Raw genomic sequence first — 56,728 nt, 5'->3', positions numbered from 1 at the left:
CGACCGATCTCGCCGATCATCTCGAGCGGCGCGGTCATGACGTCCGCGCGGCGCGACAGCCGTGGGAGGCCGAATCGCTGCTTTCGGAAAAGGGTATCGATGTCGTGGTTGTCGGCGACAGCGTCAGCCAGGCGGAGGGGCGCGACCTGCTCAGGCGACATGGCGGCGAAGGTGGACCGGATTTCATCCTGATCTGCCGCCCGGCCGATCTGGTCGACAAGGTTCTGGCGCTCGAACTCGGCGCCGCCGACGTCGTCGAAAGCCCGCTCAATGTCAGGGAGCTTGCCGCTCGCGTCGGCGGCCTTCTGGCTCGGCGCGGCAGGAGCGCCGGGGAACTGATCGTGCTGGAGAACGCGACCGTCGATCTCCGATCGGCCATCGTCATGCACCGCTCGGGCACGGAAGAACAGCTGTCCCCCGGGCAGGTGGCGCTGCTCAGGCTGTTCCTGGCCAGCCCGCGCAAGGTGCTGACGCGGGACGACATCATCGCCGCCGCGCCCGCCGAAAATGCCGAAGCCTTCGATCGGTCGATCGATTCGCGCATCGTGCGGCTGCGCCGCAAGCTCGATACCGAAACCATCACCACCATACGGGGTGCGGGCTACCGGTTCGATCCGCCGACGCAATTCGCCGATTGAAGGCAGGACGGCCACCCTTTTGTCTTGAGCATCGGATTTTCCCAAAACCGGTTTCCACCTTGGGGTCCGATGCTCTTCAGCGCACCACGAGAAGCGACGGGCCGGACGGCATGTCACTGTTCGTGCTGACCTCGCCGGCATGGGCACGTTCCTTCAGCAGCACGGTGGCGAGGCCGGCAATGCCGAGCAGCCCCTGGACGTAAAGCAGCGCGGAAAGCACCGAAGCGGCGAATTTCGTTTTCATCCTGTTCGTTCCTCAAAATTGGAATTTACGGGCACTTCAGGGGAACCCCCGAAGCGCCCGCGCCGCCAGCGGAGCCCCCCGTTGCGGCGCGGGCCTTCGGTCCTCTCGGCTGCAAGTTGCCGGAGGCGCCGCGCATCCTCAACGGCCCTAAGCCGCCCCCGCCAGAGGGGCTTGAGCCGGTCGACGCGCAGGCTGGAAACTGTCCAGACCAATCCAGACCGTAGCGAAAACAGTGTTGGCTTCCGATCGTTCGTTGACCGCTGTTTTCGTTAGGTCAACTTTGCCTGTTCGCTGTATCCGGATCATGCCGCCGAGGCTGCGCTTTGTTGCAGCTCGGTTTCGGAGTCAGGTGAATTCCTATCAAACGAAAGGCAATCGCGTATTCGTGCCGCGGTTTGGCCGATCCGCCTAGGCAAACACGCCACCGTCATGACGACGTCGTGCAACTGCAAGCTGCTTTGCATGGACCTTTTCTGTTAACCAGGGGAAACAGAATCGAAACACAAACGAGCATCTAGCGAAATCGGCTTGAAACATGACGCCCCGATAAGCCGGTCATCGAATTGAGCCGGTCCCGACCGGCAGAATAGGGGAGACATCATGTACACTGCCATTTCCGCCAAGCTCATCAACATTGCCGCCGCCGTCATCACCGGTACTGCCTTGCTTGTCAGTGCCGGCAACGGCGCAGCCCACGCCGCCGCCAACAAGATCGTCGCGCGGGTATCACTGTCACAGCAGACCATGGAAATCCTGGTCGACGGCCGGCCGACATTCGCCTGGAAGGTCTCGACCGGCGACAGGACGCACGTCACGCCGACCGGTTCGTTCAAGCCGACCCGCATGCATGAAATTTGGTATTCGAAGAAATACGACAACGCCCCGATGCCGCATTCGGTGTTCTTCAGCGGCGGCTACGCCGTACATGCGACAAGCGCCATCAAGCGCCTCGGCCAGCCAGCCTCGCATGGCTGCGTGCGTCTGCATCCGGACAACGCCGCCGATTTCTACCAGCTCGTCGAGGTCTTCGGCCCAGCCAACACCAGCATCGTCATCGTTAAATGAGCGATGCTGCTCTCGTCGCTCTCAAAAAAGGCCGGAAATTAGCGCAGCCTAATCCGGCATTACCGGCATCAGCTTCGGATCCGGCTTTTCGGCGTGATGCGGCAGGTCCTTGCTGGCGATGAAGGTGTAGAACATCGGCACCACGAACAGCGTGAACATGGTTCCGACCAGGATGCCGGTGAAGATCACCAGGCCCATCGAATAGCGTGCCGCGGCACCCGCGCCGCTGGAGATGATCAGCGGCACCACGCCGAGCGCCATCGCCGCCGTCGTCATCAGGATCGGCCGCAGCCGCACCCTGGCCGACGCGATGATCGCATCGCGCCGCCGCATGCCGTGCATTTCACGCTGCTGGTTGGCGAACTCGACCAGAAGGATGCCGTGCTTGGTGATCAGGCCGATCAGCGTGATCAAGCCGACCTGGGTGTAGATGTTGAGCGTGCCGAGCCCGACATTAAGCGGCACGATCGCGCCGAAGATCGACAGCGGCACCGCCATCATGATGATCAGCGGATCGCGGAAACTTTCGAATTGCGCCGCCAGCACCAGATAGATGACGAGCACCGCCGCCGCGAAGGCGATGATGATCGTGTAGCCCTGTTCCTTCTCCTGCCGCGATTGACCGGTATAGTCGATGAAGAAGGTGTCGGGCAGGCTTTGCTTGGCAATGTCCTCGATCGCCTGTAGCCCATCCCCGGTGGTGATGCCGGGCCGCGGCAAGGCAGAGATCGTCGCCGAGTTGAGCTGGTTGAACTGCTCGATGGCGGCCGGCGACGCGTTGGTCGAGATCTTCACCACCGCCGAGAGCGGCACCATCTCGCCCGATACGCTGCGCACGAAATACTCGCCCAGTTTTTCAGGGTTGTCGCGAAAGCTCTGCGGCACCTGCGGGATGATGTCGTAGCTGTTGGATTCGCGGTCGAATTGCGCCACTTCGGCGCCACCGACCAGGAGCGTCAGCGTCCGGCCGATGTCGGCTATCGGCAGGTTGAGCGCGGCGGCGCGGTCGCGGTCGATCGTCACCGTCACTTGCGGCGCGTCGAAGGTCATCGAATTCTGCACGACGATGAAGCGGCCGGAGGCCTGCGCCTTGTTCTTGATGTCTTCGGCCGCCTCGTACACCTGCGAGGCGTCGCCGGTCGAGCGCACGACCATCGTTATCGGCAGGCCGCCGCCGGAGCCGGGCAGCGTCGGCGGCGCGAAGACGAAAGCTTCGACGCCCGCCACCTTGCTCAGGCGGCCCGTAATGTCTTGCTGGATTTCCTTCGAGTTGCGCGTGCGGTCAGCCCAGTCCTTGAACGCAAAGCCGACGAAAGCGCTGTTCGTCTGGCCACCACCGAAGGCGACCGCCGAGAACTGTGCCCGCGTCTCAGGCAGATCCTTGACCAGGCCGAGTATCTGATTGACGTAGGTTTCGGTATAGTCCGACGTCGCGTACCGCGGCGCGGTCACCAGCGAAAGCAGGAAACCCTGGTCCTCTTCCGGCGCCAGTTCGCTCGCGGTCTTGGTGAACATGAAACCGGTCGTGGCGACCAGCGCGAGGACGATCATCAGCGTCACCGGGCGATAGTTCAACGAACCGGTGACGAGCCGCTCATAGATGTGTTCGACGCGCCCGAACGTATTGTCGACAATGCGCTGGAAGCGGCTGTGCGAGCCGGACCTCAGGATACGTGCCGACATCATCGGTGTGATGGTGAGGGCGACGACACCCGAAAGCACCACCGAGCCGGCAAGCGTCACCGCGAATTCGCGAAATAGTGCGCCTGTCAGGCCGCCGGTGAAGGCCAGCGGCGCGAACACGGCGGCCAATGTTATCGTCATGGCGACGACGGCGGACGAGATCTCGCGCATGCCGTTGAACGCCGCCTGCATCGGCGACAAGCCGTCTTCCTCCATGTGGCGGTGGATGTTTTCCACCACCACGATGGCATCGTCGACGACAAGTCCGATCGCCAGCACCATGGCCAGCAGCGACAAAAGATTGATCGAATAGCCCACCGAAAACAGCAGGAAACAGACACCGATCAGCGACAGCGGAATGGTCACGATCGGCATCAGCACCGAGCGGAACGAGCCGAGGAAGAGCAGGATAACAACGATGACGATGGCGACCGCCTCGCCGATGGTCTTGAACACCTCCTCGATCGACGCACTGATCTGCTCGGTTGAATCGTAGACGATCTCCATCGTCATGCCGAGCGGCAGCGTCTCCTGGATGGTCGGCACAATCTTGTGGATTGCCGCCGCGGTGGTCAGCGGATTGGCGGCCGGCGTCGGAAAGATAGCGAGAAAGATGCCGGGCTTGCCGTTGAAGCTGACCCTGGTGTCGGTGTTCGCCGCGGCGAGTTCGACGCGGGCCACGTCGCGCAATCTCACCACATTGCCGTCCTTCGACCGGAGTGGAAGGGCGGCGAAAGCCTCCGGGGTCTGCAGCGTAGAGCGAACGGTGATCGAAGAAACCACATATTCGTTTTCGGTGTCGCCGGGCGCGGAAAGGAAATTCGATTCGTTGATGGCGGCCAGCACTTCCGCCGCGGTCACGCCGCGCGCCGCCAGTTTGATCGGGTCGATCCAGACCCGCATCGAATATTCGGCTGCGCCGAAGATCTGCACGTCGGCGACGCCTTCGACCGTCGAGATACGCGGCCGCACGACGCGCTCGATATATTCGGTGAGCTGTTCCGGCGTCATGTTCGGGTTCTGCATCGAGATGTACATCATCGCGAACTGCTGGCCGGTGCCCTTGACGATCACCGGGTCTTTGGTTTCGTCCGGTAGATCGCCGCGAACGCTCTGAACCTTCGACAAGACTTCGTTCAGCGCGACGTCGGGGTCGGAGCCGAGCTTCATCTGCACTGTCACGGTGCTGGAGGACGGCCGGCTCGACGACGTGACATAATCGATGTTTTCGGTCGAAGCGACGGCACGCGCGATCGGCGCGGAAATGAACCCCTGGATCAGGTCGGCACTGGCGCCGGGATAGGCCGTGGTGATGGTGATGGCCGTTTCTTCAACCTCTGGATACTGCCGGATCGAAAGGTTGAAGATTCCCTGAAAACCCAGAAGCAGGATCATGCAGGCAAGCACGGTCGAAAGGACCGGGCGGCGGATGAAGAGGTCGGAAAAGCTCATTGCTGGGCTGCCTGCTGGTTCCCTGGCTTGCTCGGATCGATCGTGTTGTCGACGGCAACGGACATGCCGTTGGAGAGCCGGTTCTGGCCGGCGGTAACGACTTCGTCGCCGGGCGCGATGCCCTCCAGAATCTCAACCAGGCCGGCGTTGCGGCGGCCGGGCTTGACGAACACCTGGGCGAGCACGAGCTGCGGCTTCTGTTCTTCCGCTGCCGGCTTGGCTTCCTCTGCCGGTTTGGCTGGGGTAGCAGCCGGCTTTTCGTCGGGTTTTGCCGCGGGTGCTTCGGCCGCGGGCTTGGCAGCATCCGCAGCCGGCTTTTCTTCCGGCTTTGCCTCGGGCGCCGCGCCGTTGGCTTCGGCGGATTTGGCCGGGCGCACCACGAAGACGAAGTCGCCGTACAGGCTGGAAGTCAGCGCCGTCTGCGGCAGCGCCAGCACGTCGTTCTCCGCGGGCAGTTCGACGCGCACCTGGACGAACTGGCCGGGCGTCAGCTTGCCTTCGGGATTGCCGACCTCCGCCCTCACGGTCACCAGCCGGCTGGTCGGGTCGATCTTCGGATCGATGCCGCGGATGCTGCCGGTGAACGGCATGTCGCCGCCGCCGACGCCCAACCGCACCGTCTGTCCGATCTTCAGCTGCGGAAGCTGCTGCTCCGGTACGGTGAAATCGACACGCATCGTATCCATGTCCTGCAAGGTCACCACGGCGGTGCCGGGTGTGAGATACTGGCCAAGGTCGATTTTCGGAATACCGACGGTACCCTTGAAAGGGGCCGTCAACTGCTTTTGGTCGAGCACCGCTTGCAGCTTGTTTACCTGCGCGGCGGAGACCGATGCCGCTGCCTGCGCCGTGTCGAGCGTAGCGTCGGTGCCGACCCCGCGCTTCTGCAGCTCAAGAGCGCGCATCAGCGTCGTCTGGTCGGAGGTGGCTTGCGCCTTCGATGCCACGAGGTCGGCTCGCTCGACTTCATCGTCGAGCTGCAGCAGCACGGCGTTGGCGGCGACCTTCTGATTGGCATGGAACAGGATGTCCTTGACGATGCCAGCAGTTTCGACGGTGAGGTCGACGCCGCGTACGGCACTGACAGTGCCGATCGCCTCGATGCCGGGCGTCCAGGACATCGGTTTGACTATGACCGTCGACACGGTCGCGGCCGGCGGCTTCATGGTGGCGAAGAACTGTTTGATCGCATTGTCGCGAAACAGGTTGAAGCCGACGATGCCGCCGCACACCAGCACGAGCAGAATGAAGGCGATGATGAAGCGCTTGATCACGAACAGTCCCTCGGCCACGGCCCAGCATAACGGTCGGATGACCGGAACACATACCTGTGCCTGGTCCCAATTTCAAATGACGGCGATCTTACTGTACCGTCTGGACGGTCTTGTCAATTCCGCCTAAGCTAATGAATGGGGAACGCTTGATGAAGGCCCGCAGAGCAAACTCGCGCGAGAAGATCCTCGCCGCCGCCGCCGCCGTGGCGCGCGAGACGGGTCCTGGCAGCCTGTCGCTGGATGCGGTCGCCAGCCGTGCCGGCGTGTCGAAGGGCGGTCTTCTCTACAATTTCCCGACCAAGGCGAAATTGATGCAGGCGCTGGTGGAGGATTACCTGCGCGCCTTCGAGCAGGCCCTGGAGTCCGCCCGCACGGCCGGCGTCAACGGCGAAAGCCCGCTTGCAACTTACATCAAGCTGTCGGCCGAGCATGCCGAGGAATCGAAACCGTCGGCATCCTGGATATTTTCGGCGATTGCCGAGGATCCCGATTTCCTGACGCCGATAAAATCGTTCAGGCGGCAGCTATTCGAGCGGCTGAAGCAGGAGACGCCGAACCTCAAGGCGCTGCTGGTCTGCTATCTCGCCATCGAAGGGCTGCGCAGCATGAACCTGTTCGATTCGGACATTCTCTCCGCCGAAGAGCGCCGGCTGCTGATATCGACCCTGCTGGACATCGCGGAATAGTCGAACCGCCAATCTGCGGTTCTGAGGCCGATTAATGGCGGCGTTCGTTCACCCGTGTCAAAACACGGGCTGGTACGTCGAAACCACGCCATCCCGCTTTCCGAAAATCGGTTCCGATTTTCGGGCCGATGCGCTAGAGCCTTTCGGGATTGAACCGAGCTGCCTTCAACCCGGAAAGGCTCCCACCGCTGCCCATGCCCCATCTTCCCGAGCATCTTCTCACCGGCTACCGCAGTTTCATGAGCGGTCGCTATCTCACCGAAAGCGGCCGTTATCGCTCGCTGGCGCGGGAGGGCCAGGCACCGGAAACGATGATCGTCGCCTGCTGCGATTCGCGGGCCGCGCCCGAAGCGATCTTCGATGCCGGGCCCGGCGAGCTGTTCGTGCTGCGCAATGTCGGCAATCTGGTGCCGCCCTATGCGCCCGACGATCAGTTCCACTCGACATCGGCGGCGCTCGAATTTGCCGTGCAGAGCCTCAAGGTCAAGAACATCGTGGTGATGGGCCACGGCCGCTGCGGCGGCATCCGCGCGGCACTTGACACCACGGCCGCACCCTTGTCGCCGGGCGATTTCATCGGCAAGTGGATGAGCCTGATCGCGCCCGCGGCCGAGACCGTATCGTCGAGCACCTTCATGACCGCGACCGAGCGCCAGACGGCGTTGGAGCGCATCTCGATCCGCTATTCCATCGCCAATCTGCGTACCTTCCCTTGCGTCTCGATCCTCGAAGGCAAGGGGCGGCTATCGCTGCACGGCGCCTGGTTCGACATCTCGACCGGCGAGCTTTGGGTGATGAACAAGGACACAGGCGATTTCGAGCGACCGGAGACGGAGTAGGAGGTGAGGCATGATGCGAGCTCGGGACGCGTTCGCGGCGGCGGCACTGCTGTGCTCGGCAAATGTCGCCCGTGCCGACGATAGCGCGATCATCGATCGCTGGTATTCGGCACTGCTCGTCGCCGACCGCACCGAATTGTCGGATCTGCTCGCCGACAACGTCCGCATCAAGCTCGACGACCTCGGCGTCGTGCAAAGCAGGCAGGAATTCATCGCCTCGATCGCCGAGTGGCAAGGCGCCGTCGCCGGGGCCGAAATCCGCCATCGGATCAAGAAATCGGAGGGCGGCGTCACCACTGTCATCGCCTGCTATGATTTTCCCAGCAACGACATGCTGATGCAGGAGACCTTTGCGGTCGCCAACGACCAGATCACCGCCAGTTCGCAGGCCGCAATCGCCGAAAACTGCGACGGCTACTGACGAAATTTGGTCTTGAGCTTCTCGGGGGATAGGCGCTGGAATTGCCGGCGTCAATTCGGACCTGTCCACGTCACGTGGTTACGCAGGTGGGAACGCCAATGCGACAAGCCATGCGGTCAATCCACTCACAACGACGGTCGCGCCCTGCAAAAGTGCACTATTATCGGAATTCGAAATCTTATGTGTTGGAGGGCAATGATGGGCAAGCAATTCAATCTTTTCCTGTCGCACAGAGATGAAATCGTTTTCAACCATGCCTTGTCCAAGGGTGTTGAGAATATAGTATTCGTCAAGCCGTCCATCGAAGATGGCGATACCCCCATTTTTTGGGAGCCCATCCGAGAAGAAGAACGGTCTTTTAAAAACAGAAGAGTTCTGATATCGTCAAAGGATTTTTTAAACAACATAGTCCTTGAGCGTGACGCTGAAAATAAATGTTTGCAAGTTAGTTCAAGATTATCTCCGGTAATTGAATATGATATAAATCTGTGGCGCGGCGATGTAATGTTGCCTGGCAGAATGTACTATAATTTAGACTGGGCGGAAGGCGATGTGAGGAAAGCATACGACGCATACTTTAGTCGTGTGTTCAAGCTGTCTAAATCTAACCTAAATAAAATTAGAAATAGTCACGGAAGCGTCATCTATCTCGGAAACGAAATGATGCCTGAATTTTACAACGAGACCATGGATTTTAGATTATTATAGATGGGAATTACCGTTACAGTGCACTTTTTGCTGCACTGCGCGCGAGTGGGCATTCTGGTTCGCATACGAGTCGTGGGCACGCATCGGCGTTAACCAGGCGTGCTGTTGCGCGCAACGGGCCGGCGCCTTACATCGGTGACGATCCGCTTCTCCCGCCCACCCAGCGAAAGTTTGCCCATGCCGTCAACCGTCGACCTCGCCGCCCATCCGCTGACCGCATGGCAAGGGCCGCTCGGCCTGCCCGATTTCACGCGCATCGGCGACGGCGATTTTTCTCCGGTCTTCGACGCGGCCCTGAAGGCGCATGAGGCCGAGATCGAGGCGATTGCCGGCAACACCGGGACGCCGACGATCGAAAACACGCTTGCCTCGCTCGAGCTTGCCGGCGAGGCGCTCGACCATGTCTCCTCGATCTTCTGGTGCCGCGCCGGCGCCCACACCAATGAGGCGATCCAGGCGCTGGAGCGCGACATCTCGCCAAAAATGTCGCGGCATTACTCGGCGATTTCGATGAATGAGCGACTGTTTGCCCGCATCGACGATCTCTATCAGCGCCGCGAGGCTTTGAAGCTCGATGCCGAAACGCTGCGGGTTCTGGAAAAGACCTGGAAAAACTTCGTCCGCTCCGGCGCCAGGCTCGACGCCGAAGGCAAGAAGCGGCTTGCATCGATTAACGAGGAGTTGTCGTCGCTCGGCACCAATTTCGGCCAGAACGTGCTTGCCGACGAGCGCGACTGGGCGTTGTTCCTCGACGAGGCCGACCTGGCCGGCCTGCCGGAATTCCTGAAAAGCTCGATGGCGGAAGCCGCCGAGATGCGCGGCCAGAAGGGCCACTACGCCGTCACTTTGTCGCGTTCGATCTACGAGCCGTTCTCGACCTTCTCAGAACGCCGCGACCTGCGCGAGACAGCGTTCCGCGCCTTCATCATGCGAGGCCAGAATGGCGGCGCTACCGACAACACGGAAGTGGTGCGCGACATGCTGCGCCTGCGCGCCGAGAAGGCGAAGCTGCTCGGCTATCCTTCCTATGCCGCATTGAAGCTCGACGATACCATGGCCAAGACGCCGGAGGCGGTGCACGCGCTGCTCGATCCGGTCTGGGAAAAGGCGGTGGAAAAGGCCGCAAGCGACCAGGCCGAATTGCAGCGGCTGGCGGCCGAGGCCGGCAGCAACGAGAAATTCGCTGCCTGGGACTGGCGCTTCTATCAGGAGAAGCTGCGCGCAGAGAAATTCGCCTTCGACGAGGCCGAGCTGAAGCCGTATCTGCAGCTAGACCGCATCATCGACGCCTGTTTCGACGTGGCAACACGATTGTTCGGCATTTCTTTCGAAGAAAAGAAGGGCATTGCCACCTGGCATCCGGACGCCCGTGTTTTCGTGGTGAAGAATGCCGACGGCAGCGAGCGCGGCCTGTTCCTCGCCGATTATTTCGCGCGACCCTCGAAGCGCTCCGGCGCATGGATGAGCGCGCTGAAATCCGGCTACAAGCTAGGCGATGGCTCCAAGCCGGTCATCTACAACATCATGAATTTCGCCAAGCCGCCGGCCGGCGAGGCAGCCTTGCTGTCGGTCGACGAGGCCAAGACCCTGTTCCACGAATTCGGTCACGCGCTGCACGGCATGCTGACCGACGTTACCTGGCCATCGGTCGCTGGCACCTCGGTCAGCCGCGATTTCGTCGAGCTGCCGTCGCAGCTCTATGAACACTGGCTGACGGTGCCGGCGGTGCTGGAAAAGCATGCGCTGCATATTAAGACCGGCAAGCCGATGCCAAAGGCGCTGGTCGACAAGATGCTGGCGGCACGCACCTTCGGCGCCGGCTTCGCCACCGTCGAGTTCACCGCCTCGGCGTTGGTCGACATGGCCTACCACGCCCGGCCGGATGCACCGGAACAGGCGCTTCGTTTCGAAGCCGAGACGCTCGAAAAGCTCGACATGCCTGACACCATTGCCATGCGTCACCGCACCCCGCATTTCGGCCATATCTTCGCCGGCGATGGCTATTCTGCCGGCTATTACTCCTACATGTGGTCGGAAGTGCTCGACGCCGACGCGTTCGCCGCCTTCGAGGAAACAGGCGATCCCTTCAATCCGGCGCTGGCCGAGCGGCTGCGCAAGAACATCTACGCCGCCGGCGGTTCAAAGGACCCGGAAGAACTCTACACCGCCTTCCGCGGCAAGATGCCTTCCCCGGAAGCGATGATGGCCAAGCGCGGGCTGGTGTGATGCATGCCCGCTCTTGTCACCGTTCTCTTTCCATCCTGATTGATCTCGGCTGTCATGGCGGCGGGTTGCGCACCGCCTGATCCGGTTTCCGCCGGTCCCGTTCGGCCTCGTTGGCTGCGGCCGCGTCGTTGAGGTGACCGCACTTAATGCGGTCTCCATCGTTCGGGCCGAAGGAGCCGCGTTCATGGCGGCGCTACGGGCTGTGCGGGGTTAGGCAACGACAGCTTGCCCGCTATGCTGATCGGCCGCTGCCGCATCCGGACCGCACCTTGCGACGACCGCTACGGAAACTCTCAGTCGCGAAGTGGCAGCCCCGCCAATGGAAGGCGGGGCTGGTAAGTTTGATTGTCTCGGCGAAGGTTTTGCCGAGGCGATTGGCCTAGGCAGGCACAAAGCCAAAATAGGCTTTGTAGGAAGCCCCATCGCCGGAAATCAGGGGCGTTTCCACCTTGAATCCAATCCCGCTGAAGGTAGTATTGTTCGTGCGTGCAGCGAGCAACACCATCTGCTTTGCGGAGATGGTTACTGTCGCGCTCCCGATCCTGTCATCGCCCCAATCGAAGAGATCGCTGATGGCGCCGCCGATCGATGGCATCAAGGATCCCAGGGCCGGGCCGGCTATCGCGGCAATGATAGGTCCTGCCACCGGAATGAGGCCCAAAGCGAGCGTGCCCGCCGTATGGACGCCCATGACGATCTTCTGCACCTCGTCCTTGTATTTGTTGGGGTCGCCAAAATCGTTTTCCATCAGCACCGTGCCGATATTGATGCCGTAAGGCTTGCCTCGATAGATTTCCATAAGGTCGGGTCTTGTATCTCCGGCATCGACGTCGCCATAGACCTGGCTGCGCTTGGTGTCGGCGATCTGCGGCGTTGTCACGCTGACGATGACATAGGGTTCGTCCGCACTCGATCCCTGATCCCAGTCGGTCTCGCCGAAGCAATGGAGGCCGGTATAGTGGACGACGACATCTCGAAGGTCGATCGCGCCGGTGTCGGGCCACCAGTATATGCCGCCGTTTTCAAACAGATTGGCACGGCCACCATCGGCAAATTCGGTCTCGTCGGTCGTGGGATATCCCAGATATGACTGTTCCCAGCCCAGGCTCTCCCACTTCTTGCGGATGTCACCGTACACCACGTTGGCTCCTGTGTTCGGTGTCCAGTAGATCGAGCCGGCATTGGCAAAATGGTTGTAGCGCCCGACGCCGTCGGGAGTTCCGGTTTCGTCGGTGACCGGATAGCCGAGAACCGAGCGCTCCCAGCCCATTGCTGCCCATTTGCCGCGAATTGCCCCCCAAATCGCTTGAGCACCGGTATTCGGTGTCCAGTAGATCGAAGCGGTATTGTTGTTGAAGTGATTGTATCGGCCGACGCCGTCGGGAGTTCCGGTTTCGTCGGTGCAGGGAATGCCCCACGCGAGACCGCCAAGCGCAATCCACTTCCTGTAGATTTCGCCATGGATCTCAAAGGCGTCGTGCATGGCATCGTTGTAACAAATGCATGAGCCGTTCTTGAGATACCAGGCGTTTCCAGTGTCCTTCCTGTCGATCTCGGCGAAGCCGGCGCCTCCAAGGGAGTTGTACTTTTGCTGTATGACAGCTTCGGGCGAGAGGAGCGACCAAGGCCCGATCCTGAGCTGGTCGGAAAGTCTTGTGGCTCCAGCCCGGATGGTGCCGGCACGCACTCTCGAAGTTGCTCTGGCAGTATACGGCATGACCTTTTCCTTCCTGTGAGTGTTGGTATCGGGGGCTTCAGGCCTCCGGCGATCGGTTTTGATCGACGGGCCGAGATTCCCAGACCGCGACTTACGGACGGCTTACAGAGTTCCGAGCTGCGCCAGAGCAATTCCAGGAAAAGTGTGGAGCGGTTTTCCGTCCGGAATTGCGCAAAAATAAAGAGATAGAGCGGTTCGGCGTTTCGGTGAAACGATGAACCGGTCTAGAGAAACGGGCGCACGAGCGAACGCAGCAAAGGCGAGGGCTCGTCATCGCCGGTCGAAGCGAGCGCGCGTTCATAGCGCCGGTAATCCTCGATGGCGCCGGCATGGTCGTTTCTGGAGAGGCTGTCCTGGATGAGCGTGCCATGGAGTTTGGCCGATTCCGGGTAGAAATCGAGCGCACGCCGGCACGCCTGGCGTGCCCGATCTGCGTTGCCTTGGCTCTGCCAGTGTTTGGCGACCCGCACGGCAAGCTCGACCAACCCGTCCCGCACCCGGTCGGCCGCGGCGTTCGACCAGGCGGGCGTCGGGCCATTCGAGAAAAGCGGGCCGACAAAGCCTTCCAGAAGCATCTCCTGCTCCTCGATTGCGCTGTCTCTTTGGCCCGACAGAACGGGTTTCAGCCGGTCTTCCCAATCCTGCAGATCGATCCAGACCTTGTCGGCAGCGAGCCGCAAACGGCCCTCTCTCAGCGTTACGAGCTCGCCTTGCCCGAGCAATTTGCGCAGACGATGCAGCGCCTGCTCCAAGGCCGCTTTGGCCTGGTCGCCGTCGAGGTCGGGCCAGAGCCAATCCTGCAGGGTTTCCACCGAACAGACCTGATCCCTCGACAGGCAGATAATGCGCAATATGTCGAGAGCGCGGGTAGGTTTGGCACCGGGCGCGACCTCGGCACCATCGATCTCGAGGCGGAAGCCTCCCATCAAGTGGATCCTGAGCGGCCAAGGCCACTGGACGGGTCGGCCAGCGGGCGGGACCAGATATCGCGCCCGAACGACGCGGCGGCAGAGATCGACGTCGATCTTTCGCTCCAGCGCATCAGCGACCAGATCGGCCAATAGGTCCGGCAGGTTGAGCAGGATTGCGGAGGGGTTGACCTGGCGCAACACCTCCATGAATTCAGCCAGACGAGTGCCATAGGACGCGCCGCCTTTCCACTTCTGCTCCAGGGCCCGAGCGGCCAGAATGTTGAGTTCGACCCGCTGGCGAGGGCCGCCGCTCAGCCTTTCGACGATCTCCTGGAGTAGCGCAATGGCCTCCGCTGGACGCCGATCGGCCAGCAGGACCTGGTATTTGGTGACGTAATGCGGCCAGCGTTCGATCATCGGCTCATTCGCCCGCTCGATCGCATCCATGAAGGCATCGCAGTCGAGATAAGCCTTGACGAAGTCGCCGTTGCGCGTGTGCATCGCCGCGTGGCAGTCGGCGACTACAGCGACCTGGGTTGTGAACCTGCTGTCCGCGATCTCGCCCAGCCGGGAGACGAGCGCATTGAATTCCGAGAACCTGTTGTGAAGCTTCATCAGCAATTGAAGCTGATAGAGCGCGCTGAACTCGACGCCCCGTAAGGCGTGCTGCTCGCCTATCGCCGTTGCGCGTCGCAACGCATCCTCGGCCGAGGCATAGACAAAACCGCGCCGCGAATAGGGGAAGTAACGGCCGCTGGCCGAGCCAAAGGACACCAGCCACATGCCGAGCACCAGCGGCGGGATATCCGGATGTTCGAGATCGGCGGCAACGCTGTCCACGGCATTGGCAAAAATGTCGCGCTGCCCCGACGAGGTCGCGTAGTCGATGAGCGCTTCGCTTGCCAGCAGGCGCAACTCGACCGAATCCTCGATCGGCAGATGTGTCAGGCGCTGCTGGATATCATTCACGAGGCGCTTCGCGTCATGGGCGTCGAATTCGCCAGGTTCGGCGAAATCGACGGCCCGCAGGATGCCGAGCCTGACCATCATGAGTTCCTCCGGATCCAACTCCGGCAATCCCCTGGCAAGAAGCTGTGAGGCTCGGCGCGTCCAATCCGCCAGCCCCTCATGCGTACGCCAACTGGCGGTCTTGACCACGACCGCCCGCGCGACCGTCAGGCATTGGCCGCGCATGTCGGTGTTCTCGAATGCTTGCCATGCCTTGGAGAAGTGCGGTTCGGCCTTCGCATCGTCCGATGCGAAGGCGACGCCCAGCCAATAATGGACCCACCCGTCCATCTGGTCGGGGGGCAGCCTGTTGCACCATTCGACGAAGCTGGCCCTGCGCCCTTGCGTGAGAACGCCGTTAGCGCACTCCAGAATGAGCTGGCATGCCAGCGGCCAGGCGCCCGCCTGCAACGCCAGCACGATTGCCGCGTCGGTTTTGTCTGCCTCGTGCAGGACCTTTGCTGCCTGCTCGCGCAGCCTGGAACGGTCCGCTTCCGTCACGCGCCGGTCCAGTAGGCCGGCAAGGTATTCGCGCAACAAGTCATGCAGCTGGAAGGCGGCGCCGCCCGGACCGTCGCGCGTGATCAGCAGCTGGCGATGCTGCAGCCGCACCAGCAGGCGAGCAGCCTGCGGCGAGCCCAGGAACGCATCGGCAAGCTCCGTGCTGATCTCCGGCAGAACGTTGAGCCTGATAAGCAGATCCTGGTCCTCCGGCGCGATGTCGCGCAGGAAATAACGTCCGACAATCTCCCGAAGGCCGGCGCCCCCGGCAAGGCCGGTCTGCGAAAGCGGGTAGTACATTCCGGCGTTGGCCAGCAGGAGAAGGCCCACCGCCCAGCCGCGCGCCTCCGAAATGTCGCCGACCTCGGACGGCGATTGCGAGCGGGCGGTGACGAGGTTGCGAGCCTCCCCAGGCGAAAACTCCAGCAGCGTTTGGTTGAGCACCGGCAACTGTCCCGACAGCACGAGGTCGGCGACGTCGCCCTCAGGCAGCATCCGCGATGTGCAGATGCAGCGGACAGTGTTGGGGCGTTCGCGCAACAGGATCGCCAGCGTCCGGCGAAAGCCTGGCGCATCGGCACGATGCAGATCGTCGAGGACCAGGATCGTGCCCGGATCAAGCCGCGAGAAATAGGTGCGGAAGAACAGCCGCGCGAAATCGCCGGAATTGTCGGCATATTCCGGACCAAAGACCGGCATGCCGGCATGCCTGCCGTCGAGCGACAGCGTCAGATAGTGGAAAAGGCGCGCAACGTCCTGGTCCTCGGTGTCGACCCGATACCAGTTGTACGCCGATTCGCCTTGCTTCAGCCCGCCTTGTTCCCGCCCGCCGTGTTCCAGAAAGTCGATCACCGCGGTGGTCTTGCCGTATCCACCAGGCGCCGCCAGCCAGCATGCACCGCTGTCGAGGGCCTGCGAAAGCAGCGCCACTACGCGCGGACGGCTGACAATTCCCACTGGCCGGGGTGCCGAGAGCTTTGCTATCTCGCGCGGCGCGTCCCGGAAGTATTTATCCATTGTGAGGACTCTCGCAGCGCAGTCGCCTCGCCAAAACAGGTAATCGGTTCGCCCGCAACAACAAATCGCCGGCCGGCGTTGTGCTCGCCTGACGTGCCGTTCTCGCCGGCAAGGTCGCGGTTATCCCTTGTGCGACATGATATGCGAAACCCCGACACTCACGTCGGCGGTGTGTCTTGCCATCACTGCGTTCATTCGCATTGCAATCGCCGCATAGCCGTTTCGTTCGTGGTCGGTAACTTCCGAGGGCTTGAAGAGCCAAGGAAGGGGTGCAACCTGCGCGTCGGCGAAATTGGCCGGCAGGTTCGATGGCAAGGCCTTTTTCCCTAAAGGCAGCTCTAGCCCAAGGTCGCTAAATTCCTCCTCGAGACTGGCGTGCAGATGAGAAAGGACCACATAGATCGCCAGCTTTGATCTAGTCCTTTCTGTGTTGTTTTGGTTGTACTCTTGAAGAACCTCATCGAACGATGGCGCTACGTCGCTTTCCGCAGCGGTAGCTCGTGTTGCAACAGCACCGGCCAGGGCAGTCGCTGCCATTCCTGTAAGACCTACAAAATCACGCCTTGTCGTGCTGGTCATGGTGAATTCCCCTCGGTTTTGAAGACGGACCAAGTCTGGCAAGGACGAGGCGCAGTGGCAATAGGCCGCATACGCTACTGGTGTAGAGGGTCTTTACGTCGCCGATGTGAATCCACCCGGCAACGATAGTGCCAAGCCGCCAGCAGGCCTGCAATGCGTTCGCGAGCTTCGTCTGAGAGACGCCGCGAATCCAAGGAGGATTTCCTTGGAATTCATCCAGGCAAAGGGTCGGAAAAAATCCGCTGGTGGAGCTGAGGAGGATCGAACTCCTGACCTCGTCATTGCGAACGACGCGCTCTCCCAGCTGAGCTACAGCCCCGTCCAGCGGATGGGGCTTTTATCGGCCGCTGCGGTTTCCTGTCAAGGCTGCGCTTGCTGCCGAAATGCCGCTCGGCCGTTCGTGCGCCCTCGCCCATGCGGCAGAAGGCGGCTCTTGCCGCTTTCACCTACAGTGGCTACATGTCGGCAACAATCGGAGACCGGCATGATCGCCCTCATTCAGACCATTGTCATGGCGCTTGACCTTTACTGGTGGATCATCATCGCCTCGGCGATATTTTCCTGGCTCTACGCCTTCAACGTCGTCAACTCCCGCAACCAGTTCGTCGACACCATCAGCAACATGCTCTATCGGCTGACCGAGCCGGCGCTGCGGCCGATCCGCCGCTTCATGCCCGACCTCGGCGGCATCGACATCTCGCCGATCATCCTGCTGCTGATCCTGTTCTTCATCCGGCAGTTCCTGCTCACCACCGTGCTTTCGCTGGTCGTCTGAGCCCAGGGCGTCGATGAGTGCGCCGTTCCGCACGCGCGCCGACGGCATCGACCTGTTTGTCCGGCTGACGCCGAAATCAGCGATGGACAGGCTGGAAGGCATCGAAACATCGGCGGATGGACGAAGCCATCTGAAGGCTCGCGTCCGCGCCGTGCCGGAAAACGGAGCCGCCAATCGAGCGCTGGAAAGGCTGGTAGCCAAGGCGCTTGGCGTGCCGGCATCGGGCGTCTCGATCGCTGCCGGCGGCACAGCTCGGCTGAAGACGCTGCGCGTGCTTGGCGATCCCGCGGCGCTGGCGAAACGCATCGATACGCTGGGCACACCTGCGCCATGATCTCGGCTGGCTCACTTACCCGCAAAAAAAGGCCGGGCTGCAAAGCCCGGCCAGATGTGAAGGTCGAAAACCTTCAGAGGGGAACGCGCCGGACGAATGGGAGGAAACATCCGACGCGCATTGCATATGGGTTGGCGTCGGCGACGTTTCAATGAGGTCGGAGGAAAGCTCAATGACCACTACTCGAGTTCTATTCTTCGATGTTCTGGGAACCGTCGTTGACTGGCGCAGCGGTATCGCAAGAGAGGCCGGCGCCTTCCTCGCGCGAGTTGGTGCAGAGCAGGTCGATCCCGGTGAATTCGCCGATGCGTGGGCGTCGCGCTATGACGCCTCGACCGAGGCGGTGCGGACGGGGCACCGGCCTTTCGTGTCACTTGACGTGATCAACAGGGAGAATCTGGACGCCACCCTCGTCCAGTTCGGGCTGGCCCCGTCCGAGCTGCCGACCGCCGAACTTGAGGAACTCAACCTCGCCTGGCACCGGCTGGAGCCGTGGCCCGATTCGCTGAAAGGCCTTGCGAGGCTAAGGGAGCGCTTCATCATCGCGCCCTTGTCGGGAGGCAATACCCGGCTGTTGCTGGATATGGCCAAGCGCGCCGGCCTGCCTTGGGACACCGTCCTTGGCTCGGATGTGTTCGGCACCTACAAGCCTGCGCCGCAGGCTTATCTCCGCGCAGTGGAGATCCTGGGGGTGCGACCTGCGGAGGCCGTGTTAATCGCCGCGCACAATGACGACCTGGCCGCGGCACGAAGGTGCGGTATCGGAACCGCCTTTGTTGCTCGGCCAAAAGAGCATGGCCCGGCGCAGACGACCGATCTCTCGCCTCTTGAGAGCTGGGACTTTGTGGCCGACGACCTTGTCCATCTCGCCCAAGTTCTCCCGTAGGCCGAGGGCAGAAAACCTAAGCGATGTCGTCGCGAATGCAGGCCTTCAGATGGCCCTCGGCTGTCGCCCTCAGCGGCGGTACAGCCCCGGCGCAAGCTTCCAGCGCGAACGGGCAACGGGTTCGGAAAACGCAGCCCGACGGCGGGTTTGCCGGGCTTGGAATATCGCCTTTGAGCACCTGCCGGCTTTGCCTGGCCAGCGGATCGAGCGACGGAATGGCTGACAGCAGCGCGCGCGTGTAGGGATGCTGCGGCCGGGCATAAAGCTCGGCCGCCGGCGCAACCTCCATGATGCGCCCGAGATAGAGCACGATGACCATGTCGCAGATGTACTCGACGACAGCCAGATCGTGCGAAATGAACAGCATGGTCAGGCCGAGCCGGAGCTGCAGGTCGCGCAACAAATTGATGATTTGCGCCTGGATCGAGACGTCGAGTGCCGAGACCGGCTCGTCGGCAACGATGAATTCCGGCTCGAGCGTCAGCGCCCGGGCGATGCCGATGCGCTGGCGCTGGCCGCCCGAAAATTCATGGGCGTAACGGTCATAGGCGTCGACCGGCAATTCGACCGCGGCAAGTGCCTTCTCGGCCTTCGCCCGCCGCTCGGACTTCTTGCCGATGCCTTGAATGTCCAGGCCCTCGGTGAGGATCTGCCCGATCGTCATGCGCGGCGACAGGCTGGCGAAGGGATCCTGGAAAATATACTGCATCTTGCGGCGCTGGCGGCGCAACTGAGCGGCACCCAGCCTGGTGATGTCGGTGCCGTCATAGTTGATTTGGCCGGATGTCGGCTCGATCAGACGCAGCACCGAGCGGCCGATCGTCGTCTTGCCGGAGCCGGATTCGCCGACCAGGCCGACCACCTGGCCACGCCCGATATCGAAAGAAATATCCTCCAACGCCCTTACGACGGGTCCGCGCGAGAACGCTGTCGGCGCAAAATGCTTGGTCAGGTTTTTGACAGCGAGGAAAGGGGCGTCGGCCATCAGAGCTCCTCCCAGCGCAGGCAGCGGCTTTGCTGGGTCGGCGTCGCCGCAAACAATGGAGGGACCGCGGCGCGGCAGGCAGGGATAGCCATCGGGCAACGCGGCGCGAAGGAACAGCCCATGGGCAGCAAGGCAAGCGACGGAACATTTCCGGCAATGGTCGGCAGCGGCGTTCCCGCCGCCTTCAGCGCCGTGGCCTGGCCGAGCCGCGGCACCGAGCGCATCAACCCTGCCGTATAGGGATGACGCGGACGGGTGAACACTTCGCTCACCGGACCTGTTTCGACGATACGCCCGGCATACATCACCGCCACCCGGTCGGCGATTTCGGCGACGACGCCGAGATTGTGGGTGACGAACAGGATGCCCATGCCGCGCTGCGCCTGCAGGTCGGCCAAAAGATCGAGGATCTGGGCCTGGATGGTGACGTCCAATGCGGTTGTCGGCTCGTCGGCGATCAGCAAACCAGGATCGCAGGACAGGGCCATGGCAATGGTGGCACGCTGGCGCATCCCGCCCGAAAGTTCGTGTGGATATTGCCGCGCCCGCCGCTTCGGATCGGGAATGCCGACCTGTTCCAGCAGCCGCACCGCGTCTGCTTCTGCCTCGCGGTGCGATTTGCCGAGATGGATGCGGATCGGTTCGGCGATCTGCTCGCCGATCGTGTAGACCGGGTTGAGGCTGGTCATCGGCTCCTGGAACACCATGCCGATCTCATTGCCGCGTATCTTGCGCAGCGACTCGGCATCGAGGCTGGTCAGCTCGGTAACCGTGCCGTTCTTGCGCCGCAGCGCGATCGACCCCTCGGCGATATGTCCGACCCTCTTTGGCAACAGGCCGATGATCGACAGGCTGGTGACAGATTTGCCGGACCCGGATTCGCCGACAAGCGCCACCGTCTCGCCGGAGCCGATCGTCAGGTCGACATCCCTTACCGCCGCGATGTCGCGCCCCGCGATGCGGAACACCGCGCGCAGACCGGAAATCGAGACGATCGGCATGGCGCTCAGCGGAGCAGCCCCACATCGCGAAGGATCATGTCGATCTTTGCGGTTTCCTCGTCGTTCAGGCTGCGCTGCGGCCGCGCCATGGTGTTCGACGCGATGATGCCGAGGCTCTTCATCGCCGCCTTGAAGGCGCCGACGCCGGCCGAGCCGGCGCTGGTCCTGCCGAGCGAGATCCAGACGATCTCGAACAGTTTCAGCAACCGCTCCTGCTCCACGCGGGCTTCGGCATGCTGGCCCGCCTGCGTCAGCTTCCACAGCCTGACATAACCATGCGGGTCGACATTGGCGAGCCCCGGCACGACGCCATGCGCACCCATCGCCAGCACGCTGTCGACCAGGATCTCGGAGCCGGTCATGCCGAAGAAGCCGGGGTCGTCGGCCATGTCCTTGAGCACGTAACGCAGATTGCCGTCATCGCCGCTGGAATCCTTGATGCCCGCGATGGCGCCTTCCCTGGCGAGGCCGACCGTGGTCTTTCGCTCCAGCTTGACGTGGACACAGACCGGGATGTCGTAGGCGATGACCGGAATGTCGAGCGCATCCTTGATATAGCGGAAGTGGTCGCCGATCTCCGGCTGGCTGGTGCGGGTATAAAAAGGCGCGGTGACGACGATGGCGTCGGCGCCGGCCGATCTGGCGATGCGGGCGTGGTTGATGACGCGGTCGGTCGTCGGGTCGATGACCCCGGCGAAGATCGGAACCCGGCCGTTATTGACCTTGACCGCGTGCTCGAGGACGGCCCTGCGGCCCGCCTCGTCGTGGAAGACCACCTCGCTGGTCGAGCCGAGCACGAACAGCCCGTGAACGCCGCCGTCGAGCAGGTTCTCGATGGTGCGGGTGAACGACGGAACGTCGATGCTGAAATCGGCATTGAGCGGGGTGACGACAGGTGGCACGACGCCGGTAAACAGGGGCATTTTGATAAACCTTTGAGGTCAGTTGAGATCGGAGCGGGGGTCGAATGCGTCGCGCAGGCCGTCGCCGATGAAATTGATGGCGAGCACGGTGAGCACCAGTGCGGCGCCCGGGAACATCCATTGCCAGGGGTAATTTTCAAGCACCACGGTGGAGCGGGCGAGATTGAGCATGTTGCCCCAGCTGGCTTCGGGCGGTGCGATGCCGAGGCCGAGGAAGGACAGGCCGGCCTCGAGCAGGATGGCGTTGGCGATCTGCAAGGTGGCGTAGACGACCAGGATATCGATGCAATTGGGCAGGCCATGCCGGAACAGCAGATGCGGCAGCCCCGCGCCCATGCCGCGGGCGGCAACGACGAAATCGCGCTCGCGCAGTTCGAGCAGCCGGGCGCGCACCATGCGCGACAGCACCGGCCAGGAGAGCAGCGAGATCACCAGGATGGTCGGGGCGATGCCGGTGCCGGCGATCGAAGCCAGCACCAGCAGGAAGATCACCGGCGGCAGCGTCATCGCCAGGTCGACCAGGCGCATCACCGTGCCGTCGACAAGACGCCCGCCAAAGCTGGCGACGGCGCCGACCAGGAAGCCGATGACGGTCGATATGGCGACCGAGCAGACGGCGACCAGCAGTGAGATCCGTCCGCCTTGCAGCAGCCGGGCCATGACGTCGCGCCCGACGCCGTCGCTGCCCAGCCAATGAATGGCCGACGGCGCCTTGTTCATTGCTCGGAGGTCGATGGTGTTAGGACCGAACGGCCACCACAAAGGATACGTCGAAACCGCCAGCAGGATCGGGATGACGATCAAAAGCCCGGCACGCGCCGCGCGGTTTTCAAAAAAGCGGTCGAGCGCGCGGCGAAGCGGGCCTTTGGTTTGCGGCACGGCTGTCGGGTCAACTGTAGGATCTGGCGCCGTGATTGCCATCATGCCACCTGAATGCGCGGGTCGACGACGGCATAGACGACGTCGGTCAAGAGGTTGACCAGGATGACGCAAACGCCGATCACCAGGGTAGCGCCCATGATCACCGGGTAATCGCGGGTGCCGACGGCGTTGACCAGAAGCAGTCCCATGCCCGGCCAGTTGAACACGCTTTCCAGGAAGATAGCGCCGCCGATGGCGATGCCGACAGTAGAGCCGATCAAGGTAATGACCGGCAAGAGCGCATTGCGGGTCGCGTGCTTGATGATCACCCAGAACTCGCGCACGCCCTTGGCGCGCGCCGTCCGCACGTAATCCTGGTTGAGCACTTCCAGCAGCGAGGCGCGCATGTAACGCATGATCAGCGCGGCATGGCCGACGGACAGCAGGCAGGCGGGCAGGACGAGGTGCGCAAGCACATCCGTCGCCGAGAACGGCGCACCCGCGGTCTGCATGCCGCCGGACGGCGCCCAGCGCAGCAGCACCGAGAAGAAATAGAGACCGAGCAGCGCTGTCAGAAAAGCCGGGCTGGAGATACCGATAAACGACAGCACCGACAGCGCGATGTCGGATGGTTCGTTACGGCGCACCGCGCTGAAAATGCCGGCGGAAATGCCGAGCACGATGGCGATCGCCAGGCCCGTACCCATCAGCAGCGCCGTCGGGCCGATGCGTTCCATGACCAGTGGCAGCACGGCAACGCCGCTGCGCTGGATCGAATAGCCGAAGTCACCGCTCAGCGCCGCGCGCAGCCAGGCGAGATACTGCACGGGAAGCGGCCGATCGAGCCCGAGCCGTTCGCGCAGGCCCTCGAGGTCGGAAGCCGACATGGGGACCGATGGGTTGATATAGGCGTCGATCGGATCGCCCGGCGCCAGCCGCAACAGGATGAAGATGAGGACGCTGAGCGCGACCAGCATCAGCAATCCTGTGGCGCTGCGGCGGGCGATGAAGCTCAGCATGGGCTTTCCGTGGCGGTGGCAGGCGGCGCCAAAGTGGTCCCGCCTGCTCGCTTGCTTGCGGGTTTCTTACTGGATGTCCCAGCGCTCGGGGTGAGCTGCGTAGGGGCCGCCGCCCGGCGCCGGCGTCCAGACGAAGTCGTGCAGCTTGGTCGACGCCACGCCATAGCGGTTGGCCACCCACAACGTCGCCCAGGGCAGGTCCTTGTTCATCACCTTGCAGACCTCCTGCCAGGATTGATCGAGCTTGGCCGGATCGGTCTGGCCTAGCGCGGCGTCCAATGCAGCGCTCAGATCGTCGAACCCGATGCGCATGGTGTTGAAGCCTGCCGGCGGGATCTGCGACTTGTTGAGGCCGGGATTGAGGCCGGCCGGGTTGGGGCCATTCTGCAGGCCGGCATAGACCATCGGAAAGGCGTTCCAGTCCGGCGTGCCTTGCTTGTAGACGATGCCATTGTAGGTCGGCGTATCGACGACCCGCGGCACCACATTGATGCCGACTTCGGCCAGCATCGACTGGATGGCGGCCATCACGTTGGCCGCTTGCGGCGAGCCGTAATAGGTCAGCAGAGTGATCGGTTTGTCGCCGTTGATCTTGTCCCAGCCCGCCTCGCTCAGCAGCGCCTTGGCCTTTGCCGGATCGTAGGCATAGGGTTCGAGGCCTGCGGGAACGAGATGCGGCGCGACATAGCCGCAATTGGCTGGCTCGGCGGCACCGCCGTAGAGGCTGTCGATGATGGCGCTGCGATCGATCGCGTATATGATCGCCTGGCGGACACGGATATCCCTAAACAGGTCGACCTTCTGGCTCAGGCCGATATAGTTGACCACGTACGAGGCACCTTCGATCACCTTGAAATTGCTGTCGCTCTTGAACGATGCCGCATCGTCGGGCTCGACATAAGTGAACTGGATTTCGCCGGCACGGAGCGCGGCAACGGCCGCCGCCGGCGACTCGAAATAGCGGTTGATGAGCACGTCTACCTTCGGCTTGCCGCCGCGATAATCGTCATCGGCTGCCAGTTCGACATATTGGTCGGTCACGTAGCGCTTGAACTTGAACGGGCCGGTGCCGACCGGAGTGGTCGACCACCAGGTGCTTGTCGCCAGCGATTCCGGCGGCAGAGCGGCCAGGGCATGCTCCGGCAGGATCATCAGCTGCGACAGGATCGATAGAAACGATCCGTTCGGTTTCGATAGCTTCACCACTGCGGTGTGGTCATCCGGCGCATCGATCGAGGCGATGTCGGCGAGACGGGCGGCAAACAGGCTGCCGGAGGCCTTGTTCCTGGCAAGCTCGAGGGTGAACTTGACATCCTTCGAGGTGAACGGCTTGCCGTCGTGCCAGGTCTCGTTGACCAGGTTGAACGTATAGCTCAGCTGGTCGTCGCTGATCTTGTAGTCCTTGGCGAGGTCGCCTTCGATCTCGGTCAGTCCGGCATTGTAGATGACCAGCGGTTCAAAATAGGTGCTGAGCCAGGTGTAGCCGCCGGTCGCGACCAGCGGGTTGAAGTTCTTGGGAAAACCGCCCGGGCCGACGTCGAAGCCGCCCGCAATGGTCTTGGCGCTTTGTGCCTGGACACTGGTCAATGGGGCAATGCTGGCGAGCAGTAGCCCGGCGACTGAGAATGCGATGGTCCTGATGCGCATGGTTTCCTCCCTTGGCATAGTCAGCTTGTTCTTCAGCTTGTTCGGTTTTTGGCGATAACCTGCTGGATCCCCCGGTAGTGGTCGTCGAGCCGCCGACGCGCCTGGTCGACATCCTTGGCGGCGACAGCCTCGACGATCTCGTGATGGTCGCGCCATGTCGCCAGCGGCGTCGGATTGTCGAGATTGGTGAAATTCGAGGCCTTGTTGAACGCCATCCAGAAGATGTCGATCAGCGCGCTCAGCATGCGATTGTTCTGGCAGCGGAACAGCAGCTGATGGAATTGCTGGTCCTCTTCGGCGAAGCTCTCATGGCGCTCGGCACGTTGCCGCATGCGCTCGGTCAACTGGCGCAGCGCTTCGATATCTTCGGCGCTGATCATCTCGATCGTCTTGGCGATGAGGCCGGTTTCCAGCACGCGGCGGATTTCGCGCAGCTCTTCGACATCGCGCAGCGAATCTTGCAAGCCGTAGGCAAGATTATCCAGCAGCGGCTTGAACGAGAACTCCTTGACGAACACGCCGATGCCGCGCCGCGTCTCCAGGATGCCGATCGATTCCAGCGCCTTGATGGCCTCCCGCACGGAGTTGCGGCCGACGCCGAGCCGCTGCGCCAGGAACGTCTCCGGCGGCAAGGGATCGCCGGCCTTGAGCTGGTTGCTTTCGATATAGGCCCGGAGGCTTTCCTGCACGGTGACGTGCAGCAGCGGTGGTCTGCTCAACGGTTCGATCGACTTCAGTTCCGCCATCCCACTGCTTTCATCATCCGCTGAAGCTTGCCCGCCGCTTGTCGTATAGCCACTTGTAGGATATCCTGCAAGCCCATAGCAAACGTGCTGCCTCCGAATGAAGATAATCCTCGCCGGCTCGAGCCACTGGCACGCCGAAATGCACCTCGACGCCGCACGCTTTTACGGTGCGGAGATCGTCGGTATCTGGGACGAGGATCCTGGCCAAGCGCAAGCGTTCGCCGCGCACCACGACCTGCCGTTTATCGAAGATTTCAAGGAGATACTCTCCAGCCCGCCGGATGTGATCCTGTTGATGGGGCACCCTTCGATGGTGCCGGCGCGGGCACGTGCGATCATCGCGGCAAGGATACCGCTGATCCTGGAGAAGCCGGCGGCCAGCCATACGAGGGAACTGATGGCGCTGCGCGACCTTGCCAGGCAGTACCAGGCTTTTGTCGCTGTTCCCCTGCCCAACCGTTTCGGGCCGGCCGTTGCCGGCCTTGAACGGCTGCGCCGGCAAGGTCGCGCCGGCCCCGTGGCGCATTGCCAGTTCCGGCTGGTCAACGGCCCACCGCAACGCTACATCGCCGACGGTGTCGCCTGGGTGCTCGACCCGGCGGTTGGTGGCGGGGGTGCGTTGAGGAATCTCGGCATACACGGCGTCGACGCGGCACTCAGCCTCGCAACCGGCAAACTCGGCCTGAAAAGCGTTTCGATCGCGAACCGCATCCATCCCGGCCCGGTCGAGGATCACGCACTTCTGGTGCTGGAAGACGAGGCCGGCGCGCTGTTCATCGTCGAGGCCGGTTACTCCTTTGCTTCGATGCGCCCCGGCGGTGACTTCGAGTGGCGCATCGTCAGTGCCAATGCCACCCTCATCGATCATGGCGACCATGTTATCTGCGCAACGCTCGACGACGCGGCAATCGTCGACTTGCCGGTCGAACTGCCGGCAACGCGCTACCGTCTGTTCATACGCGATACGCTTGACCGGCTGGCCAGAAAGGCGCCTCCGCCGGTGTCCATCGAAGATTATGTTGCGGCGATGTCGCTGATCGACGCCGCTTATCAAAAGGCAGGACCATGATTGGAATAGGAATTATCGGCGCCGGCGATTTCGGCGCAGCCCATGCGCGGGCAATCCGTGAGGCTGGCGGCATTCGCCTCGTCGCCGCCTCTCGAGGAAATGCCGACGCACTGCAGCAATTCACCGCTGAACATGGCGGCCGCGGCTACGCGGACTGGCGAAGGCTGCTGGACGACAAGGAGGTCGATGCGGTCCTCATTGCCAGCCCGCACCATCTCCATGCCGAAATGGCCATCGGCGCGGCAAAGGCCGGCAAGCATATCCTGCTCGAAAAACCGATGGCGCCGACGGTGGCTGCCTGCGATGCGATCAACGCCGCCGTGGCCAAGGATGGCGTCAAGCTGATGGTCGCCCACCTCATGCATTTCGCCCTGCCCTGCATGGCGGCCAGGCAAATTCTGGAGGAAGGCGAGCTCGGCCGGCCGCTCGCCGGATCGAGCTGGATCATCAAGCTGTGGATGGAGCACAATCGCCGCGACTGGCATCTGCGCAAGGCGACCGGCGGCGGCATGCTGTTGACGGCCGGCATCCACGCGGTCGATCGCCTGGTCTGGCTGATGGATGACGATGTCGTGTCGGTGAGCGGCATGCTCGGCGCCAAGTTCCATGACCAGGAAGCAGACGACAGCGCTCTGCTCGGATTGCGCTTCGCCGGCGGCGGCATCGGCCAGGTGCAGAGCGTCGGCTATCGCACCGGCGCCACCACCTATGCCATGGATCTGGTCTGCGAGCGGGGAACGCTGCGCATCGACATGGACCGCGGCACCATGCTTGGCCGCGAGACGGTCTGGACCGAGCTGCCCGGTTCCTTTGAGCCGAACTGGATGCATAACGCGCTGGTGCGCGAATGGAGCGCAATGCGCGATGCCATTGCCGATGACACGCCGGTGCCGGTCGACGGCATCTATGCGCGCAAGATCGTCGCCATTATCGAGGCTGCCTTCGCGTCGAACGAAACCCGCCGCGAACACGAGATCGCCGGTGGACGCTGACCTCGACGACCATCTGGCCCGCTTGCCCGCACACGCACCGCGCGGCATCTGGGGCGCGGTGATGCTGGCCATCGACGATCGCGGAGCGATCGACTGGCAGGCGACGGAAGAGACGATCGCCCGGCTCTGCGCCTCAGGCATCGACGGCGTCTATTCCAATGGCACGGCCTGCGAATTCCATTGCCAGACCGAGCCCGAATTCGACCGGCTTTGTGAGTTGGTCGCAACCATAGCCGGCCGCGCGCGCCTTCCTTTCCAGATCGGCATCAGCCAGTCCAATCCGCGCGTCGCGCTCGAGCGACTGACGCGGGTCGCCGGACTTCGCCCGGCGGCGGTGCAGTTCACGCTGCCCGACTGGTGGCCGCCCAGCGACGACGAGGTCATGCGCTTTGCCGGCGGCCTGTGCGAGGCCGCGCCTGAAACACCGCTGGTGCTCTACAATCCGCCGCACGCCAAGCGCCACCTGACGCTCGACGGCATCGCCAGTCTGCGTGCGGCCGTGCCATCGCTGGTCGGCGCCAAGCTGCCGGGCGGCGACGCCGGCTGGTATGCCGACATGCGCCGCAAACTGGACGGATTTTCCGTCTTCGTCCCCGGCCACACGCTGGCAACAGGCTATGCTGGAGGTGCCCATGGCAGCTATTCCAACGTTGCCTGCCTCAACCCGAAGGGCGCGATGATGTGGTGGCAGATAATCCGCACCGACATGGCCGCCGCTGCCGAGGTCGAGGCCCGCATACAGGCCTTCCTCGCCGCAAATGTCCTACCGTGTCGCACCCGTTACGATGTCAGCGATGCAGCACTCGATAAGGCGATGGCGGCGGCCGGCGGCTGGGCGCCGCTCGGTCCGCGATTGCTCTGGCCCTACAGCTCCGTTCCCGATCAGGAAATACCGACGCTGGCCAGGGCGGCTCACGCGGCTTTCCCGGAATGGTGGTAGACCCGTCACCAAGGCGCGGGACGACGGTTCAGCAGCCGGCTCGCGCGCCCTGTGTCGCGCGTGACACAAACGCCCCCGGCTGAGGGACATCGGCCTCGCGCCGTGCCAGTGAATTGCGCAAGAGCGCGATCGCCTCGCGGCCGGCGGTCGCAATCTCGCGTGGCCTGTCGACGCCGACGATCATGAACTCCTTGATCCCCAAAGCGGCGTAGGAAAGCAGCGACAGCGCGACCTGCGCCGGCGGCCCGGCAAGTTCGAGCGCCTTCTGGCAGGAAGCGGCCGATTTGTCTTCCGAACGGATTCGGACGGGAAGCGCGAAACGCAGCTTGCCGGCCCGGCCGTGTTCGGCAGCAGCGCCGCGTACGCGCTCCATTGACTGGTGAATTTCTGCAAGCGAGCCAGGCGCCAGCTCGAACACGTCCGCATGCCTGCCCGCGACCCTGAGCGCAGTGCCCGACTGCCCGCCCATGCGGATGGTCACATCGGCACCATGCGGCCCCTTGCGCGGCACATAGCCGCCTTTGATGCTGTAAAAGGTGCCTTCATGGTCGAACGGCCTGTCGTTCGACCACAACCGCTTCAGCAGCACCAGATATTCATCAATGCGTTGCCAGACCACTGTGTGGCCGGCCGGACGTGCCTCGGCATCGTCGTCGCTCAGCGGCTCGCTGAGCATCCTGAGCGACAGCCGGCCACCGCTTCTCGCGTCGAGGGCAGCGAGTTGTCGCGCCGCCACGGTTGGTTCGATCACGCCTGCCCAATGCGTGAGCACGACCTCCAGGGACGAGGTCCGGTCCAGCGTCTGGGCGGCAAGGTCCATATTGGTCAGCAGCCCGGCCTGGTCGTCGATGACGATCCTCTGGAATCCAGCATCCTCGATCAGTGACAGCTTCGTCGCGGTCTCGACAAAGTCATAGAAAAAGCTGGCGTCGGCAGCGTGGATCTTACCGGGAACATGCGTGAACTCGATCGGCATTGCCATCTCCTCCATCACGTTGGAATCAGGGCGCGCAAATGCACACCGGCATTCGGTTCATCAACTCCGGAATTTCTGCAAACGGCAGGCCGCTATCCCGAGGAAGCCTCGATGATCAGAGCCTTGACAATCAGGGGATCAGCCCCAGTACCACTGCCCCGGTGAATACAAACGCAAGGGCAAAGACGAGATAGGCGAAAGCACCGGCATAGGCCGGCCGCCACACCTGGTCGGAACCCAGCCTTTGGCCTTTGCGGGCAGTCTGAGCGTTCTGGCTATAGGACATATCGACCTCCGTCTCGGCGCTTAATCTATAAAATCAGTAGACTTTGTCGAGTGCTATTTTCGCGCGATCCTTAGAACAATTTTCTCCAAACGGCGGACAAGTTAGTGCTTTTACTGCTTAGCGCTGCCTTTTGCGGCATGCCGGGGTGACGGCAGGAAACGTCAGGTCCATGTGTCTGTGGCTCCTTGGCCATCCAATGGATGAGGGATAGCATCGCTTCAGCGGAAAGCCGCGACGTCACGGCAAGGTAGCAGGGAGCAAACCATGGGGACAAGACTGGCCGGCAAGGTCGCCATCATTTCGGGTGGCGCGACAGGAATGGGCGGTGCGGCCTCGGAGCTTTTCGCGGCCGAGGGCGCCAAGGTGGCGATCGTCGACCGCAACGGCGAAGCGGCGGCGGCTACCGCGGCGGCAATCAGGCAACGCGGCCATGTCGCCGAGCACTGGGTCGCTGACGTATCGGATGAGGCGCAGGTCGAAACGGCGGTGAAGGGCGCGACGGAAAAATTCGGCCCGGTCACGGTTCTGTTCAACCATGCCGGCACCCTCGTCATCAAACCCTTCCTGGAGACCACGCTGCAGGAATGGGACTGGCTGCATGCCGTCAATGTGCGTTCGATGTTCCTGATGACGCGTGCTGTGCTGCCCGGCATGATCGCCGCCGGCGGCGGTTCCATCGTCTGCACCTCGTCGATCTCGGCGGTGGCGGCGACGCCGATGGAGGTGCTTTACGACACCACCAAGGGCGCCTGCCATATGTTCGCGCGTGCCATCGCCGTCGAGTTCCGCGACCGCAACATCCGCTGCAATGCGGTCTGTCCAGGCTTCATCAGGACACCGCATGGCCTGCGCGAGGTCGCCGATCTCGACAAACTCGGCGTCGATGTCTCCGACGCGGCAATGGCGGCGCAGCAAGGGCGGATCGGCGAGCCGGAAGAGGTCGCGAAGGCAGCCCTGTTCCTGGCCAGCGACGAGGCCAGCTTCGTCAACGGCGCCCATCTGTTCGTCGATAACGGCTTCACCGCGATGTGAAAGGCGAAGCGCCGCTACCGCTCTTCGCGCCGGAACGGCTTGAGCAGCGCCGACGGGGCCACCGCATTGCGCGACATCACCGCCATAGCGACGATGGTGAAGATGAACGGCAGCATCAGGAAGGCCTCGTAGGGGATATGGCCAAGCCCGCTCGCCTGCATACGCAACTGCAAGGCGTCAACGAAGGCAAACAGCAGTGCCGCGCCTGCCGATCGCCACGGATCCCAGCGGCCGAAAACGACGAGCGCGATTGCCACCCAGCCACGCCCCGAAACCACGCCGAAGGTGAAGGCGTTGAATTGCGCCATCGACAGGAAGGCACCGGCCAGTCCCATCAAGGCACCGCCGAGGATCACCGCCTGGAAGCGTGTTGCAATGACGCTGACGCCGGCAGAATCGGCGGCACGCGGGTTTTCGCCGACCATGCGCACCGCTAGGCCCCAAGGCGTGCGGTAGAGCACGAAGGCGGCCAGCGGTATGGCCAGCATCGCCATGTAGACCAGCGAAAACTGATTGAACACCGCCGGCCCAAGCACCGGTATGTCGGACAGGATCGGGATCGGCAGCGTCTCGAACCCCTTGATGTTCGGTGGCACCGATTGCTGTCCGAAGATCAGCCGGTAGAGGAAATAGGCAAGGCCCGACGAGAACAGCGTCACGCCGATGCCGCAGACATGCTGGCTGAGGCCGAGCGCTACAGTGAACAGCGCGTGCACGGCGCCCATCAGCGCCCCGGTCAGCACCGCGGCGAGCACGCCAAGCCAAAGGCTGCCGCTGAGGCTCGCCGCGGTGAAGCCGGTCATCGCCGACAGAAGCATGATGCCTTCGATGCCGAGATTGAGCACCCCGGCGCGCTCGGAGAACATCTCGCCCAGCGTCGCAAAGGCCAACGGCGTGGCGATGCGGATGATGGCGGCCAGGAAGCCGACCTGGAATATCTGCTCCAGCACCACGCTCATTTGGCTATTCCCACGCGACGGAGGCGATAGGCGGTGAACAGCAGCGCCACCAGCATGGCAAGCAATGCGGTTCCCTGAATAACATCGCTGAGGAAGGCCGGAACGCCGGTCGCCCGCGACATCGCCTCAGCGCCGGTCATGACGGCGGCAAGGAAGATCGCCGCCGGCACGACGCCGAGCGGATTGAGCCTCGCCAGCATGGCGACGACGATGCCGGAATAGCCATAGCCCGGCGAGATGTCGCTCATCACCTGGAAATGCACGCCGCCGACCTCGCCGACGCCGGCAAGGCCGGCCAATGCGCCAGACAGCAGCGCCGTCGAAATCAGCACCCGCTCGACATTGATGCCGCCATAGCGCGCCGCCTCGGGGTTTTCGCCGGTGACCCTGATGCGGAAGCCGAGCGTGGTGCGCGCGACCACGAACCAGATGACCGGTGCCGCGACCAGCGCCGCGACGACGCCGAGATGCAGCCGTGTGCCTTCGAGCAGCACCGGAAAATTGGCCGTATCCTCGATCGGCGGCGAGATCGGGTAGCCGCTGAAACTGTCCTTCCATGGCCCCTCGATCAGCGCCATCAGTGCATAGAAAATGACCGAGTTGAGCAGCAGTGAGCTGACCACGTCATCGACCCTGAATTTTACCCTCAGCGTGGCGGGGATCAGGGCGACGGCCGCGCCGGCGGCAGCGCCCGCCAGCGCCATCAGCAGCATGGCGAGCGGCCCCGGCATCGGGATTGCACCGACGGCACAGCTCGCCGCCGCACCAGCCAGCAATTGCCCTTCGGCGCCGATGTTCCAGAATTTGGCGCGGAAGGCGACCGCCACGGCCAGTCCGGTGAAGATCATCGGCGCGGCACGCACCAGCGTTTCGGTGATGGCGTAGCTGTCGCCCAAAGACGCCGAAAACATAACGCCATAAGCCTCGACGACGCCGGCGCCGGCCAGTGCGATGAGGCCGCTGCACAAGATCAGCGTCGCGCCGATGGCGAGCAGCGGCAGCGCCAGATTGAACCAGGCGGGCGTTGAGGTGCGGGCCTCGAGACGGAACATCAGGCATGGCCCTCCGCTCCGGTCATCATCAACCCGAGTCTGGCGATGCTGGCGTCGGCGCTATCCAGCGTGCCGACGACGCGGCCCTCATACATCACCGCGATACGATCCGAGAGCATCAGCAACTCTTCCAGATCCTCGCCGATGACGACGATGCCGCAGCCCTTGGCGCGCATGTCGAGGAATTTTTCGTGGATGAAGCGCGCGGCGCCGATATCGAGGCCGCGAGTCGGCTGCGAAACGATCAGCACCTTCGGATCGAAAGCGAGTTCGCGCGCCAGAAGCGCCTTCTGCAGATTGCCGCCGGACAGCGCCCCGGCGCGCGTCATCGGCCCGGGGCAACGTATATCGTAGGCCTTGATCTGCGCCTCGGCGAAGACGCGGATCGCATCCGGCTTGAGCAGGCCGTTGCGGCTGAACGCCGCCGTGCCGATGCGCGGCAGCACCATCGAATCGGCAAGCGGCAGATTGGTGACCAGCCCTGTCGTCATGCGGTCTTCCGGGATGCGGCCGAGGCCGAGCGCCTGGACTGTGCTCGGCGAGAACCGCGAAACCGTTTTGCCGGCTATGGTCATCTTCCCGGCATCGGGCGCACGCACGCCGGAGATGACCTCGGCAAGCGCGCGCTGGCCATTGCCGGAGACGCCGGCGATGCCGAGGATCTCGCCGCCACGAACCGACAGCGAAACATCGCGCAGCGCCATGCCGGAATGATGCGATGTCGAGATACCGTCGAGGGTCAGCACGGCCGCACCCGGCATCGACGGTCCTCTGGCCGGAGGCACGATCTCGTGGCCGCACATCAGCCGCGCCATCTCCGAGGACGTGGTGCTGGCCGGCGCATCGACGCGGCCGGCAACGCGCCCATGCCGGAGCACGACGCAGCGATGCGTCAGCGCTCGCACCTCGTTGAGCTTATGCGAGATGAAAATGATGCCGAGCCCTTGTGCCGCCATCGAGCGCAGCGCCGAAAACAGCCCGTCGACCTCGGTTGGTGCCAACACCGCCGTCGGCTCGTCGAGGATCAGCAGCCTTGCGCCGCGAAACAGCGCCTTGACGATTTCGAGCCGCTGTTGCTCGCCGACCGACAGCGCCGAGACGGCGAGGTCCGGGTCGAGCGTCAGCCCGTGCTGGCGGCCGATCTCGGCGAGCCGCGCCAGCCCGCCGGCGCGGTCGATCCGGCCCGATCTGCCGGGAATGCCGATCAAGAGGTTCTCCAGCACCGAAAGCCGCGGTGCGAGATGAAAATGCTGGTGCACCATGCCGATGCCGGCGGCCAGCGCATCGGCCGAACTGTTGATCGCCACCGACCGGCCCTGCACCAGGATCTCGCCGGCATCGGGCGCATAGGCGCCGAACAGCACGTTCATCAGCGTCGTCTTGCCGGCGCCGTTTTCGCCGAGCAGCCCGAGGATTTCGCCCGGCGCCACGCTGAGATCGACGGCCTCGTTCGCCTTGACGGCGCCAAAGCTCTTGGAGATGCCGCGCATTTCAATAAGAGGGGCAGGCGTTGACAAGGGTGCTCCCGATCGGATTGGCTTTACGGTTCAGCTTTGATCGACGGGAATGCGCTGCACCCCCCTCTGGCCTGCCGGCCATCTCCCCCTCAAGGGGAGAGATCGGATGTCACTTCGGCTTTCGCAAATCGTCAGCGCTGAAGAAGAGGTGCTGTCGGCGAAGCTGCTAATCTCCCCCCTTGAGGGGGAGATGGCCGGCAGGCCAGAGGGGGGTGCGACAAGCGCCAGACCCCCAAAAGACATCGCTCAGTCCGAGACCGGCGTATTCTCATCGACGTCGACGCGGAAATTGCCATCGAGGATCTCGGCCTTCTTCTTCTCGACCAGTTCCTTGACCTCGGCCGGCAGCGTCTTGTCGAACTTGTGGTAGGGCGCGAGATAGGAGCCGCCCTTGGCCATGCGCGAGAAATCGCCGTAATCCTGCGCGGTGAAGACGCCGGCCTTGACCAGCTTGATCGCCTGCTCGACGGTCGGATACATGTCCCAGACCGGCCCGGTGATCACGGTGTCGGGGCCGAGGCTCGACTGGTCCGACATGTTGGAGATAGCGAGGATCTTCTTCTCCGCCGCCGCTTCGATGACGCCGAAGCGCTCGGCATAGATGACGTCGACGCCGGCGTCGATCTGGGCGACCGCCGCTTCCTTTGCCTTCGGCGGATCGAAGAACGAGCCGATGAAGGCGACCTTCTTCTTGATGTTGGGATTGACCTCCCTGGCGCCGGCAAAGAAAGCGTTGACCAGCCGGTTCACTTCCGGAATGCCCATCGCCGCGACGGCGCCGATCGTGCCTGACTTCGACATCTTTCCGGCGATCATGCCGGACAGATAGGCCGGCTCGTGGATCCAGTTGTCGAACACGCCGAAATTCGGCTCGGCCGGCCCGGCGCCGGAGCCGAACAGGAAGGCGGTCTTCGGGAACTGCTTGGCGGTCCTGCGCGATTCGCGCTCGGCGGCGAAGGCATCGCCCAACACTAGCTCATAGCCGCCCTGCGCATATTCGCGCATGACACGGCTGAAATCGGCGGTCTGCACCTTCTCCGACCATTTGTATTCGATGCCGAGTTCCTTCTCGGCCTTCTGCAGGGCAACGTGGATCTGGTTGTCCCACGGCTCCTCGATCGGCGTGGCGAAGATCGCCGCCACTTTCAGCTTCTTGGTCTTGGCAAAGGCGCTGCCCGGCAGCATCGCTGCCGCCAGGCCGAGCGCGCCCAGCTCCAGCACGTTGCGGCGCGAAAGCCCGTCGCGTTTCGATTGGATTCTGCTCTTCCCGTTGTCCATTGCATGCCCCTCTGATTGGCGCCGTGTCGAGCCGGCTCTCTTCTCTGGAATATCAGCGAAGGAACTATGGAACGGTGCCCGGCTTTTGTCCACATGGTCAAATTTGAGTGGGCGGAACGCGCCATTAAATGGTCCGGCAAATCGACGCTTGCTCACAATCTCTCCAGCGCCACCGCGATCCCCTGGCCGACCCCGATGCACATGGTGGCAAGTGCATAGCGGGCGCTACGTTCGCGCAGCTCCAGCGCCGCCGTGCCTGATATGCGCGCGCCGGACATGCCGAGCGGATGGCCGAGCGCGATGGCACCGCCATTCGGGTTGACGTGCTCCGCATCCTCGGCAATGCCGAGCTGGCGCAGCACGGCGATGCCTTGCGAGGCGAAGGCCTCGTTGAGCTCGACGACATCGAACTGTTGTGGCTTCAGGCCGAGCCGGGCACACAGCTTCTGCGTGGCCGGCACCGGACCGATGCCCATGATGCGCGGAGCGACGCCGGCGGTGGCACCGCCGAGGATACGGGCGATCGGCGTCAACCCGTATCTTTTCGCGGCTGCTTCCGAGGCGACGATCAGCGCCGCGGCGCCGTCATTGACGCCCGAGGCATTGCCGGCCGTAACCGTGCCGCCTTGCCGGAACGGCGTCGGCAACTTGGCCAACGCTTCGATCGACGTGCCGCCGCGGGGATGCTCATCTCTGTCGACAACGACCGGATCGCCCTTGCGCTGCGCGATCGTCACCGGCGTGATTTCCTTTGCCAGCCGGCCATTGGCTTGTGCGGCTACAGCCTTGTCCTGGCTGCGCACGGCAAATGCGTCCTGGTCGGCGCGGGAGACAGCGAACTCTTCCGCCACGTTCTCGCCGGTCTCCGGCATCGAATCGACGCCGTATTGCTTCTTCATCAGCGGATTGATGAAGCGCCAGCCGATCGTGGTGTCGTAAATCTCGGCATTGCGCGAAAAGGCGGTCTCTGCCTTCGGCAGCACGAACGGAGCGCGGCTCATCGATTCGACGCCGCCTGATATCATCAGCTCCGCCTCGCCGGCCTTGATGGCGCGGGCAGCAATCATCACCGCATCCATGCCCGAACCGCAGAGACGGTTGACGGTCGAGCCCGAAACCTCCTTCGGCAGGCCGGCCAGCAGCAGCGCCATGCGCGCCACATTGCGGTTGTCCTCGCCGGCCTGGTTGGCGCAGCCATAGACGATGTCGTCGATGGCAGCCCAGTCGATGTTTGGATTGCGCTCGACCAGCGCCTTCAGAGGTATAGCGCCGAGATCGTCGGCACGGACCGCCGACAACGAACCGCCGAAGCGTCCGATCGGCGTGCGGATGTAGTCGCAGATATAGGCCTCGGCCATTATACAGCCTTCCCGGTTGCGCTGATGATTTCTGCTCCCGACCCAGCCATGTTGGCCGCATTCTCCTTGAGACGAAAGCACATCTCGCCGCCGGCCGTTAGGCCAAAGAGAATTTCAGCTGCCGCCCGCCGGGAGCGGCGGATCAGCCGATGCTTTCTCCACCGTCGATCACCAGCGCCTGGCCGGTCATGAAGGACGAGCGGTCGGAGACGAGGAACAGGATCGCTTCGGCGATTTCCTCCGCGCTGGCCCAGCGCTGCATGGGAATTTTGGTGCGGACATAGTTCTCGATCGCCGCCCGCCCGCCCATCTGCGCGATGAACGGCTCGTTGAAGGGCGTATCGACCCAGCCGGGGCACAGCGCGTTGATGCGGACATTGTGTTTGGCATAGTCGAGCGACATCTGCCGGGTCATCGCCACCACTGCATGTTTTGACGTTGCGTAGGCGATCATTTCGCGGTCGTAGAACACACCCGAATTTGAGGCGGTATTCAGGATCACCCCGCCGCCTTGCGCGATCATCGACGGCATGACCAGCCTGGCCGCCAGGAACTGCGCCCGCACATTGATCCGCCAGGAGGCATCCATGCCGTCGGCGCCGACTTCGGTCAGCGTGCCGCCGACCTGGATCCCGGCATGATTGTGCAGGATGTCGATCCGCCGATGCCGGCCCAGCGTTCTCGCAATGAGCTGCTCGACCGCCGCATCCTCGCCGACGTCGGTGGCGATGGCCTCGGCCCGACCGCCCGCCGCACGAATGTCGGAGGCGGTTGCTTCCCCCGCCGCCTGGTCCCTGTCGGCGATCACCACGAGCGCACCTTCCCTGGCCATCATCATGGCGCCGGCACGCCCGATCCCCGACCCGGCACCCGTCACCACGGCGATGCGATCTCTCAGAATCATGTTTTTTATCTTTCAGTGTGATGGTTTTCGTTGCCGCAGTTGCCATTGGGCAACCACCACGAGCACAACGGAGGCGACGAGCACGATCGTCGCGATGGCATTGATCTCCGGCGTGACCCCGCGCCGGATCGAGGCGAAGACATAGATCGGCAACGTCGTCTGTGCGCCGGCGACGAAGAAAGCGACGATGAAATCGTCGAAGGAGAATGTGAAGGCGAGCAGGAAGCCGGCGATCACCGCCGGCATGATCTGCGGCAACACGATACTGCGGAACGTCGTCAGCGGGGTGGCGTAAAGATCGCTCGAGGCCTCGACCAGATTGCGGTCGAGGCTGCCGAGGCGCGTGCCGACAATCATCGCCACCAGCGCCATCGAAAACAGCCCGTGCGCGGCGATGATCGAGCCATAGCCGAGCGCCAGGCGCGGTGGCTGGTCGTTCGGCCACAGCGAAGCGACAAACGGGTTGACCACCCCGAATAGCTGGACCAGCGCGACCAGCGTCGAGATGCCGATGACGACACCAGGAACGACGATCGCAGCACCCAAAAGCGCATCGAACACGGCTCGCGTCCGCGCCCCGACACGCGCCAGGCCAACCGCGGCGGCCGTGCCGCACAGCGCCGCCAGCAAGGCGCTGGTCGTGGCGATGAACAGGCTGTTCTTCAGCGCTTCGACCAGGAACGGGTTTGCTAGTGCCTTGCCGTACCATTGCACCGAGAAGCCAGTGAACTCGCTGGCGTGGTGGCCGGCGTTGAACGAAAACAGCACTACCAGCGCGATCGGCAGGTAGAGAAAGGCAAAGACCGCAACGACGAAGGCACGCATCAGATCAGGTCCACCCGGCGGGCACCCGAAAGCCGGGTCGAAATGCGGTTCGCGGCAAGCAGCACGACCACTGAAACCGCCACAAGTGTGATGGCGATTGCCGATCCGAATGGCCAATTGCGCGATTGCAGGAACAGATCGACCAGCGCGTTGCCGATGAAGAAGACCTTGCCGCCGCCGAGTAGCGTCGGGATCAGATATTCGCCGAGCAGCAGGATCATGACCAGCGAGAAGCCGGTCATCACACCTGGCAGCGACAGCCGCAGCGTCACGCCGAGGAATGTCGAGATCGGCGTCGCGCCGAGATCGGCGGAGGCCTCCAGCAGCCGGCGGTCGAGCCGCTCGAGGCTGACATAGATCGGCAGGATCATCAGCGGCAGATAACCATAGACGATGCCGAGCAGAACCGCTCCCGGCGTGTTGATCAGCCGCACGTCCTCCATCCCGACATAGGCCAGGAGAGCTGGGATGCCGCGCCCGCCAAGCACATACATCCAGGCATAGGTTCGCATCAGCAGGCTGGTCCAGAACGGGATGACGACAAGCGCCAGCAGGATCAGCCGCCACCGTTCCGGCGCGCGCAAAGCGAGGTAATAGGCGACCGGATAGGCAACGAGAAGACAGGCCAGTGCGCCCGCCGGCGCCAGCACCATGGTGTTCCAGAAGGCGGTCGCCCGCGCCGGAAGATTGGCAAACTGCGCCAAGGTGAAAGCGGCCTGATAGCCGCCTTCCGGCGCCCGCTCGCCGACGCTGAAAACGGCAATCGCCACGAACGGCAAAACTAAAAACACCACCAGCCACGCAGTTGCTGGACCGAGCAGCAGGGCGGTCAGGAGATTGTGACGAAGGACATTGCTGCGCATTGAAAAAACCGCCCCGGTGCCGGCGGACATCTGTCCGCCGGGGAGTTGCCTGCATCGAGCCTGTAGCCTGCCAGGTTCAAGCCGACTTGAAGCGTGCCATCAATTCGGCCCGGCCCGGATCGGTTAGCGTTGCGGCCGCACCGAATTCGAGCGGCTTCAGCAGATCCGCCGCCGGATAGAGGATCGGATTGTCCAGCACCTCCTTGGGCAGCAGCGCATTGACCCGCGCATCGGTGGAAGGCGCGCCGTTGGCCAGGTGCTCCTTGACCGCGACTTTCGGGTTCATCAAATAGTTGAGCAAGGCATAGCCGGCAGGCTTGTTCGGCGCATCCTTGGGTATTGCGTAGAAGTCGGTCCAGATCTCGCCGCCTTCCTTGCCAAGCACGTAGGCGATTTCGGGGATGTCGCGGTGGAGCTGCGCCCCGTCATTGGTCCAGCACATCGTCATCCAGGCGTCGCCGGCACGCATCGACGGCTGGTAGTCGCTGGAGACCGCGAACAGATGCGGCTTGACCTTCAGCAGCAATTCCTCCGCCTTGGCGAGTTCGTCCGGCTTCAGCGAGTTGAACGAGAAGCCGAAATATTTCAGCGCGTTGCCGATCGTGGTCAGCTGGTAATCATGAACCATGGTCCGGCCGTCGCCCTCCGCCATGGCCGTGTCCCAGAATTCCTTCCAGCTTGTCATCGGCTTGGTCAGTTTCTTGGTGTTGACGGCAAAGCCGGTGGTGCCCCAATTCTTCGGCACCGCGTAGGTCACGCCATCGATCGTGCCTTCCCCAGTGAAGCGCGGGTCTTCTTGCGAGCCGTCATAATTGGCAAGCTTGGCCATATCCAGCGCCTCGATGATGCCAAGCTTCTTGTAAGTCGAGATCGTGTAGTTGGTCGGAACGAAAAGGCTCCAGCCCGAGGCGCCGGCCTGCAGCTTGGCCAGCATCTCCTCGTTTGACCCGAACACGTTCACCTCGACGGCAACGCCGGTTTCGGCCTTGAAATTCTCGAACGTCGCCGGGTCGTGATAATTGGGCCAGGTGGCAATCGACATGCGGTCGCCAAGCCCCTCCTGGGCGAAGGCTGGCGACGGCATGATGCCGAGTTCGCGGGCCATTACTGCCGTTGCGATGCCTAGGCCGGTGAGGCCAAGGAACTCGCGGCGGCCGATGGAACCGCGCTTGAGGCGCATCAACTGGTCGACGAATTTTTCAGGGCTTATCGGCAGTCCGTCACGATACGATTTCGACATTTTTGTTTTCCCTCTGGTTGGTCCCGTTATTCTCCGGAAACGCCAGCGGCGTTCCGGCTGTAAAGCCGACGGCGACGGGTTCACCCGGCTTGAAGAGATTTCCACCGCCAACCAGATGATCGGCCTTGGCGAGCAGTGTCCCGATGCCTTGGACCTCGATTGCATATTCCGCGGTGGAACCGAGAAAGATCCGGTTGCGGACAAGCCCGTTCAGCCGGCCGCTTCCGGGCGCGCCGAGACTTAAGGATTCAGGACGCAGGCTGACCGAGACGGCTTCGCCCTGGGCTAGCGAAGTGCGCTTGCGCGCGGCGATGACGGTGCCGTCGGCAAGCGCTATCTCGACGAGCTTGCCCGAGAGCCCGACGACCTTGCCGCTCAAGAGATTGGTCTTGCCGACGAAATCGGCGACGAAGAGGTCGGCGGGTTCGTCGTAGATTTCGCTCGGCTGCCCAAGCTGGACGATGCGCCCGCCATTCATGACGCAGACGAAATCGCTCATCGACAGTGCCTCTTCCTGATCGTGGGTGACCAGGACGAAGGTGATGCCGATCTCGCGCTGCAGGTTCTGCAGCTCTATCTGCATGTCGGTGCGCAGCTTCTTGTCGAGCGCCGCCAGGGGCTCGTCGAGCAGCAGCACCGCCGGCTTGTTGACCAGCGCCCGCGCCAGGGCGACACGCTGCTGCTGGCCGCCGGAAAGCTCATGGATCTTGCGGCGTCCATAGCCAGCAAGCCGAACCATGGCGAGCGCCTCGCCTGCCTTCAGGCTGATCTCCCGCGACGACAGGCGCGGCCGCGCCTGGCGTAGGCCATAGGCGACGTTGTCCGCCACATCCAGATGCGGAAACAACGCATATTGCTGGAACACCATGTTGACCGGCCGCCGATAGGGCGGCGTGCCGGCCATGTCGCGGCCACGGATGAATACCACACCTTCGCTTGGCTGTTCGAAACCGCCGATCATGCGCAAACAGGTTGTCTTGCCGCAGCCGGACGGCCCGAGCAACGCGACAAAGGCAGACGGCGGGATGGCAAGATCGATGCCGCTGACCGCGATCACGCTGCCGTAGCGTTTGGTGACCCCGCGAAACTCGATGTCGGGCACTGCGGTCAAAGCTGCGGGCTCCAGCGGCTGGTTGGTCTCGAAACGCTATCAGAGCCAATGGCGGCTAGTATATACCTCCCAGGTGGTATATTTCGTCTATTTTCTCGTCTGGAGGGGTATGAATTGGGCGTTTCACGCGCCGATGAATACAGCCGGCTCGCTGCGCTCATCGCAGCGACGCGGGAGACGAGCGGCGAGCTTTTCGGCAAGGCGATGGTCGCCTGGCTCCGCCAGCATGTCAGCTTCGATCATTGCGTGATCTTCGGCTATCGCGGCGCCTCACGCCCGCCGCTGCTGTTCGAGACATTCTCGCCGGCCGAAAGCCACGTCTTCGTTGCGCTCTATCAGGAAGGGCCTTATCTGCTCGATCCGTTCCACCATGCGGCAGTCGAGCGCAAGGAAGGCTTTTGGCGCATGCGCGAATTGGCGCCGGATCGCTTCTATGCCAGCGAATATTACCGCTCCTATTACAGCCAGACCAGGCTTGCGGAGGAGGTCGGCTTTTTCGTGCCGCTGCCGGGAAAGGACGCGCTGGTGGTCTCGCTAATGCGATTGCGCGCTTCGGGGCCGTTCGGAACCGCCGATGCCAGGTTGCTGCGCGACATGGCGCCTGCGGTGATCAGCCTCGTCAGGCTACGCTGGCCTACCCTTCCGGCTGACGGACCGGTTGGGACGAAGCAAGACGAGGCGATTACTCCGGTCAGTGAGTTCGAACGTGCTCACATCTGGAAGAGCCTTTCGCTCACGCCGCGCGAACAGCATGTCGTCGATCTGGTGCTTCAGGGCCATTCCACGGAATCGATTGCCAGGGCGATGCGCATCGTGCCGGGAACCGTAAAAGTTCATCGCCGCAACATTTACCGCAAGCTCAAGATAAAGTCGCAGGCGGGTCTGTTCGCGCGTTTTGTCGAGATCATGGACGCACGGATTCGGTAGTCCCAAGTTCAGCCGGCAGCGCCGTCCCAGGAACCGGTTTCGGCCATTTGCCTCAGCCGGGGTGCCACTCGAAAGACATCCTTGCCGGTCTGCTGGTGCCAGTGATCCAGCCGCCGGATGATCTTGTCCACGCCTTCGAGGCTCGCCCAGAACATCGGCCCGCCCTTGCCGACCGGGAAGCCGTAGCCGTTGACCCAGACGACGTCGATATCGGAGGCGCGGGCGGCAATCTTTTCCTTGAGGATTTTGGCGCCCTCGTTGATCATCGGATAGAGCGTCCGCTCGATGATCTCCTCGGCGCCGATCGCGCGCGGTGCAACACCGCGCTCGGCAGCCTTGTTGCGGATCAGCGCCTCGACATCGGGATCGGGCAGCGGCGTGCGCGAACCGCCTTCATAGCGATAGAAGCCGCTGCCGGTCTTCTGGCCGAAATGTCCCTGTTCGCACAACGCATCGGCGATCACGGCCGTCTGGCCACGCGCCTTGCGGTTGCGCCAGCCTATGTCCAGGCCGGCGAGATCGCTCATCTCGAACGGCCCCATCGGCCAGCCGAAATCGGTGAACACCTGGTCGACCTGGCGCGGCATTGCGCCTTCCAGCAGAAGCGTCTCCAGTTCCGCACCGCGCGCCGCCAGCATGCGGTTGCCGACGAAGCCGTGGCAGACGCCGACGACGACCGGCACCTTGCCGATCCGCCGTGCCAGATCGACGATGGTCGCCAGCACGTCGGGCGAAGTCTTTTCGGCGCGGACGATTTCCAAAAGCTTCATGACGTTAGCCGGCGAAAAGAAATGCATGCCGAGGAGATCTTGCGGCCGCGACGTCGACGCGGCGATTTCGTTGACGTCGAGATAGGAGGTGTTGGTGGCGAGGATCGTGCCCGGCTTGGCCACGGCATCGAGCCTGCCGAAAACATCCTTCTTGACCGCCATCTCCTCGAACACGGCCTCGACGATCAGGTCGCAATCGGCAAGATCGGCATAGTCGGTGGAACCCTTGAACAACCCAAGCCGTTGGCGCTTGGCGTCTTCGCTCAGCGAGCCGCGGATGACGGAAACGGCATAATTCTTGTTGATCGTCGCCAGCCCGCGCTGCAAGGCCTCGTGTGTCGCTTCCAGCAAGGTCACGGGGACGCCGCCGTTGGCGAACGCCATGGCGATGCCGCCGCCCATCGTGCCGGCGCCGATGACGCCGACCCGGGCGATCTTGCGCCTGACGACGTCCTTGCCGGCAATCTTTGCCGCCTCACGTTCAGCGAAGAACAAATGCCGCTGCGCGCGTGATTGGCCCCCGGCGACAAGCTTGACGAACAGGTCGCGCTCCGCCGCCAGCGCTTCGTCGCAGGGCAGCGTCAGGGCGTTGCGGACCGACTGCGCACAGGCGATCGGCGCCTCGAGGCCGCGTGCTTTGCCGGCAAGCACTGCCGCTTCCTTGTCGAACGCCGGCAAGTCGGCCGGGTCGAGGCGATCATTGCGGTCGCGCACTGGCGTGAACGGACCGCCTTTCGCGGCCGTTTCGTTGGCGAAACTCACCGCTTGCGCGGTCAGGTCGCCATCGAAGACGGCATCCACCAGGCCGGCGGCGAGCGCCTCGGCCGCACCGATCGGCGTTCCCGAAACGATCATGCTGAGTGCCTTCAGCGGACCAACCAGGCGCGGCAGGCGAACCGTGCCGCCGCCGCCCGGCAGCAGGCCGAGCTTGACTTCCGGCAGGCCGAGCCTTGCCGTTCGGTCGGCAACACGGAAATGGCAGCCGAGCGCCAGTTCCAGGCCGCCGCCGAGCGCAGTGCCGTGAATGGCCGCGACCGTCGGCTTGGCGATGGTTTCCAGCATCGCGACTAGGGCGCCCAGGTCCGGTTGCCGCGCCGGCTTGCCGAATTCGGTGATGTCGGCGCCGGCGACGAAGGTCCGCCCGGCGCATGCTATCACGATTGCTCGGACCGACGGCTCGTCGCGCAGGGAAACGAGCGCCTGCATCAGCGGCTCGCGCACATGGAAGCTCAGCGCGTTGACCGGCGGATTGTCGATGCTCACCACCGCGACGTTGCCGTGCCTTGTAGTGCTGACGAAATCGGACACGCAAACCTCACGCAATGATGTTGGCCAATAGCGCGACGGGATTTACAGCGCTGGCATGCGGATGGGAACCACGTGTTTTGCAGGCCGGATCGATATCCCTTCGCCGCCGGGTGGCCTTGCTTTAGCGCAGCGCCTTCTGCCCGCCGGCGGCGGTGATGACGCCGACGATGATCAGCCCTGTCAGCACCAGGCGGACGCCGACGCTGACGCCGAATGTGTTGAGCATGGTCAACAGCAGCACCAGGAACAGCGCCGCGCCCCAGACCCCCGGCACATTGGCCTTGCCGCCCGCCACCGACGTGCCGCCGATGACGACGACCGCGATCGAGGCCAGCAGATACTCATTGCCGATATCGACATTGGCGCCGCGGAAATAGCCGGCGAGCAGTGCGCCGTCGAGGCCGCCGAGCGCGCCCGACAGCGTGTAGGTGAGGAAGCGGGTGCGGCCGACATTGACGCCGGCCAGCCAGGCAGCGCGGATGTTCTGGCCGATCGCCAGCACCGAGCGGCCGTAGATCATGCGCTGCAAAACGATGCCGGCGCCGATGGTGAACAGAACGGTGAGGATCGCCAGCACCGGGATGCCGAACACCTGCCAGTTGGTGAAGTCGGCAAAGCCCGGCGGCGGCTTGATCTGCAGGCCCCGCCCATAGCTGATATCGACCGACTGGATGACGAAGCTGGCCGACAGCGTCGCGATGATCGGTGGAATGCGCAGCGCCCAGATCAGCAGGTAGTTGACGGCGCCGATCGCCATGCCGCAGGCAAGCGCGGCCAGCAGGCCGACCGCGATCATCGCATCATTGCCGTCCATGACCTTCATGGCGACGGCGCTGGCAAGGCCGATATTGGCCGGCAGCGACAGGTCGACATTGCCCGGCCCGAGCGTGATGACGAACATCTGCCCGACGCCGACGATGACCGTGAAGACGGCGAGCGACAGCGCCGCCGTGATCATGCCGCCGCCACCATAGCCGCCGGTGAAGGCGATGGTCGCCAGCCACACCAGCAGTGCCCCGAAGAACGACCAGATCCAAGGTCTGGCGAGCAGTGTCCGCAGCGATGCCATGCTCACCTCTCCCTGCGGCTGATCAGCACCCGCGCCGCCAGCACGATGATCAGGATGGCGCCGTTGGCGGCGACCTGCCAGTCGGGCGGAATGTGCATGAACGTCAAGAGGGGCGATGCCGCCAGCGCCAGCGTCAACGCGCCGATGACGGCGCCGATCGGCGACACCCGGCCGCCGACGAATTCGCCGCCGCCGAGAATGACGCCGGCGATCGAAAGCAGCGTGTAGCCATTGCCGATATTGGCATCGGCCGAGGTGGTGATGCCGATCAGCGCCATGCCGGACAAAACGCCGAACAGGCCGGTCAGCGCAAACAGCGCGATCTTGGTGCGCAGCAGCGACCAGCCGGCGCGATTGAGTGCGGCTGAATTGCCGCCCGATCCACGCAGGATGACGCCGTAGGAGGTGCGCATCAGGCCAAAATGGACGACGGCCGCGATCAGCAATGCCGCGATGATCGGGAACGGAATGAAGGGTGGCTTGAAGGCCATCAGCGTCAGCAGCCAGTCCGGCGCCTTGCCGCCGGGCTTGGGCAGGATCAGGATGGCCATGCCCTGCCAGACAAAACTCATGCCGAGCGTCACCACGATAGAGGGCAGGTTGCGCAGATGGATCAGCGCGCCGAGCAGCGCGTAGACGCCGATCGACCCGAGCAGGATCACGACGCCGAGCAGCGGCGCGTCCTTCAGCCATGTCGCCGTCACGCAGCCGACGAAGCCGACAAAGGTGCCAATCGACAGATCGAGCTCGTTGCCGGCGATGACGAACATCTGCGCGATCGTCGCCAGAGCGATCGGGATCGCCAGATTGAGCATCAGGCTGAAGCCGAAATAGCTGATGGCGCGCGGGTTGAGCCAGGCGATGGCGATGAGCACCAGCGCCAGCGACAGTGCCGGCAGCAGGCTGCGCAGCATGCGCGCCCGCCTCGTGGCGCGAGCCGAAGATTTTAGCCCATTCTCGACGGATACCGCTGTCATCTCAGGCCGCATCGCCGAACGACGACTGGATGATCTTTTCCTCTGTCAGTTCGTCGCGACGAAGGTTGGCGACGATCCGGCCGTTCTTGAACACATAGATGTGGTCGCAATTGTCGAGCTCTTCGGTTTCGGTGGTGTACCAGAGGAAAGTGCGGCCATGGCGAGCCTCCTCGCGCACCAGGTCGTAGACTTCGAGCTTGGTGCCGATGTCGACGCCGCGCATCGGATCGTCCATCAGCACGATCTTGGCGTCGGAGCCGAGCGCCCGCGCGAACAGCGCCTTCTGCTGGTTGCCGCCGGACAGCGAGAAGATGTTGTTGTTCATGTCGGGCGTACGGATGCCGATTTTCCGCTGCCACAACTCGGCGAGCTCGGCTTCGCGCTGCGGCGAGATCAGGAGGCCGTTGCGCAATCGCGCCAGCGAACGGATGCCAATGTTCTCGGCAATCGACCATTGCGGAAAAATCCCGTCCGACTGGCGGTCGCCGGCAACCAGCGCCACCGGCGCGGTGACCTCGATGCCGGTCTTGGCACGGGAAGCCGCAGCAAAGATAGCCAGCAAAAGATCGGTCTGCCCATGCCCGGCAAGTCCGGCAAGGCCGATGATCTCACCGGCACGGGCGACGAGCTCGTTGCCGTCCTGCTGTCGCGCCGGGCGCGCCCGGACCCGCAGCGGACCGGGCTCCGGCTTGCCGCTCGCAATCTCTGCGGCGGTCTTCTCGCGCGCCTCCGCTCCGCCCATCGCCGTCACCAGCCTGTCGCGGTCGAAGGCGTCGGCCTGCCCGGCGGAGACCACTTTGCCGTCGCGCATCACCACGATCCGGTCGGCATTTCCGAGCACTTCGCCCAACACATGCGAGATCAGGATGCAGCTCTTGCCGGCGGCGATGAAGCGGCGCACGAACGCCAGCAGCTGGCCGGCGGTATGCGCGTCGAGCGAGGATGTCGGCTCGTCGAGGATAACCAGCTCGAGCGGCTCCTGCGTGACCGTGAAGGCGCGCGCCACCTCCACCATCTGCCTGCTGGTGATGGAAAGATCACCGACGATATCGGATGCCGAGATGCTGTGGCCGGGGAAGATCTCGTCGAGCTTGGCGGCGATCAGATCGGCTGCCTTGCGCCGCCAGCCGAAGCCATGCAGCGACGCGTGGTTGATCCGCGTGTTCTCGGCGACGCTGAGGTTCGGGCAGAGCGACAGCTCCTGGAACACACAGCGTATGCCGAGCTGCTGCGCGCGCGGCACCGAATAACTTGCCTCGACACCGCCGCGGACCGCGATCTGCCCGCTGTCGGGGGCAAGCGTGCCCGCCACCATATGCATGAGCGTCGATTTTCCGGCGCCGTTATGGCCGACGAGACCGACGCATTCTCCGGCACGAACGCTGAAATCGACACCGGCGAGCGCCCTGACGGCGCCGAAATGTTTTTCGGCTCCATCCAGTCTTATGATGTCCAAACTGACGGCGCCGAAAAGCTTTTCGGCGCCGTCCGGCATGATGATGTCTGCATTGGCCTCGGGCATCCCTCAACGATACCCGGTTGTCCGTGGCGGCAACAATAGTGCCATGCTCACTTGATGTTGGCCTTGATCGCCGCGATGGCGTCTTCCTGCGTGTATTCGTGGCTGGCGACGCCGCCCTTCGGAATCTTCGGCAGCGCGGCCTCGAAATCGTCCTGGGTGAAGGCAAGATAGGGCACCAGCAGGTCGTGCGGCACGTCGGTGCGGCCGTCGAGCACCTGCTGCGCCACCCAGAAGGCAAGCGTCGATACGCCCGGTGCTATCGATGCCGACCAGGTCTTGTAACCGTCCTTTTCCTTCTGCTCCTTCCACCACTGCAACTCGTCCTGGCGATTGCCCATGATGATGGTCGGGCGTGGCTTGCCGGCGGCGGCGAAAGCCTGCGCCGCGCCGTAGCCGTCACCGCCCTGGTCGACGACCCCGACAACATCCGGCAGCGAAGGCAGGATCGTCGCTACGGCTTTCTGTGCCGTGGTCTGGTCCCAGTCGCCGGTCACCGAGCCGACGATCTTGAACTCGGGATGGGCAGCGACGCCTTCGAGGATGCCGGCATGGATGGCATCGTCGATCGAAGTGCCGGCGAGGCCGCGGATTTCCAGCAGGTTGCCGCCCTTGGGCTGGAACTTGGCCATCTGCTCGACTTCCTGCTTGCCCATGTCCTTGAAGTCGACGACGACGCGGTAGGCGCAGGGTTCGGTGACGATACCGTCGAAGGAAACGACGACGATGCCGGCGTCGCAGGCCTGCTTGATGGCGCCGTTGAGCGCATCCGGAGACGCCGCGTTGATGACGATCGCGTCATAGCCCTGCAGGATCAGGTTCTGCACCTGGGCTGCTTGCGTCGGCACTTCCTTGTCGGCCGTCGTGAAGACGTCCGCGGCGCCGACCACCTTGTCGGCAACCGCCTTCTTGGTAACGATGGCGTAGCTGTCCAGCATCGCCTGCCGCCAGGAATTGCCGGCGTAATTGTTGGAGAAGGCGATTTTCTTGCCGCTGGTATCGGCAAGCGCGGTACCTGCGGCGAGCATCGCCGCAAGAGCCCCCAAAGCGAATATTTTCCTCATGTCATACTCCTCCCGTGAGTTGCTGTCTTACTGGTGGTTAATGGCTGGCTCGTGGGTATTGGCTGATACGCTCACAATCTTGTTTTTTATCTATTATCAGACAAATGCAGATAGGCGGCAAGCTGTCAACATCAAACCATGGCCGGCGATCAACTTGCGGTGCAATCATTGAAACCGGTTCGACTCCTGGTCTAGGGATGGCACTGGAGACCGATTTGGATGGCGACGAACCTTGCCCCGGGTGCACCCGGCATTCCGGCACGCTGGACCTCGAGCGCCAAGAGCGGCGTCGGCACCGCGCTCTCGCCGGCCTGCCCGATCTGGTTCACCATCAGCCACGGTATCCTCAACGAGATCTACTACCCGCGCCTCGATAGCGCATGCACCCGCGATCTGGGGCTGATCGTCACCGGACCCGACGGCTATTTCTCGGAAGAAAAACGCGACGCCGAACACAGTATCGAACCCCTGGCGGACGGGGTGCCTGCCTACCGGCTGGTCAACACCGCAAGCGATGGAACCTACAGGATCGAAAAGCGCATCCTAACGGATCCGGAACGTCCCGTCTTGCTGCAGGAGATTATGTTCACGCCGCTCAAAGGCGCGGCCGCCGACTACCGCGTCTACGCGCTGCTGGCACCGCACCTCGTCAACGCCGGCATGGGCAACACCGCCTGGATCGACGACCATGAAGGACAGCCTGTCCTGTTTGCATCGGGACGCGGCACCTGCCTGGCGCTCGCCTCGTCGCTGCCGTGGAAGGCGTGCTCGACCGGCTATGTCGGCGTCTCCGACGGCTGGCAGCAGCTTCGTCAAGGCGGCCGGCTCGATCCGGCCTGCCGCAGGGCCGAGGACGGCAATGTCGCGCTGACCGGCGAGATCGCCTTTTCGGCCGCAAACCCAAAAACATTGCTGGCGCTCGCCTTCGGCACGACGCCGCAACAGGCGGCGGAAACCGCTTTCGCCAGCCTGAGGCAAGGTTTTGAGCCCGCAGCCGGATCCTACGTCGACAAATGGCGCAAATGGCAGGCCGGATTGCTGCCGCTGGACCGGCATGCGGCGTCCGGCCTCAACAGCTACCGCCTCAGCACGGCGGTGCTGGCGACACACCGGTCGTCCGCCGGAGCAGCCGTTGCCAGCCTGTCGATCCCGTGGGGCTTCAACAAGGGCGACGACGATCTCGGCGGCTATCACCTGGTCTGGCCGCGCGATCTGGTCGAAACCGCCGGCGGCTTCCTCGCCGCCGGCGACCCGGCGGAAGCCTTGCGCATCCTTGGCTATCTGCGCTCGATCCAGCAGCCGGACGGCCATTGGCCGCAGAACGCCTGGCTCGACGGATCGGACTATTGGCCGGGCATCCAGATGGACGAATGCGCCTTCCCGCTGCTGCTTGCCGACGCACTGCGCCGCGCCGGCCATTTGCCGCCTGCCGCACTCTCCTCCTTCATGCCGATGATCGAGCGCGCTACCGCCTATGTCGTGCGCAACGGCCCGGTCACCGGCGAGGACCGTTGGGAAGAAGACGCCGGCTACAGCCCGTTCACGCTTGCCGTCGAGATCGCCGCATTGCTGGCGGCTGCCGACATCTTCGATACCGCCGGCAAAACAGAGCCGGCAAACTATCTGCGCGAAACCGCCGATGTCTGGAACGATCAGATCGAGCGCTGGACCTACGTCGCCGGCACCGCCGCATGCGAGCAAGCCAGCGTCGAAGGCTACTATGTCCGCATCGCCCCGCCCGACAAAGCCGGCGCGGCATCGCCGAAAGACGGCTACGTCCCGATCAAGAACCGCCCGCCGGCCGATACGGACCGGCCGGCCAAGGCGATCGTCAGCCCGGATGCGCTGGCGCTGGTCCGCTTCGGCCTCAGGGCGGCCGACGATCCGCGCATCCTCGACACGGTCAAGGTCATCGACGCGCAATTGCGCTGCGAGCTGCCGCAGGGCCCGCTCTGGTACCGCTACAATGGCGACGGCTATGGCGAGCATGCCGACGGCGCGCCCTTCGATGGAACCGGCCGGGGCCGGCCCTGGCCGCTGCTGGTCGGCGAGCGCGCTCATTACGAGTTGGCGGCAGGCCGCAGGGATAGTGCGGCAAGCCTGCTCAGGACGTTCGAGAACTCTGCCGGACCGGGCGGCCTGCTACCGGAGCAGGTCTGGGACGGTCCCGACATGCCGGAGCGCGAATTGCGGCATGGCGGGCCCTCCGGCAGCGCCAAGCCGCTGGTCTGGGCGCATTCCGAGCACATCAAGCTGCTGCGGTCGCTGCGCGACGGCACGGTGTTCGACATGCCGCCGCAAGGCGTCAAGCGCTATATCGAGGGCAGGACGGTGTCGCGCTTCAGGGCATGGCGCTTCAACCACAAGATCCGTACCATCCCGGCAGGCAAGGCGCTGCGCATCGAACTTCTGGCCCGGGCGGTGGTTCATTGGAGCAGCGACAATTGGGCAACCGTCCATGACACCGAGACCACCGCGAATGCTTTCGGCATCCATCTTGCGGAATTGCAGGTTGCCGAGATTGCTCCAGGCAATAGCCCGGGCAATAGCATTGTCTTCACTTTCTTCTGGCCCGATAGCGGCCATTGGGAGAATGCTGACTTTTCTGTCGGCATCGGCGATACAGGATAGAGCATGACCCCGCAAAGTGGAGACCGGTTTTCGGACAAGATCATGCTTCAATCACGGCGCCACTAGATCATCGATCCCTCAAGTAAGGCAGGACGAGACCATGCAGATAGGAATGATGGGACTGGGCCGGATGGGCGCCAACATGGTTCGGCGCCTGCTGCGCGATGGCCACGAATGCGTCGTCTACGATATTAACCCGGCGAGCGTCGCCGCGCTTGTGAGCGCCGGCGCGGTCGGAGCCGCCTCGATGGAGGAGTTCGTCGGCAAGCTGGCGAAGCCGCGCAGCGCCTGGCTGATGCTGCCTGCGGCGATCACCGGCAAGATCGTCGACCAGGTGGCTGCCCTGATGGAGCCGGGCGACATCATCATAGACGGCGGCAATTCCTATTATCACGAGGCCGTCGACCACGCCGCGCGCCTCGCCTTGAAAGGCTTGAGCTATGTCGATGTCGGCACCAGCGGCGGCGTCTGGGGCCTCGAGCGCGGCTACTGCCTGATGATCGGCGGCCCCGACAGCGCGGTCCAGCATCTCGATCCGGTCTTCGCAACGCTGGCGCCGGGCGCCGACGCCGCTTCGCCCGCTCCTGCCAAGGATGCCGGAACCTCGCCCTTCGGCTATCTTCACTGCGGACCAAGCGGCGCCGGCCATTTCGTCAAGATGGTCCATAACGGTATCGAATATGGCGTTATGGCCGCCTATGCCGAAGGCATGAACATCCTGAAGTCGGCGAATGCCGGCAAACGGCAGCGCACCGCCGATGCCGAAACCAGCCCGCTGGAAAACCCGCAATATTACCAGTTCGACATCGACATCGCTGAAGTGGCCGAGGTCTGGCGGCACGGCAGCGTCATCGGCTCGTGGCTGCTCGACCTGACGGCCGGCGTACTGAAGGCCGATTCGTCGTTGACGCAGTTCGGCGGGCGGGTCTCGGATTCCGGCGAAGGCCGCTGGACGCTGAAGGCGGCGATCGACACCGGCGTGCCGGCGCCGGTGCTGTCCTCGGCGCTGTTCGACAGGTTCTCCTCGCAAGGCGAATCCGAATTCGCCGACAAGCTTCTGTCCGCCATGCGCTATGCCTTTGGCGGCCATGTCGAAAAACCCAAGGCCGGCTCGTGACGGGCGACAGGGAGGCACGCCCATGAGCCAGGAACGATCGGACACGCTGGTGCTTTTCGGCGCCACCGGCGATCTCGCCCACAAGAAGATCTTCCCCGCCCTTTACGCCATGGTGGCCAAAGGGACGCTGAACGAGCCGGTGATCGGCGTCGCCTTCGATCCGTGGGACCTCGCCAAGCTGCAGGCGCGCGCCCGCGACGGCATCGTCAACGCCTTGGGCAGCATCGACGACAAGATCTTTGCCAGGCTTGCATCGCTGCTGCGCTATGTCAGCGGCGACTATCGGGCGCCTGCGACCTTCGAGAAGCTGAAGACCGCGCTCGGCGGCGCTGAGCGGCCGCTGCACTATCTGGCGGTGCCGCCGGCGATGTTCGAGGTGGTCGTCCAGGGGCTGGAGCAGTCGGGCGCCGCCCAGGGCGCGCGCCTGATGGTGGAAAAGCCGTTCGGCCACGATCTGCAATCGGCGCGCTGGCTTAACCGGGTGCTGCATCTGGTTTTCGACGAAAAGTCGATCTTCCGCATCGACCATTATCTCGGCAAGGAGGCGATCCAGAATCTGCTCTATTTCCGTTTCGCCAATTCCTTCCTCGAGCCGATCTGGAACCGCAATTACGTCGAGAGCGTGCAGATCACCATGGCCGAGGATTTCGGCGTCGAGGGCCGCGGCCGCTTCTATGACGAGGTCGGCTGCATTCGCGACGTCATCGAAAACCATCTGCTCAACATCCTCTTGCTGCTCGCCATGGAACCGCCGGTCGGCCGCTCGGCCGACGATCTCATCGACGAGAAGGTGCAGGTCCTGCGGGCGATCCGGACGCTGACCAGGGACGATGTGGTGCGCGGGCAGTTCGACGGCTATCTCAACGAGCCGGGCGTGGCGCCGAACTCGCCGGTCGAGACCTTCGCGGCGGTGCGCTTTTTCGTCGATACCTGGCGCTGGCAGGATGTGCCGTTCTTCATTCGCGCCGGCAAATCCCTGCCGGTGCACGCCACCGAGGTCATCGTGCAACTGAAGCGGCCGCCGCTCGACGTCTTCGATCCGATCAAGCCCGGCGACTGCAATCACGTGCGCTTCCGCATCGATCCTCAGGTGGCGATCTCGATCGGAGCCCGGCGCAAGGCGCCCGGCGATGACATGGTCGGTGAGCAGGTCGAGCTCACCGCGCTGGACGATTCGAAGGGCGACATGCCGCCTTATGAGCGGTTGATCGGCGACGCCATGAACGGCAACGGCCAGCTGTTCACCCGCCAGGACGCCAGCGAGCTCGCCTGGCGCATCGTCGGCCCGGTGCTCGGCGACACCACGCCGCCCCCTGTCTACGCGCCAAAGACATGGGGGCCGGCCGAAGCCATGGCTGGATTCGGGCCGCCGAACGGCTGGATCAATCCGGCGAAATGATTTCTGGGAGGCGAAGGCGATGGCCAAGGCGGTGAGGCACCCGGCATCGGAGGAAGAAAAGATCGTGCTTGCGATAGATATCGGCGGCTCGCACGTCAAGATCCGCACCAGTGCCGGCGGCGACGAGCGCAAGACCGTTTCCGGACCGGAGCTTACGCCGCAGCAGATGGTCGCGGCGGTGAAGACGCTCGCCGAAGGGCTGCACTACGATGTCGTCTCGATGGGCTATCCGGGCCCGGTGCACCACAACCGCCCACTGACCGAACCCGCCAATCTCGGCAAGGGCTGGGTCGGCTGCGATTTCGCCGCCGAGTTCGGCAAACCGGTCAAGGTCGTTAACGATGCGCTCATGCAGGCCATCGGCAGTTATGAGGGCGGCCGCATGCTGTTCCTTGGCCTCGGCACCGGCCTTGGGGCCGCGATGATCGTCGATAACGTTGCCCAGCCGATGGAGCTTGCCCATCTTCCCTACAAGAAGCGCGGCAGTTTCGAAGACTACGTCGGCGAACGCGGCCTGCAAAAGCGCGGCAAGAAGAAATGGCGCAAACACGTCTTCGACATGGTCGACCGGCTTCGCGCCGCCATGCAGCCGGACTACGTGGTCATCGGCGGCGGCAATGTCGACGAACTCACCGACTTGCCCGCCGATTGCAGACGCGGCGACAACACACGCGCCTTCGAGGGCGGATTTCGACTATGGCGCGACAAATCCCTGATTATTTGATATTGCTGATTGTCTGATATTATCGAGCACCGGCTCAGGGTTGTTAATCCCGCGCTGCCGTTAGTATTATTATTCAAAATAATGTGTGACGTGGTGCGGCGTCATTGCATTGCGCAGATTTGCCGACTAGGAATTTCTGCGACCCCCATGGACGGAGAGATAGATTGACCGACGACAACAACAACGCTCGCAAAAATATCGACCTGCTCGAGCTGACCGCCCATATCGTGTCCGCCTATGTCGAGAAGAACCGCTTGCCGGCTTCCGGCCTCGGCGATCTCATCGCCAGCGTCAGCGCTTCCATAGGCGGCCTCGGGCAACCGGCTGTGCCGGTCGCCGCGCCGCTGACGCCTGCCGTCAATCCCAAGAAATCGGTGACGCCGGACTACATCATCTGTCTCGAGGACGGCAAGAAGTTCAAATCCTTGAAGCGCCATATCGGCGTTCATTTCGGGCTGACGCCCGACGCCTATCGCGCCAAATGGGGCCTGCCGTCGGACTACCCGATGGTCGCCCCCAACTACGCGGCCTCGCGTTCGCAGCTGGCCAAGGCGATCGGTCTCGGCCGCAAAGCCCCGCCCGCGCCCACGCCCGTCAAGGGTAGGGGCAGGAAGGCCAAGGCGACGGCCTAAAGCATCGTTCGAAGCCCTGCAAACGCAAGCCTCGAAGATTGGC

General features: G+C 63.3%; 50 protein-coding genes and 1 tRNA gene (1 of these 51 cut by a window edge). 20 read left to right on the top strand and 31 right to left on the bottom strand.

Annotated features, from left to right (window positions below; all coding sequences use genetic code 11):
- On the top strand, positions 1-638 hold the 3' portion of the coding sequence (locus NKH30_RS19670) for a response regulator transcription factor (protein ID WP_292663715.1). Its footprint begins 49 nt before the window's first position; only the last 638 of its 687 coding nucleotides appear in the window; its start codon lies beyond the left edge, outside the window; its stop codon occupies positions 636-638.
- 76 nt (positions 639-714) lie between these two features.
- Here NKH30_RS19670 and NKH30_RS19665 read toward each other — a convergent pair whose 3' ends face one another.
- Positions 715-882: a hypothetical protein gene (locus tag NKH30_RS19665; protein WP_023721318.1), complete on the bottom strand. Its 168-nt coding sequence runs from the start codon at positions 880-882 to the stop codon at positions 715-717.
- A gap of 600 nt (positions 883-1,482) precedes the next feature.
- Here NKH30_RS19665 and NKH30_RS19660 point away from each other — a divergent pair.
- On the top strand, positions 1,483-1,947 hold the full coding sequence (locus tag NKH30_RS19660; protein ID WP_352470721.1) for a L,D-transpeptidase: 465 nt from the start codon (positions 1,483-1,485) through the stop codon (positions 1,945-1,947).
- 48 nt (positions 1,948-1,995) lie between these two features.
- On the opposite strand, the gene NKH30_RS19655 is transcribed toward NKH30_RS19660, so the two are convergent.
- Together NKH30_RS19655 and NKH30_RS19650 are read right to left on the bottom strand one after the other, a co-directional pair.
- On the bottom strand, positions 1,996-5,082 hold the full coding sequence (locus NKH30_RS19655) for an efflux RND transporter permease subunit (protein ID WP_352767473.1): 3,087 nt from the start codon (positions 5,080-5,082) through the stop codon (positions 1,996-1,998).
- Positions 5,079-6,356: an efflux RND transporter periplasmic adaptor subunit gene (locus NKH30_RS19650; RefSeq protein WP_502906734.1), complete on the bottom strand. Its 1,278-nt coding sequence runs from the start codon at positions 6,354-6,356 to the stop codon at positions 5,079-5,081. Before NKH30_RS19650 ends, NKH30_RS19655 begins: the two co-directional genes overlap by 4 nt.
- Positions 6,357-6,505: 149 nt before the next feature.
- Between NKH30_RS19650 and NKH30_RS19645 the strand changes: the two genes are divergently transcribed.
- The 5 genes from NKH30_RS19645 (at position 6,506) to NKH30_RS19625 (ending at position 11,236) form a co-directional block, all read left to right on the top strand.
- Positions 6,506-7,042: a TetR/AcrR family transcriptional regulator gene (locus tag NKH30_RS19645; protein ID WP_352683701.1), complete on the top strand. Its 537-nt coding sequence runs from the start codon at positions 6,506-6,508 to the stop codon at positions 7,040-7,042.
- Positions 7,043-7,236: 194 nt separating this feature from the next.
- A complete protein-coding gene (locus NKH30_RS19640; protein ID WP_352480025.1) occupies positions 7,237-7,881 on the top strand; it encodes a carbonic anhydrase in 645 nt (214 codons plus the stop codon).
- A gap of 13 nt (positions 7,882-7,894) precedes the next feature.
- The gene (locus NKH30_RS19635) at positions 7,895-8,302 is read left to right on the top strand and encodes a nuclear transport factor 2 family protein (protein ID WP_352772231.1); all 408 of its coding nucleotides are present in this window, start codon (positions 7,895-7,897) and stop codon (positions 8,300-8,302) included.
- Positions 8,303-8,500: 198 nt separating this feature from the next.
- On the top strand, positions 8,501-9,010 hold the full coding sequence (locus NKH30_RS19630; protein WP_352772172.1) for a hypothetical protein: 510 nt from the start codon (positions 8,501-8,503) through the stop codon (positions 9,008-9,010).
- 171 nt (positions 9,011-9,181) lie between these two features.
- Positions 9,182-11,236, top strand: coding sequence for a M3 family metallopeptidase (locus NKH30_RS19625; protein WP_352772234.1), 2,055 nt, complete (start codon positions 9,182-9,184; stop codon positions 11,234-11,236).
- A 379-nt stretch (positions 11,237-11,615) separates the two neighbouring features.
- On the opposite strand, the gene NKH30_RS19620 is transcribed toward NKH30_RS19625, so the two are convergent.
- The 4 genes from NKH30_RS19620 to NKH30_RS19605 form a co-directional block, all read right to left on the bottom strand.
- Complete coding sequence (locus NKH30_RS19620; protein ID WP_352814758.1) at positions 11,616-12,953, bottom strand: LGFP repeat-containing protein; 1,338 nt, start codon at positions 12,951-12,953, stop codon at positions 11,616-11,618.
- A gap of 224 nt (positions 12,954-13,177) precedes the next feature.
- The gene (locus tag NKH30_RS19615) at positions 13,178-16,390 is read right to left on the bottom strand and encodes an AfsR/SARP family transcriptional regulator (protein WP_352996658.1); all 3,213 of its coding nucleotides are present in this window, start codon (positions 16,388-16,390) and stop codon (positions 13,178-13,180) included.
- Positions 16,391-16,510: 120 nt separating this feature from the next.
- The gene (locus NKH30_RS19610; RefSeq protein WP_352683710.1) at positions 16,511-16,969 is read right to left on the bottom strand and encodes a hypothetical protein; all 459 of its coding nucleotides are present in this window, start codon (positions 16,967-16,969) and stop codon (positions 16,511-16,513) included.
- Between the two features lie 243 nt (positions 16,970-17,212).
- Positions 17,213-17,288 (bottom strand) — tRNA-Ala (locus NKH30_RS19605).
- A 165-nt stretch (positions 17,289-17,453) separates the two neighbouring features.
- On the opposite strand from NKH30_RS19605, the gene NKH30_RS19600 reads away from it, so the two are divergent.
- From NKH30_RS19600 to NKH30_RS19590, 3 genes are all read left to right on the top strand, one after another.
- On the top strand, positions 17,454-17,744 hold the full coding sequence (locus NKH30_RS19600; protein WP_023678162.1) for a YggT family protein: 291 nt from the start codon (positions 17,454-17,456) through the stop codon (positions 17,742-17,744).
- Positions 17,745-17,757: 13 nt separating this feature from the next.
- Positions 17,758-18,078, top strand: coding sequence for a DUF167 family protein (locus tag NKH30_RS19595; RefSeq protein WP_352470731.1), 321 nt, complete (start codon positions 17,758-17,760; stop codon positions 18,076-18,078).
- 172 nt (positions 18,079-18,250) lie between these two features.
- Positions 18,251-18,964 carry a haloacid dehalogenase type II gene (locus NKH30_RS19590; RefSeq protein ID WP_352683712.1) on the top strand — a complete coding sequence of 238 codons (714 nt, stop codon included), beginning with the start codon at positions 18,251-18,253 and terminating at the stop codon, positions 18,962-18,964.
- Positions 18,965-18,980: 16 nt separating this feature from the next.
- Here the strand turns inward: NKH30_RS19590 and NKH30_RS19585 are convergent, their stop codons facing one another.
- From NKH30_RS19585 to NKH30_RS19555, 7 genes are all read right to left on the bottom strand, one after another.
- A complete protein-coding gene (locus NKH30_RS19585; RefSeq protein WP_352470733.1) occupies positions 18,981-19,949 on the bottom strand; it encodes an ABC transporter ATP-binding protein in 969 nt (322 codons plus the stop codon).
- Positions 19,949-20,959: an ABC transporter ATP-binding protein gene (locus NKH30_RS19580; protein ID WP_352996682.1), complete on the bottom strand. Its 1,011-nt coding sequence runs from the start codon at positions 20,957-20,959 to the stop codon at positions 19,949-19,951. Before NKH30_RS19580 ends, NKH30_RS19585 begins: the two co-directional genes overlap by 1 nt.
- Positions 20,956-21,873, bottom strand: a complete 918-nt coding sequence (locus tag NKH30_RS19575; protein WP_352996656.1) for a dihydrodipicolinate synthase family protein — start codon at positions 21,871-21,873, stop codon at positions 20,956-20,958. Before NKH30_RS19575 ends, NKH30_RS19580 begins: the two co-directional genes overlap by 4 nt.
- An 18-nt stretch (positions 21,874-21,891) precedes the next feature.
- Positions 21,892-22,797, bottom strand: a complete 906-nt coding sequence (locus NKH30_RS19570) for an ABC transporter permease (RefSeq protein WP_502893704.1) — start codon at positions 22,795-22,797, stop codon at positions 21,892-21,894.
- Positions 22,794-23,753: an ABC transporter permease gene (locus tag NKH30_RS19565; RefSeq protein ID WP_023678169.1), complete on the bottom strand. Its 960-nt coding sequence runs from the start codon at positions 23,751-23,753 to the stop codon at positions 22,794-22,796. The genes NKH30_RS19570 and NKH30_RS19565 overlap by 4 nt, the downstream gene beginning before the upstream one ends.
- Before the next feature lie 66 nt (positions 23,754-23,819).
- The gene (locus NKH30_RS19560) at positions 23,820-25,400 is read right to left on the bottom strand and encodes an ABC transporter substrate-binding protein (RefSeq protein ID WP_352772189.1); all 1,581 of its coding nucleotides are present in this window, start codon (positions 25,398-25,400) and stop codon (positions 23,820-23,822) included.
- Positions 25,401-25,432: 32 nt separating this feature from the next.
- Entirely contained in the window at positions 25,433-26,146 is a 714-nt protein-coding gene (locus NKH30_RS19555; RefSeq protein WP_352683724.1) for a FadR/GntR family transcriptional regulator, read from the bottom strand.
- A 97-nt stretch (positions 26,147-26,243) separates the two neighbouring features.
- Here NKH30_RS19555 and NKH30_RS19550 point away from each other — a divergent pair, with 97 nt between their 5' ends.
- The 3 genes from NKH30_RS19550 to NKH30_RS19540 are packed head-to-tail and all read left to right on the top strand — an operon-like array spanning position 26,244 to position 29,147.
- Positions 26,244-27,215, top strand: coding sequence for a Gfo/Idh/MocA family protein (locus NKH30_RS19550; protein WP_352996653.1), 972 nt, complete (start codon positions 26,244-26,246; stop codon positions 27,213-27,215).
- Positions 27,212-28,207, top strand: coding sequence for a Gfo/Idh/MocA family protein (locus tag NKH30_RS19545; protein ID WP_352772195.1), 996 nt, complete (start codon positions 27,212-27,214; stop codon positions 28,205-28,207). Before NKH30_RS19550 ends, NKH30_RS19545 begins: the two co-directional genes overlap by 4 nt.
- Positions 28,197-29,147: a dihydrodipicolinate synthase family protein gene (locus NKH30_RS19540; protein ID WP_352772197.1), complete on the top strand. Its 951-nt coding sequence runs from the start codon at positions 28,197-28,199 to the stop codon at positions 29,145-29,147. The genes NKH30_RS19545 and NKH30_RS19540 overlap by 11 nt, the downstream gene beginning before the upstream one ends.
- Before the next feature lie 28 nt (positions 29,148-29,175).
- Here the strand turns inward: NKH30_RS19540 and NKH30_RS19535 are convergent, their stop codons facing one another.
- Both NKH30_RS19535 and NKH30_RS19530 read right to left on the bottom strand, forming a co-directional pair.
- On the bottom strand, positions 29,176-30,123 hold the full coding sequence (locus tag NKH30_RS19535) for an LLM class flavin-dependent oxidoreductase (protein WP_352681878.1): 948 nt from the start codon (positions 30,121-30,123) through the stop codon (positions 29,176-29,178).
- A gap of 130 nt (positions 30,124-30,253) precedes the next feature.
- Positions 30,254-30,409 (bottom strand): hypothetical protein, encoded by a 156-nt coding sequence (locus NKH30_RS19530; RefSeq protein ID WP_023678176.1) that lies wholly within the window; start codon positions 30,407-30,409, stop codon positions 30,254-30,256.
- A 264-nt stretch (positions 30,410-30,673) separates the two neighbouring features.
- Between NKH30_RS19530 and NKH30_RS19525 the strand changes: the two genes are divergently transcribed.
- Positions 30,674-31,441 carry an SDR family NAD(P)-dependent oxidoreductase gene (locus NKH30_RS19525; protein ID WP_352681879.1) on the top strand — a complete coding sequence of 256 codons (768 nt, stop codon included), beginning with the start codon at positions 30,674-30,676 and terminating at the stop codon, positions 31,439-31,441.
- A 14-nt stretch (positions 31,442-31,455) separates the two neighbouring features.
- Here NKH30_RS19525 and NKH30_RS19520 read toward each other — a convergent pair whose 3' ends face one another.
- The 10 genes from NKH30_RS19520 to NKH30_RS19475 all read right to left on the bottom strand — a co-directional run bounded on the left by NKH30_RS19520 (position 31,456) and on the right by NKH30_RS19475 (position 42,548).
- Complete coding sequence (locus NKH30_RS19520) at positions 31,456-32,400, bottom strand: ABC transporter permease (RefSeq protein WP_023678177.1); 945 nt, start codon at positions 32,398-32,400, stop codon at positions 31,456-31,458.
- Positions 32,397-33,452: an ABC transporter permease gene (locus tag NKH30_RS19515; protein WP_352540873.1), complete on the bottom strand. Its 1,056-nt coding sequence runs from the start codon at positions 33,450-33,452 to the stop codon at positions 32,397-32,399. The genes NKH30_RS19520 and NKH30_RS19515 overlap by 4 nt, the downstream gene beginning before the upstream one ends.
- Positions 33,452-34,942, bottom strand: coding sequence for an ABC transporter ATP-binding protein (locus NKH30_RS19510; protein ID WP_502911492.1), 1,491 nt, complete (start codon positions 34,940-34,942; stop codon positions 33,452-33,454). The genes NKH30_RS19515 and NKH30_RS19510 overlap by 1 nt, the downstream gene beginning before the upstream one ends.
- 273 nt (positions 34,943-35,215) lie before the next feature.
- On the bottom strand, positions 35,216-36,247 hold the full coding sequence (locus NKH30_RS19505) for a BMP family protein (protein ID WP_352772200.1): 1,032 nt from the start codon (positions 36,245-36,247) through the stop codon (positions 35,216-35,218).
- 152 nt (positions 36,248-36,399) lie between these two features.
- Positions 36,400-37,605: a 3-oxoadipyl-CoA thiolase gene (gene pcaF, locus NKH30_RS19500; RefSeq protein WP_352772203.1), complete on the bottom strand. Its 1,206-nt coding sequence runs from the start codon at positions 37,603-37,605 to the stop codon at positions 36,400-36,402.
- A 142-nt stretch (positions 37,606-37,747) separates the two neighbouring features.
- Positions 37,748-38,509 carry an SDR family NAD(P)-dependent oxidoreductase gene (locus NKH30_RS19495; protein ID WP_352772204.1) on the bottom strand — a complete coding sequence of 254 codons (762 nt, stop codon included), beginning with the start codon at positions 38,507-38,509 and terminating at the stop codon, positions 37,748-37,750.
- Positions 38,510-38,521: 12 nt separating this feature from the next.
- On the bottom strand, positions 38,522-39,334 hold the full coding sequence (locus tag NKH30_RS19490) for an ABC transporter permease (protein ID WP_352772206.1): 813 nt from the start codon (positions 39,332-39,334) through the stop codon (positions 38,522-38,524).
- Complete coding sequence (locus NKH30_RS19485) at positions 39,334-40,197, bottom strand: ABC transporter permease (RefSeq protein ID WP_352451300.1); 864 nt, start codon at positions 40,195-40,197, stop codon at positions 39,334-39,336. Before NKH30_RS19485 ends, NKH30_RS19490 begins: the two co-directional genes overlap by 1 nt.
- 76 nt (positions 40,198-40,273) lie before the next feature.
- The gene (locus NKH30_RS19480) at positions 40,274-41,437 is read right to left on the bottom strand and encodes an ABC transporter substrate-binding protein (RefSeq protein ID WP_352470751.1); all 1,164 of its coding nucleotides are present in this window, start codon (positions 41,435-41,437) and stop codon (positions 40,274-40,276) included.
- Entirely contained in the window at positions 41,418-42,548 is a 1,131-nt protein-coding gene (locus NKH30_RS19475; RefSeq protein ID WP_352540866.1) for an ABC transporter ATP-binding protein, read from the bottom strand. Before NKH30_RS19475 ends, NKH30_RS19480 begins: the two co-directional genes overlap by 20 nt.
- 114 nt (positions 42,549-42,662) lie before the next feature.
- Between NKH30_RS19475 and NKH30_RS19470 the strand changes: the two genes are divergently transcribed.
- The gene (locus tag NKH30_RS19470; RefSeq protein WP_352996650.1) at positions 42,663-43,475 is read left to right on the top strand and encodes a response regulator transcription factor; all 813 of its coding nucleotides are present in this window, start codon (positions 42,663-42,665) and stop codon (positions 43,473-43,475) included.
- Between the two features lie 8 nt (positions 43,476-43,483).
- Here the strand turns inward: NKH30_RS19470 and NKH30_RS19465 are convergent, their stop codons facing one another.
- The 5 genes from NKH30_RS19465 to NKH30_RS19445 all read right to left on the bottom strand — a co-directional run bounded on the left by NKH30_RS19465 (position 43,484) and on the right by NKH30_RS19445 (position 50,182).
- A complete protein-coding gene (locus NKH30_RS19465; protein WP_352996648.1) occupies positions 43,484-45,553 on the bottom strand; it encodes a 3-hydroxyacyl-CoA dehydrogenase NAD-binding domain-containing protein in 2,070 nt (689 codons plus the stop codon).
- Between the two features lie 121 nt (positions 45,554-45,674).
- Complete coding sequence (locus tag NKH30_RS19460; protein WP_023678189.1) at positions 45,675-46,622, bottom strand: ABC transporter permease; 948 nt, start codon at positions 46,620-46,622, stop codon at positions 45,675-45,677.
- Between the two features lie 2 nt (positions 46,623-46,624).
- Complete coding sequence (locus tag NKH30_RS19455; RefSeq protein ID WP_352996646.1) at positions 46,625-47,599, bottom strand: ABC transporter permease; 975 nt, start codon at positions 47,597-47,599, stop codon at positions 46,625-46,627.
- A 1-nt stretch (position 47,600) separates the two neighbouring features.
- Entirely contained in the window at positions 47,601-49,094 is a 1,494-nt protein-coding gene (locus NKH30_RS19450) for a sugar ABC transporter ATP-binding protein (protein ID WP_352996680.1), read from the bottom strand.
- 74 nt (positions 49,095-49,168) lie between these two features.
- Positions 49,169-50,182: an ABC transporter substrate-binding protein gene (locus tag NKH30_RS19445; RefSeq protein WP_352481006.1), complete on the bottom strand. Its 1,014-nt coding sequence runs from the start codon at positions 50,180-50,182 to the stop codon at positions 49,169-49,171.
- A 219-nt stretch (positions 50,183-50,401) separates the two neighbouring features.
- On the opposite strand from NKH30_RS19445, the gene NKH30_RS19440 reads away from it, so the two are divergent.
- The 5 genes from NKH30_RS19440 to NKH30_RS19420 all read left to right on the top strand — a co-directional run bounded on the left by NKH30_RS19440 (position 50,402) and on the right by NKH30_RS19420 (position 56,685).
- On the top strand, positions 50,402-52,813 hold the full coding sequence (locus tag NKH30_RS19440) for a glucan 1,4-alpha-glucosidase (protein ID WP_352996644.1): 2,412 nt from the start codon (positions 50,402-50,404) through the stop codon (positions 52,811-52,813).
- A 100-nt stretch (positions 52,814-52,913) separates the two neighbouring features.
- Positions 52,914-53,930 carry a phosphogluconate dehydrogenase (NAD(+)-dependent, decarboxylating) gene (gene gnd / locus NKH30_RS19435; RefSeq protein WP_352817372.1) on the top strand — a complete coding sequence of 339 codons (1,017 nt, stop codon included), beginning with the start codon at positions 52,914-52,916 and terminating at the stop codon, positions 53,928-53,930.
- Positions 53,931-53,952: 22 nt separating this feature from the next.
- Positions 53,953-55,329 (top strand): glucose-6-phosphate dehydrogenase, encoded by a 1,377-nt coding sequence (gene zwf, locus NKH30_RS19430; protein ID WP_352996642.1) that lies wholly within the window; start codon positions 53,953-53,955, stop codon positions 55,327-55,329.
- Positions 55,330-55,348: 19 nt separating this feature from the next.
- Entirely contained in the window at positions 55,349-56,053 is a 705-nt protein-coding gene (locus tag NKH30_RS19425; protein WP_352996640.1) for an ROK family protein, read from the top strand.
- A 164-nt stretch (positions 56,054-56,217) separates the two neighbouring features.
- A complete protein-coding gene (locus NKH30_RS19420; RefSeq protein WP_352613172.1) occupies positions 56,218-56,685 on the top strand; it encodes a Ros/MucR family transcriptional regulator in 468 nt (155 codons plus the stop codon).
- The last annotated feature ends 43 nt before the right edge of the window (positions 56,686-56,728 follow it).

The organism is Mesorhizobium sp. M1273, assembly GCF_040318195.1.
Taxonomy (GTDB): domain Bacteria; phylum Pseudomonadota; class Alphaproteobacteria; order Rhizobiales; family Rhizobiaceae; genus Mesorhizobium.
The sequence above is the reverse complement of the archived record's forward strand: the minus strand, read 5'-3'. Positions and strand labels throughout refer to the sequence as shown.

Bases quoted from the DNA above. Each gene is read 5' to 3' on its own strand.
- NKH30_RS19585 (WP_352470733.1), bottom strand. From the start codon at position 19,949: ATGGCCGACGCCCCTTTCCTCGCTGTCAAAAACCTGACCAAGCATTTT.
- NKH30_RS19520 (WP_023678177.1), bottom strand. From the start codon at position 32,400: ATGAGCGTGGTGCTGGAGCAGATATTCCAGGTCGGCTTCCTGGCCGCC.
- NKH30_RS19510 (WP_502911492.1), bottom strand. From the start codon at position 34,942: ATGCGCGGCATCTCCAAGAGCTTTGGCGCCGTCAAGGCGAACGAGGCC.
- NKH30_RS19595 (WP_352470731.1), top strand. From the start codon at position 17,758: ATGAGTGCGCCGTTCCGCACGCGCGCCGACGGCATCGACCTGTTTGTC.
- NKH30_RS19635 (WP_352772231.1), top strand. From the start codon at position 7,895: ATGCGAGCTCGGGACGCGTTCGCGGCGGCGGCACTGCTGTGCTCGGCA.
- NKH30_RS19665 (WP_023721318.1), bottom strand. From the start codon at position 882: ATGAAAACGAAATTCGCCGCTTCGGTGCTTTCCGCGCTGCTTTACGTC.
- NKH30_RS19615 (WP_352996658.1), bottom strand. From the start codon at position 16,390: ATGGATAAATACTTCCGGGACGCGCCGCGCGAGATAGCAAAGCTCTCG.
- NKH30_RS19620 (WP_352814758.1), bottom strand. From the start codon at position 12,953: ATGCCGTATACTGCCAGAGCAACTTCGAGAGTGCGTGCCGGCACCATC.
- pcaF (WP_352772203.1), bottom strand. From the start codon at position 37,605: ATGGCCGAGGCCTATATCTGCGACTACATCCGCACGCCGATCGGACGC.
- NKH30_RS19630 (WP_352772172.1), top strand. From the start codon at position 8,501: ATGGGCAAGCAATTCAATCTTTTCCTGTCGCACAGAGATGAAATCGTT.
- NKH30_RS19600 (WP_023678162.1), top strand. From the start codon at position 17,454: ATGATCGCCCTCATTCAGACCATTGTCATGGCGCTTGACCTTTACTGG.
- NKH30_RS19555 (WP_352683724.1), bottom strand. From the start codon at position 26,146: ATGGCGGAACTGAAGTCGATCGAACCGTTGAGCAGACCACCGCTGCTG.
- NKH30_RS19490 (WP_352772206.1), bottom strand. From the start codon at position 39,334: ATGCGTGCCTTCGTCGTTGCGGTCTTTGCCTTTCTCTACCTGCCGATC.
- NKH30_RS19640 (WP_352480025.1), top strand. From the start codon at position 7,237: ATGCCCCATCTTCCCGAGCATCTTCTCACCGGCTACCGCAGTTTCATG.
- NKH30_RS19610 (WP_352683710.1), bottom strand. From the start codon at position 16,969: ATGACCAGCACGACAAGGCGTGATTTTGTAGGTCTTACAGGAATGGCA.
- NKH30_RS19505 (WP_352772200.1), bottom strand. From the start codon at position 36,247: ATGGACAACGGGAAGAGCAGAATCCAATCGAAACGCGACGGGCTTTCG.
- NKH30_RS19560 (WP_352772189.1), bottom strand. From the start codon at position 25,400: ATGCGCATCAGGACCATCGCATTCTCAGTCGCCGGGCTACTGCTCGCC.
- NKH30_RS19645 (WP_352683701.1), top strand. From the start codon at position 6,506: ATGAAGGCCCGCAGAGCAAACTCGCGCGAGAAGATCCTCGCCGCCGCC.
- NKH30_RS19590 (WP_352683712.1), top strand. From the start codon at position 18,251: ATGACCACTACTCGAGTTCTATTCTTCGATGTTCTGGGAACCGTCGTT.
- NKH30_RS19440 (WP_352996644.1), top strand. From the start codon at position 50,402: ATGGCGACGAACCTTGCCCCGGGTGCACCCGGCATTCCGGCACGCTGG.
- NKH30_RS19485 (WP_352451300.1), bottom strand. From the start codon at position 40,197: ATGCGCAGCAATGTCCTTCGTCACAATCTCCTGACCGCCCTGCTGCTC.
- NKH30_RS19480 (WP_352470751.1), bottom strand. From the start codon at position 41,437: ATGTCGAAATCGTATCGTGACGGACTGCCGATAAGCCCTGAAAAATTC.
- NKH30_RS19655 (WP_352767473.1), bottom strand. From the start codon at position 5,082: ATGAGCTTTTCCGACCTCTTCATCCGCCGCCCGGTCCTTTCGACCGTG.
- zwf (WP_352996642.1), top strand. From the start codon at position 53,953: ATGAGCCAGGAACGATCGGACACGCTGGTGCTTTTCGGCGCCACCGGC.
- NKH30_RS19450 (WP_352996680.1), bottom strand. From the start codon at position 49,094: ATGCCGGACGGCGCCGAAAAGCTTTTCGGCGCCGTCAGTTTGGACATC.
- NKH30_RS19460 (WP_023678189.1), bottom strand. From the start codon at position 46,622: ATGGCATCGCTGCGGACACTGCTCGCCAGACCTTGGATCTGGTCGTTC.
- NKH30_RS19455 (WP_352996646.1), bottom strand. From the start codon at position 47,599: ATGACAGCGGTATCCGTCGAGAATGGGCTAAAATCTTCGGCTCGCGCC.
- NKH30_RS19545 (WP_352772195.1), top strand. From the start codon at position 27,212: ATGATTGGAATAGGAATTATCGGCGCCGGCGATTTCGGCGCAGCCCAT.
- NKH30_RS19495 (WP_352772204.1), bottom strand. From the start codon at position 38,509: ATGATTCTGAGAGATCGCATCGCCGTGGTGACGGGTGCCGGGTCGGGG.
- NKH30_RS19570 (WP_502893704.1), bottom strand. From the start codon at position 22,797: ATGATGGCAATCACGGCGCCAGATCCTACAGTTGACCCGACAGCCGTG.
- NKH30_RS19535 (WP_352681878.1), bottom strand. From the start codon at position 30,123: ATGCCGATCGAGTTCACGCATGTTCCCGGTAAGATCCACGCTGCCGAC.
- NKH30_RS19550 (WP_352996653.1), top strand. From the start codon at position 26,244: ATGAAGATAATCCTCGCCGGCTCGAGCCACTGGCACGCCGAAATGCAC.
- gnd (WP_352817372.1), top strand. From the start codon at position 52,914: ATGCAGATAGGAATGATGGGACTGGGCCGGATGGGCGCCAACATGGTT.
- NKH30_RS19445 (WP_352481006.1), bottom strand. From the start codon at position 50,182: ATGAGGAAAATATTCGCTTTGGGGGCTCTTGCGGCGATGCTCGCCGCA.
- NKH30_RS19660 (WP_352470721.1), top strand. From the start codon at position 1,483: ATGTACACTGCCATTTCCGCCAAGCTCATCAACATTGCCGCCGCCGTC.
- NKH30_RS19425 (WP_352996640.1), top strand. From the start codon at position 55,349: ATGGCCAAGGCGGTGAGGCACCCGGCATCGGAGGAAGAAAAGATCGTG.
- NKH30_RS19530 (WP_023678176.1), bottom strand. From the start codon at position 30,409: ATGTCCTATAGCCAGAACGCTCAGACTGCCCGCAAAGGCCAAAGGCTG.
- NKH30_RS19575 (WP_352996656.1), bottom strand. From the start codon at position 21,873: ATGCCCCTGTTTACCGGCGTCGTGCCACCTGTCGTCACCCCGCTCAAT.
- NKH30_RS19565 (WP_023678169.1), bottom strand. From the start codon at position 23,753: ATGCTGAGCTTCATCGCCCGCCGCAGCGCCACAGGATTGCTGATGCTG.
- NKH30_RS19525 (WP_352681879.1), top strand. From the start codon at position 30,674: ATGGGGACAAGACTGGCCGGCAAGGTCGCCATCATTTCGGGTGGCGCG.
- NKH30_RS19515 (WP_352540873.1), bottom strand. From the start codon at position 33,452: ATGTTCCGTCTCGAGGCCCGCACCTCAACGCCCGCCTGGTTCAATCTG.